The 57,066-nt window shown below is 66.8% G+C and carries 49 protein-coding genes (1 of these 49 cut by a window edge); 32 read left to right on the top strand and 17 right to left on the bottom strand.

What is annotated here, in order from left to right; all coding sequences use genetic code 11:
* Positions 1-139: 139 nt before the first annotated feature.
* The 6 genes from VGN82_RS18375 to VGN82_RS18400 all read left to right on the top strand — a co-directional run bounded on the left by VGN82_RS18375 (position 140) and on the right by VGN82_RS18400 (position 7,747).
* Complete coding sequence (locus VGN82_RS18375) at positions 140-964, top strand: alpha/beta hydrolase (protein ID WP_327528483.1); 825 nt, start codon at positions 140-142, stop codon at positions 962-964.
* Positions 965-1,069: 105 nt separating this feature from the next.
* Complete coding sequence (locus VGN82_RS18380; protein WP_038361355.1) at positions 1,070-1,306, top strand: Lrp/AsnC ligand binding domain-containing protein; 237 nt, start codon at positions 1,070-1,072, stop codon at positions 1,304-1,306.
* A 271-nt stretch (positions 1,307-1,577) separates the two neighbouring features.
* Complete coding sequence (locus VGN82_RS18385) at positions 1,578-3,875, top strand: NADP-dependent malic enzyme (RefSeq protein ID WP_327528484.1); 2,298 nt, start codon at positions 1,578-1,580, stop codon at positions 3,873-3,875.
* Between the two features lie 60 nt (positions 3,876-3,935).
* Positions 3,936-5,042, top strand: a complete 1,107-nt coding sequence (locus VGN82_RS18390) for an alpha/beta hydrolase family protein (RefSeq protein WP_327528485.1) — start codon at positions 3,936-3,938, stop codon at positions 5,040-5,042.
* 142 nt (positions 5,043-5,184) lie between these two features.
* Positions 5,185-6,786 carry a peptide ABC transporter substrate-binding protein gene (locus VGN82_RS18395; RefSeq protein ID WP_327528486.1) on the top strand — a complete coding sequence of 534 codons (1,602 nt, stop codon included), beginning with the start codon at positions 5,185-5,187 and terminating at the stop codon, positions 6,784-6,786.
* A gap of 103 nt (positions 6,787-6,889) precedes the next feature.
* Entirely contained in the window at positions 6,890-7,747 is an 858-nt protein-coding gene (locus VGN82_RS18400) for a D-amino-acid transaminase (RefSeq protein ID WP_327528487.1), read from the top strand.
* 45 nt (positions 7,748-7,792) lie between these two features.
* Here VGN82_RS18400 and guaD read toward each other — a convergent pair whose 3' ends face one another.
* On the bottom strand, positions 7,793-9,103 hold the full coding sequence (gene guaD, locus VGN82_RS18405) for a guanine deaminase (protein WP_327528488.1): 1,311 nt from the start codon (positions 9,101-9,103) through the stop codon (positions 7,793-7,795).
* A gap of 119 nt (positions 9,104-9,222) precedes the next feature.
* Between guaD and xdhA the strand changes: the two genes are divergently transcribed.
* The 15 genes from xdhA (at position 9,223) to VGN82_RS18480 (ending at position 24,895) form a co-directional block, all read left to right on the top strand.
* The gene (gene xdhA / locus VGN82_RS18410) at positions 9,223-10,695 is read left to right on the top strand and encodes a xanthine dehydrogenase small subunit (RefSeq protein WP_327528489.1); all 1,473 of its coding nucleotides are present in this window, start codon (positions 9,223-9,225) and stop codon (positions 10,693-10,695) included.
* On the top strand, positions 10,688-13,030 hold the full coding sequence (gene xdhB / locus VGN82_RS18415; RefSeq protein WP_327528490.1) for a xanthine dehydrogenase molybdopterin binding subunit: 2,343 nt from the start codon (positions 10,688-10,690) through the stop codon (positions 13,028-13,030). Before xdhA ends, xdhB begins: the two co-directional genes overlap by 8 nt.
* A complete protein-coding gene (gene xdhC, locus VGN82_RS18420; RefSeq protein WP_327528491.1) occupies positions 13,027-13,881 on the top strand; it encodes a xanthine dehydrogenase accessory protein XdhC in 855 nt (284 codons plus the stop codon). Before xdhB ends, xdhC begins: the two co-directional genes overlap by 4 nt.
* A complete protein-coding gene (locus VGN82_RS18425; protein ID WP_327528492.1) occupies positions 13,865-15,409 on the top strand; it encodes an ABC transporter ATP-binding protein in 1,545 nt (514 codons plus the stop codon). The genes xdhC and VGN82_RS18425 overlap by 17 nt, the downstream gene beginning before the upstream one ends.
* On the top strand, positions 15,402-16,469 hold the full coding sequence (locus tag VGN82_RS18430) for an ABC transporter permease (protein WP_327528493.1): 1,068 nt from the start codon (positions 15,402-15,404) through the stop codon (positions 16,467-16,469). Before VGN82_RS18425 ends, VGN82_RS18430 begins: the two co-directional genes overlap by 8 nt.
* Entirely contained in the window at positions 16,466-17,389 is a 924-nt protein-coding gene (locus tag VGN82_RS18435; RefSeq protein WP_327528494.1) for an ABC transporter permease, read from the top strand. Before VGN82_RS18430 ends, VGN82_RS18435 begins: the two co-directional genes overlap by 4 nt.
* Before the next feature lie 31 nt (positions 17,390-17,420).
* Entirely contained in the window at positions 17,421-18,500 is a 1,080-nt protein-coding gene (locus tag VGN82_RS18440; protein WP_327528495.1) for a BMP family ABC transporter substrate-binding protein, read from the top strand.
* Between the two features lie 288 nt (positions 18,501-18,788).
* Positions 18,789-19,958 (top strand): ABC transporter substrate-binding protein, encoded by a 1,170-nt coding sequence (locus tag VGN82_RS18445; protein WP_327528496.1) that lies wholly within the window; start codon positions 18,789-18,791, stop codon positions 19,956-19,958.
* Positions 19,959-20,053: 95 nt separating this feature from the next.
* Positions 20,054-20,980: a branched-chain amino acid ABC transporter permease gene (locus VGN82_RS18450; protein ID WP_327528497.1), complete on the top strand. Its 927-nt coding sequence runs from the start codon at positions 20,054-20,056 to the stop codon at positions 20,978-20,980.
* A complete protein-coding gene (locus VGN82_RS18455; protein ID WP_327528498.1) occupies positions 20,977-21,972 on the top strand; it encodes a branched-chain amino acid ABC transporter permease in 996 nt (331 codons plus the stop codon). Before VGN82_RS18450 ends, VGN82_RS18455 begins: the two co-directional genes overlap by 4 nt.
* Positions 21,965-22,714 (top strand): ABC transporter ATP-binding protein, encoded by a 750-nt coding sequence (locus VGN82_RS18460; protein WP_327528499.1) that lies wholly within the window; start codon positions 21,965-21,967, stop codon positions 22,712-22,714. The genes VGN82_RS18455 and VGN82_RS18460 overlap by 8 nt, the downstream gene beginning before the upstream one ends.
* A 2-nt stretch (positions 22,715-22,716) precedes the next feature.
* Positions 22,717-23,415, top strand: a complete 699-nt coding sequence (locus tag VGN82_RS18465; RefSeq protein WP_327528500.1) for an ABC transporter ATP-binding protein — start codon at positions 22,717-22,719, stop codon at positions 23,413-23,415.
* Between the two features lie 48 nt (positions 23,416-23,463).
* Entirely contained in the window at positions 23,464-23,922 is a 459-nt protein-coding gene (locus tag VGN82_RS18470; RefSeq protein WP_327528501.1) for a cupin domain-containing protein, read from the top strand.
* 119 nt (positions 23,923-24,041) lie between these two features.
* A complete protein-coding gene (locus VGN82_RS18475; protein ID WP_327528502.1) occupies positions 24,042-24,365 on the top strand; it encodes a PilZ domain-containing protein in 324 nt (107 codons plus the stop codon).
* 161 nt (positions 24,366-24,526) lie between these two features.
* Positions 24,527-24,895, top strand: a complete 369-nt coding sequence (locus VGN82_RS18480) for a PilZ domain-containing protein (RefSeq protein WP_327528503.1) — start codon at positions 24,527-24,529, stop codon at positions 24,893-24,895.
* 14 nt (positions 24,896-24,909) lie between these two features.
* Here the strand turns inward: VGN82_RS18480 and VGN82_RS18485 are convergent, their stop codons facing one another.
* A complete protein-coding gene (locus VGN82_RS18485; RefSeq protein WP_327528504.1) occupies positions 24,910-26,154 on the bottom strand; it encodes a flavin-dependent oxidoreductase in 1,245 nt (414 codons plus the stop codon).
* A gap of 288 nt (positions 26,155-26,442) precedes the next feature.
* Here VGN82_RS18485 and VGN82_RS18490 point away from each other — a divergent pair, with 288 nt between their 5' ends.
* The 4 genes from VGN82_RS18490 to VGN82_RS18505 all read left to right on the top strand — a co-directional run bounded on the left by VGN82_RS18490 (position 26,443) and on the right by VGN82_RS18505 (position 29,127).
* Positions 26,443-26,715, top strand: coding sequence for an HU family DNA-binding protein (locus VGN82_RS18490; RefSeq protein ID WP_108044649.1), 273 nt, complete (start codon positions 26,443-26,445; stop codon positions 26,713-26,715).
* 82 nt (positions 26,716-26,797) lie between these two features.
* Positions 26,798-27,973 (top strand): vWA domain-containing protein, encoded by a 1,176-nt coding sequence (locus tag VGN82_RS18495; RefSeq protein WP_327528505.1) that lies wholly within the window; start codon positions 26,798-26,800, stop codon positions 27,971-27,973.
* A 76-nt stretch (positions 27,974-28,049) separates the two neighbouring features.
* Entirely contained in the window at positions 28,050-28,475 is a 426-nt protein-coding gene (locus VGN82_RS18500; protein ID WP_327528506.1) for a DUF1801 domain-containing protein, read from the top strand.
* A gap of 49 nt (positions 28,476-28,524) precedes the next feature.
* Positions 28,525-29,127 (top strand): hypothetical protein, encoded by a 603-nt coding sequence (locus VGN82_RS18505; protein ID WP_327528507.1) that lies wholly within the window; start codon positions 28,525-28,527, stop codon positions 29,125-29,127.
* A gap of 23 nt (positions 29,128-29,150) precedes the next feature.
* On the opposite strand, the gene VGN82_RS18510 is transcribed toward VGN82_RS18505, so the two are convergent.
* Complete coding sequence (locus tag VGN82_RS18510) at positions 29,151-29,573, bottom strand: universal stress protein (protein WP_327528508.1); 423 nt, start codon at positions 29,571-29,573, stop codon at positions 29,151-29,153.
* Between the two features lie 237 nt (positions 29,574-29,810).
* Here VGN82_RS18510 and VGN82_RS18515 point away from each other — a divergent pair, with 237 nt between their 5' ends.
* Positions 29,811-31,049 (top strand): MFS transporter, encoded by a 1,239-nt coding sequence (locus tag VGN82_RS18515; protein ID WP_327528509.1) that lies wholly within the window; start codon positions 29,811-29,813, stop codon positions 31,047-31,049.
* Between the two features lie 8 nt (positions 31,050-31,057).
* On the opposite strand, the gene VGN82_RS18520 is transcribed toward VGN82_RS18515, so the two are convergent.
* A complete protein-coding gene (locus VGN82_RS18520) occupies positions 31,058-31,378 on the bottom strand; it encodes a 2Fe-2S iron-sulfur cluster-binding protein (protein ID WP_327528510.1) in 321 nt (106 codons plus the stop codon).
* A gap of 110 nt (positions 31,379-31,488) precedes the next feature.
* Positions 31,489-31,827: an Hpt domain-containing protein gene (locus VGN82_RS18525; protein WP_327528511.1), complete on the bottom strand. Its 339-nt coding sequence runs from the start codon at positions 31,825-31,827 to the stop codon at positions 31,489-31,491.
* A gap of 266 nt (positions 31,828-32,093) precedes the next feature.
* On the opposite strand from VGN82_RS18525, the gene VGN82_RS18530 reads away from it, so the two are divergent.
* Positions 32,094-38,072 carry an apolipoprotein A-IV repeat region-like domain-containing protein gene (locus VGN82_RS18530; protein WP_327528512.1) on the top strand — a complete coding sequence of 1,993 codons (5,979 nt, stop codon included), beginning with the start codon at positions 32,094-32,096 and terminating at the stop codon, positions 38,070-38,072.
* Positions 38,073-38,173: 101 nt separating this feature from the next.
* Here the strand turns inward: VGN82_RS18530 and VGN82_RS18535 are convergent, their stop codons facing one another.
* The 4 genes from VGN82_RS18535 to VGN82_RS18550 are packed head-to-tail and all read right to left on the bottom strand — an operon-like array spanning position 38,174 to position 41,936.
* The gene (locus VGN82_RS18535) at positions 38,174-38,779 is read right to left on the bottom strand and encodes an ABC-type transport auxiliary lipoprotein family protein (protein WP_327528513.1); all 606 of its coding nucleotides are present in this window, start codon (positions 38,777-38,779) and stop codon (positions 38,174-38,176) included.
* Between the two features lie 4 nt (positions 38,780-38,783).
* Entirely contained in the window at positions 38,784-39,929 is a 1,146-nt protein-coding gene (locus VGN82_RS18540) for an MlaD family protein (RefSeq protein WP_327528514.1), read from the bottom strand.
* Between the two features lie 11 nt (positions 39,930-39,940).
* Entirely contained in the window at positions 39,941-40,759 is an 819-nt protein-coding gene (locus VGN82_RS18545; protein WP_327529178.1) for an ABC transporter ATP-binding protein, read from the bottom strand.
* A 31-nt stretch (positions 40,760-40,790) separates the two neighbouring features.
* Entirely contained in the window at positions 40,791-41,936 is a 1,146-nt protein-coding gene (locus VGN82_RS18550; RefSeq protein WP_327528515.1) for an ABC transporter permease, read from the bottom strand.
* 310 nt (positions 41,937-42,246) lie between these two features.
* Here VGN82_RS18550 and VGN82_RS18555 point away from each other — a divergent pair, with 310 nt between their 5' ends.
* Complete coding sequence (locus tag VGN82_RS18555) at positions 42,247-43,191, top strand: hypothetical protein (RefSeq protein WP_327528516.1); 945 nt, start codon at positions 42,247-42,249, stop codon at positions 43,189-43,191.
* Positions 43,192-43,193: 2 nt separating this feature from the next.
* On the opposite strand, the gene VGN82_RS18560 is transcribed toward VGN82_RS18555, so the two are convergent.
* From VGN82_RS18560 to VGN82_RS18575, 4 genes are all read right to left on the bottom strand, one after another.
* Positions 43,194-44,585, bottom strand: coding sequence for an FAD-binding oxidoreductase (locus VGN82_RS18560; protein WP_327528517.1), 1,392 nt, complete (start codon positions 44,583-44,585; stop codon positions 43,194-43,196).
* A gap of 1 nt (position 44,586) precedes the next feature.
* Positions 44,587-45,471, bottom strand: coding sequence for an ABC transporter permease (locus VGN82_RS18565; protein WP_327528518.1), 885 nt, complete (start codon positions 45,469-45,471; stop codon positions 44,587-44,589).
* Positions 45,468-46,283, bottom strand: a complete 816-nt coding sequence (locus VGN82_RS18570) for an ABC transporter ATP-binding protein (protein WP_327528519.1) — start codon at positions 46,281-46,283, stop codon at positions 45,468-45,470. The genes VGN82_RS18565 and VGN82_RS18570 overlap by 4 nt, the downstream gene beginning before the upstream one ends.
* 109 nt (positions 46,284-46,392) lie before the next feature.
* The gene (locus tag VGN82_RS18575) at positions 46,393-47,418 is read right to left on the bottom strand and encodes an ABC transporter substrate-binding protein (RefSeq protein ID WP_327528520.1); all 1,026 of its coding nucleotides are present in this window, start codon (positions 47,416-47,418) and stop codon (positions 46,393-46,395) included.
* A gap of 210 nt (positions 47,419-47,628) precedes the next feature.
* Here VGN82_RS18575 and VGN82_RS18580 point away from each other — a divergent pair, with 210 nt between their 5' ends.
* Positions 47,629-48,429 (top strand): creatininase family protein, encoded by an 801-nt coding sequence (locus VGN82_RS18580; protein ID WP_327528521.1) that lies wholly within the window; start codon positions 47,629-47,631, stop codon positions 48,427-48,429.
* On the opposite strand, the gene VGN82_RS18585 is transcribed toward VGN82_RS18580, so the two are convergent.
* The gene (locus tag VGN82_RS18585) at positions 48,426-49,628 is read right to left on the bottom strand and encodes a sensor domain-containing phosphodiesterase (protein WP_327528522.1); all 1,203 of its coding nucleotides are present in this window, start codon (positions 49,626-49,628) and stop codon (positions 48,426-48,428) included. The two genes, VGN82_RS18580 and VGN82_RS18585, sit on opposite strands and share 4 nt — an antisense overlap.
* Before the next feature lie 256 nt (positions 49,629-49,884).
* On the opposite strand from VGN82_RS18585, the gene VGN82_RS18590 reads away from it, so the two are divergent.
* Entirely contained in the window at positions 49,885-50,634 is a 750-nt protein-coding gene (locus VGN82_RS18590) for an MBL fold metallo-hydrolase (RefSeq protein WP_327528523.1), read from the top strand.
* 7 nt (positions 50,635-50,641) lie between these two features.
* Here the strand turns inward: VGN82_RS18590 and VGN82_RS18595 are convergent, their stop codons facing one another.
* Genes VGN82_RS18595 through otnK form a run of 3 tightly spaced genes read right to left on the bottom strand, consistent with a single transcriptional unit; the run spans position 50,642 to position 54,882 of the window.
* Positions 50,642-52,171, bottom strand: a complete 1,530-nt coding sequence (locus VGN82_RS18595) for a malonate--CoA ligase (RefSeq protein ID WP_327528524.1) — start codon at positions 52,169-52,171, stop codon at positions 50,642-50,644.
* 39 nt (positions 52,172-52,210) lie between these two features.
* Positions 52,211-53,569, bottom strand: a complete 1,359-nt coding sequence (locus VGN82_RS18600; protein ID WP_327528525.1) for a malonyl-CoA decarboxylase — start codon at positions 53,567-53,569, stop codon at positions 52,211-52,213.
* 47 nt (positions 53,570-53,616) lie between these two features.
* Positions 53,617-54,882 carry a 3-oxo-tetronate kinase gene (otnK, locus tag VGN82_RS18605; protein ID WP_327528526.1) on the bottom strand — a complete coding sequence of 422 codons (1,266 nt, stop codon included), beginning with the start codon at positions 54,880-54,882 and terminating at the stop codon, positions 53,617-53,619.
* A gap of 280 nt (positions 54,883-55,162) precedes the next feature.
* Between otnK and VGN82_RS18610 the strand changes: the two genes are divergently transcribed.
* Positions 55,163-56,668 (top strand): ABC transporter substrate-binding protein, encoded by a 1,506-nt coding sequence (locus tag VGN82_RS18610; RefSeq protein WP_327528527.1) that lies wholly within the window; start codon positions 55,163-55,165, stop codon positions 56,666-56,668.
* Between the two features lie 148 nt (positions 56,669-56,816).
* On the top strand, positions 56,817-57,066 hold the beginning of the coding sequence (locus VGN82_RS18615) for an ABC transporter permease (RefSeq protein WP_327528528.1). Its footprint extends 695 nt past the window's final position; 250 of the gene's 945 nt are visible here — the first part of the coding sequence; the start codon lies at positions 56,817-56,819; its stop codon lies beyond the right edge, outside the window.

A 57,066-nucleotide genomic window follows, 5' to 3' on the forward strand; every position in this document is an offset into this window, starting at 1 on the left:
AGCCTTGTGCCGCCCGGTGCTCGACCTGTCAAAAGCCATGGCGCAAACTGGGCGCAACTGTCATGAGCATTGCATATGCCCACATCGGGGAAGCCTGTGTGCAGCAGGCATGCCGGAGCCAGGCAAGCCGGAGTCAGACGTGTCACCCGATTACGAGACCGAATACAACAACCGCGCCCGCGTCCCGGAGCATCCGGAGATCATCGCCGGCTGGGCAAGCGACGCGGCCGCCTATCGCTCGGAGGCGGTTTGCGAACTCGGCGTCCCCTATGGCGAGAGCGAGCGCCAGCGCTACGACCTGTTCAAGCCCGAGACGGCGCGCAGCAACGCAATCGCCATGTTCATCCATGGCGGCTACTGGCAGGCGCTCGACCGCAGCTTCTTCTCGCACATGGCGCGCGGGCTGAACCAGCTGGGCGTGCCCGTCGCCGTGGTGGGCTACGATCTCTGCCCGCAGGTCGAGCTCGGCCATATCGTCTGGGAGATTCAACAAGCTGCCGCATCTCTTTGGCAACGCTACCGTTTGCCGATCGTCGCGGCGGGGCACTCCGCCGGCGGGCATCTCTCGGCCTGTGCTCTCGCCACCGACTGGAAGAACGTCGATCCCGAACTCCCCGAGCAGCTCGTGCCGGCCGCCTATGGCATCTCCGGGCTCTACAATCTCAAGCCCCTGACGGAGACCAGCATCAACGGCGCGTTGAAGCTGACGACCGAAGCGGCCGAGCTCGAGAGCCCTCTGTTCTGGCCGGCCCCCGCGCGTCTGACCATGGACGCGGTCGTCGGCGGCGCCGAGAGCGAGGAGTATCTCAAGCAGAGCCGCCGGATCACCGATGTCTGGGGCCTGGAGGGCGTGCGCACGCGCTATGAGGAGATCGCTGGCGCAAACCATTTCACGGTCATCGCCGGCCTCGCCGAGCCCGAGAACGCGATGACCCGCCGGATCGCAGAACTCGCCGGCGCTTGATCTCATCCTGCCGGAGGCTCTATCCAGTGGCCGAGAGCATCGGCCCGAAACGTAGCGCCCGGTTTTTCGGGCAAGCCGATGCGGCAAGACGTCCCGGAGTTCCTGATGCAGACCTTCTTCGTCGAGATCAAATGCAAGCTCGGCAAGACCTATGAGGTCGCCAGCGAACTCGCCGACCGCGAGATCGCCTCCGAGATCTACTCGACCGCCGGCAATTACGACATCCTGGCGAAATTCCATGTCGCGGCGGACGTCGATATCGGCCATTTCGTCGCGCAGAAGGTGCAGTCGATCCCCGAGATCGCCGACACCCACACGATCATCACCTTCAAGGCCTTCTGAGCGGAAGCTGCCCAGCCCGGGCCGCGGCGCCAGACGGCGCGATGCCGGATTGGCGAGTCGCGGGAATCGCTTACCAGCGTTTGCTGAGATGCGGATTCCGCTGCTTCACAGATCGATTCAACGCAGCCGCTCCGAGCGTCCGCCAGGCCGACCGACCCCCCGCTCGCATCGCTGCCTGCGATTAAAACAAGTTCTGCGCTTGACGACCTCCCCTCATTCGCGCGACCTCCGCTGCTCCTGGCATTGAGCCGACGCCGCTGGAGCCGCCGCGATGAAGAGCAACCTGTCCCCCGATCTCCGTTCGGGCGCGCTCGTCTATCACCGTGTTCCCCGCCCAGGTAAGCTTGAGGTCCAGGCGACCAAGCCGCTCGGCAACCAGCGCGACCTGGCGCTCGCTTATTCGCCGGGTGTCGCCGCCGCCTGCGAGGCGATCGTCGACGATCCCGGCCAGGCCGCCGAGCTGACGTCGCGGCAGAACCTCGTCGCGGTCATCACCAACGGCACGGCCGTGCTCGGGCTCGGCGACATCGGGCCGCTGGCCTCGAAGCCGGTGATGGAGGGCAAGGCGGTCCTGTTCAAGAAATTCGCCGGGATCGACTGCTTCGACATCGAGGTCGAGCAGAAGAACATCGAGAAGTTCGTCGAGGTGGTCGCAGCGCTGGAGCCGACCTTCGGTGGCATCAATCTCGAGGACATCAAGGGCCCGGAATGCTTCGAGATCGAGGAGCAGCTCAAGGCCCGGATGCAGATCCCGGTCTTCCATGACGACCAGCACGGCACGGCGATCATCGTCGGCGCCGCGATCCTGAATGGGCTCGATCTCGCCGGCAAGAAGATCGCCGACGTCAAGATCGTCGTCTCCGGCGCGGGCGCGGCGGCGCTCGCCTGCCTCAACCTGCTGGTCGAACTGGGTGCCCAGCGCAAGAACATCTGGGTCACCGATCTCGAAGGCGTCGTCCACAAGGGCCGCAACACCCTGATGGATCGCTGGAAGGAGGTCTATGCCCAGGAGACGGATGCCAGGACGCTCGCCGAGGTGATCCCAGGCGCGGACGTCTTCCTCGGCCTGTCTGCGGCTGGGGTCCTGAAGCCCGAGATGGCCAAGGCCATGGGCGACAAGCCGCTGATCCTGGCGCTCGCCAACCCCAATCCCGAGATCACGCCGGAGGACGCGCTCGCCGTCCGCCCGGATGCGATGATCTGCACCGGGCGGTCGGACTATCCGAACCAGGTCAACAACGTCCTGTGCTTCCCCTACATCTTCCGCGGTGCGCTCGACGTCCAGGCGACGACGATCAACGAGGCGATGAAGCTCGCGGCCGTGCGCGCCATCGCGGCCCTCGCCCGCGAGGCGACCTCCGACATCGCAGCCCGCGCCTATGGCGGCGAGGCCTCGACCTTCGGGGCGACTTCATTGATCCCGAATCCGTTCGATCCGCGCCTGATCATGCGGATCGCCCCGGCGGTCGCCCAGGCCGCGATGCAAACCGGCGTGGCACGCAAGCCGCTCGCGGACATGGACGCCTATCGCGAGCAGCTCTCGCGCTTCGTCTTCCGCTCCGGCTTCATCATGAAACCCCTCTTCGCCCAGGCAAAGGCGGACCCCAAGCGCGTGATCTATGCCGAGGGCGAGGATGAGCGCGTGCTGCGCGCCGCCCAGGTCGCGCTGGAGGAAGGCCTCGCGACCCCGATCCTGATCGGCCGACCGAGCGTGATCGAGACCCGCGTCAAGCGCTTCGGCCTGTCGCTGCGGCCCGGCGTCGATTTCGAGGTGATCAACCCCGAGGACGACCCGCGCTACCGCGACTACGTCCAGACCTATCTCGACATCGCCGGCCGGCGCGGCATCACGCCCGAGGCGGCGCGCTCGCTGGTGCGCACCAACAACACCGTGATCGCGGCGCTCGCCGTCGCGCGCGGCGAGGCGGATGCGATGATCACCGGCCTCGAGGGGCGCTTCATGTCCCGGCTGCGGCACATCAAGGACATCATCGGGCTGGCGCCCGGCGTCTCGGACGTCTCGGCGATGACGCTGATCATCACCAACAAGGGCGCCTTCTTCCTCGCCGACACCCACATCAAGCATGATCCAAGCGCCGAGGAGATCGCCGACATGACGGTGCTGGCGGCGAGTCATGTCGCGCGCTTCGGCATCGAGCCCAAGATCGCGCTGCTTTCGCATTCGGATTTCGGCGCGGCCGACACGCCCTCCGCGCTCAAGATGCGCAAGGCTCTCGCCCTGATCCGCGACCGTGCTCCGGCGCTCGAATGCGACGGCGAGATGGAGGCCGATACGGCGCTGGTCGCAATGGTGCGCGAGCGCGTGCTGCCCTCCTCGACGCTCAAGGGCGTCGCCAACGTGCTGATCTTCCCGAACCTCGACGCCGCCAACATCGCCTATCAGTTCGCCAAGGTGCTGGCGGACGCGCTGCCGGTCGGCCCGCTCCTGATCGGTGCAGCCAAGCCTGTGCATATCTTGACCGGCTCGGTGACGGCGCGCGGTGTAGTCAACATGACCGCCGTCGCCGTCGTCGAGGCACAGGAGCGCGCCGCGGCGGCGGCCGGTTGAGCCTATCGTACGGCTGAAAGAGGACAGGCTGAAATCCTGACGAGGGCTGGGGAGGTCTCGATGATGGTTGCGCGGTTGCTTGCGCTTTTTGCTGTCATCGCGTGCTGCCTCGCGCCGCTCGATCCCGTGCAGGCGCAGGAGCCTCTGCGACAGGAGGACACTTTCCTGCGCATCAAGGTCGACCGGCGCGATGTCAGGCTGGAAGCCCTGATCGTCAGGCCGGAAACAGAGCAAGGCCGGCTGCCGCTGGCCTTGATCACGCACGGCAAGTCGTCGAGCAGCATCAGCATGGGCGATCTGCGCGCCTCGTCCTATGCCACCGTCGCCCGCGATTTCGCGCGGCGCGGCTGGCTCGCCGCCGTCGTGATGCGGCGCGGCTTCGGCCAGTCGGACGGCCCCTTTCCTGGTTCGAGTTCCTGCGAGAAGCTCGATCTCGGCCAGCGCTTCAACACGGATGCCGATGAGCTCGAAGGCGCGCTCAAGGCCTTGCAGCTGCGGGACGACGTCGATCCGGAGCGCGCCATCGCCATCGGCGAATCCGCCGGCGGCGCGGCGGTGCTGGCCCTGGCCCAAAGGAAGCCGGCAGGCCTGCGTGGCGTCGTCAATGTCGCCGGCGGATTGAATATCGAGAACTGCGTCGACAAGGGGCAGAATGCGCTCGTCGACGTGGTCAAGACCTGGCAGAAGCCTGGCGCGCCGCCGCAGCTCTGGATCTACGCCAGGAACGACGAGCTGTTTCCGCCTTCGCTGGTCGACCGGATGCGCGCGGCGGCGCTCGATGGCGGCGGTGACGTGCGCTTCGTCGACCTCGCGGAAATCAAGCCGAAAGGGCATCTGATCTTCCGCCACGGGCAGGCGCGCTTCGTCTGGCTGCGCGAGATGGACGCATCGCTGCGCGCCTGGAAGTTGCCGACATGGTCGCCGCAGCGGGCGCGGGAGCTCTATGCCAAGCTCGGGCTGACGACACGCGCCGAGTCGTTCGAGCGCTATTTCGCCGCACCGGGTGAAAAGGCGATGGCACTGAGCCCAGGCCGCAAGCAGTTTCACTACTGGTTCGGCACGACCTCGCTCGACCGCGCCAAGGAGAATGCGCTGCGCGATTGCGCAAAGACAGCAACGGACTGCGTCGTCGCATTCGAGAACGACCGATCCGTGCTGCCGGATTGAGGCGTAGGCGGGACTTCTAGCTGCAGCGCTGGAATGAAGCCCGGTACCGATCTTTAAGCCTTGGCAGCGGCCGAAAGCCGGGTTCTACTTCGCCCGTCGGGCGTCGCTTCGTCGCGATTCCCGGCCCGAAGCGGAGGCTTCCATGCTCGACGTCAGGCGCCTTGCCGTCACGTTGACATTTGCCGCCCTGCTGGCTGTTGCGAGCACGGCTGCGGCCCTCTCCCAGGGCGTGTTCCACCGCGGCAACGATGCCGATCCGGAAACGCTCGATCCCCACAAGAGCTCGACGGTCGCGGAGGCGCATCTGCTGCGCGACCTTTCGGAAGGGCTGGTGATCCACAGCATGAAGGGCGAGGTCGTCCCCGGCGTCGCCGAGAGCTGGACGATGAGCGAGGATGGCCGGACATGGCGCTTCGTGCTGCGCGACAGCGCACGCTGGTCGAATGGCGATCCGGTCGCGGCGGCGGATTTCGTCTACTCGTTCAGGCGCATGCTCGACCCGCAAACCGGTGCGAAGTACGCGAACATCCTCTATCCCATCCTCAACGCCGAAAAGGTCCACAAGAGCAGCGACGGAGCCAAGCCCGAGGATCTCGGCGTCCGAGCAATCGATGCGCGCCATCTCGAGATCACCCTTGAGCGGCCGACGCCCTATTTTCTCGAGCTCCTGACGCACCAATCCGCCCTGCCGGTGCATGCCGCCACGGTCGAGCGCTTCGGCCGGGACTTCGTCAGGCCCGAGAACTGGGTCTCCAACGGCGCCTATGTGCTGAAGGAGATGGTCCCGAACTCGCATATCAGGCTGGACCGGAACCCGGCCTTCCATGACGCCGCCAATGTCCGGATCGACACGGTGATCTACTATCCCGCCGCGGACCTCGCGGTGGCGGCACGACGTTTCCAGGCCGGCGAGCTTCACCTGACGACGGACATCCCGGCCGATCAGATCGCGGTTCTGCGCGCCAAGCTCGGCACGCAGGTCAAGGTGGCGCCCTATCTCGGCACCTATTTCCTTGTCCTCAACACCCAGAAGCCGCCCTTCGACGACGCGCGTGTTCGGCGGGCGCTGTCGCTGGGGATCGACCGCGAATTCATCGCGCAGACAATCTGGGCCGGCACCATGCTGCCCGCCTATGGAGTCATTCCGCCCGGAATCGGCAATTACGGCGAGCGCGCCGAACTCGACTTCAAGATGGCGTCACCGCTCGAGCGAGAGGACGAAGCGAGGCGGCTGCTGGCCTCTGCTGGCTTCGGACCGAGCACGCCGCTGCGGCTGGAACTGCGCTACAACCAGACCGACAACAACCACCGCACGGTCCTCGCCATCGCCGAACAGTGGAAGGCGATCGGCGTCGAGACGTCGCTCTTCAGCGCGGACAGCCGGGCGCATTTTGCCCATCTGCGCGATGGCAGCGATTTCGACGTCGCCCGCTATGGCTGGATCGGCGATTATTCCGATCCGCAGGACTTCCTGTTCCTGTTCCAGAGCGACAATGCCGGCTTCAACTTCGGCAAGTTCGCCGATCCGCAGTTCGACATGCTGATGAAGCTTGCCGCCGAGCAGACGGACCTCGCCAAGCGCGCGGCGATCCTGCGCGAGGCCGACAGCATCATCGCCCGCGAACAGCCCTGGATTCCCGTCCTGCACTATTCGACCAAGAACCTGGTCTCGCCGAAGCTCGCCGGCTTCGAGTCGAATCTGCGCGGGGCGATCCCGACCCGGTTCCTCAGCCTGAGACCGTAAAAAACGCCGGGGCGGCCCGCGTCGCCGAAGGGCATTCACGCTCGCACCCGCAACTTGTCTCGGCTAGTAAGGGTTGCTTCAACCTGCTGACGAGACCCGATCGATGAGCCGCATTGTCTATGTGAATGGCGCCTACCTGCCGGAAGAGGACGCCAAGATCTCGATTTTCGACCGCGGCTTCATCTTCGGCGACGGCATCTACGAGGTCTCGGCGGTGATCGGCGGCAAGCTCGTCGACTGCGAGGCGCATCTGGCCCGGCTGGAGCGCTCCTGCGGCGAGATCAGCCTCGCCTTGCCCTGGTCGAAGGCAGAGCTGGTCGCGATCCATGAGGAGCTGATCAAGCGCAACGACCTCGACGAGGGCGGCATCTATCTGCAGGTCTCGCGCGGCGCGTCCGATCGCGACTTCGCTTTCCCGAAGGATGTGCCGCCGACGCTCATCATGTTCACGCAGGCCCGCAGCTTCGTGAACGCGCCGACGGCCAAGACCGGCATCAAGGTCGTGTCGACGCCCGACCTGCGCTGGGCCCGCCGCGACATCAAGAGCGTCAACCTGCTGGCGCCCGTCCTCGCCAAGCAGTTCGCCGCTGAAAGCGGCGCACAGGAAGCCTGGCTTATCGAGGACGGCGTCGTGACCGAAGGCGCCTCCTCGACCGCCTGGATCGTCAAGGGCAAGACGCTGATCTCGCGCCCCCTCTCAAACAAGGTGCTGCCCGGCATTACCCGCAAGGCCGTGCTCGCCTTCATCGCAGAGAGCGGCTTCACCTTCGAGGAACGCGAGTTCACGCTGCAGGAAGCACTCGACGCCGAGGAGGCCTTCATCACCTCCGCCACCAGCCTCGTCATGCCGGTCACGACGATCGATGGCCATACGATCCACAACGGCGCTCCGGGCCCGGCCGCCCTGCGCCTGCGCGAGATCTATGTCGATTTCGCCCGCAAGGGCGGCGTGCTGGGCTGAGCGACCGGTGATGTTCAACAAAATTCCAATTCGTTGAACATCACGTCATTCCGGGGCTGAGACCCGCTCCCCCATCACATAGGTCGCGACAACGTTGCGCTCGTCGCCGAGGGTGACCAGCACGAACAGTTCCTCGGCCAGATCGCGCGCCGTCTCGAGCCGGTGCGCCATCGCGCGCTGGGCCGCAGGGTCGAGTACGACGATATCGGCCTCATGGCCGGGCTCGAGCGAGCCGACCAGATGATCCAGCTTCAACGCTTCGGCATTGCCGAGCGTAATCGCATGCAGGGCCGCGAAGGCCGAGAGCGACTGCCCCTGCAACTGCAGCACCTTGTAGGCCTCCGACATCGTCCGCAGCATCGAATAGGAGGTGCCGCCGCCGATATCGGTCGCGACCGCGACCGGCACGCCCTCGGCTCGCGCCCTCGCCCAGTCGAACAGGCCGGAGCCGAGGAAGAGGTTCGAGGTCGGGCAGAACACCGCGACCGCGCCCGTCTCGGCAAAGCGCCGCCATTCCCGGTCGGTCATGTGGATGCAATGGCCGAGCAGGCTCTTCGGGCCGAGCAGACCGAATTGCTGGTAGATGCCGGCGTAGTCGCCGGGCTCGGGATAGAGTTCGTTGGCGAAGGCGATCTCGGCCCGGTTCTCGTTGATGTGGGTCTGGACGTGGCAGTCGGGGTGCTCGGCCGCGAGCCGACCCGCCGCCGCCATCTGCTCCGGCGTCGACGTGACAACGAAGCGCGGGCTGATCGCGTAGAGTTGCCGGCCCTTGCCGTGCCAGCGCTCGATCAGCGCCTTCGAATCGGCATAGCCGCTCTCGGCCGTATCGGTCAGCGGCTCCGGCGCGTTGCGATCCATCATCACCTTGCCGGCAACCATGCGGGTGTTGCGGCGCTCGGATTCGCGAAACAGCGTCTCAGCCGATTGCGGATGGACCGAGCAGTAGATCACCGCCGTGGTGGTGCCGTTGGCCAGCAGTTCGTCCAGCAGGAAGGTGACGAGCTTTTCGGGATGGCCCTGCTGGCCGAGCTTCTGCTCCTCGACGAAGGTGTAGCGGTTGAGCCAGTCCATCAATTGCGCGCCATAGGAGGCGATCACCTGGGTCTGCGGCATGTGCAGATGCGCGTCGATGAAGCCCGGCATGATGAGGTGCGGGCGATGATCGACGATCTCGACACCCGGCGGCAGCCCGGCCAGCAGGTCCGCCACTTCGCCGACCGCGCGGATGATGCCGCGCTCGATGACGACCAGCCCGTCCTCGACATAGCGATGGGCGGCCTCGCCCTGTTCCTGCGGATCGGCGACAAACCAGAGAAGGCGCCCCCGCAAGGCGCGAATGACGGCGGTTTCGCTCACGAGGCTTCGGACTCCGGCTTAAATTCACATCACATCTGCACCAAATCAAAGCTTCCGGCCAAGCGGCGATCGTGCCTAATCTGCGGGCATGATGCATGGTTCTGGGAGAGGCGAGCCGAATGCGTGAGACGCTTCGCTTCATCCTCGGCGACGAGTTGGTCGAGATCGCCGGCTGCGATCCGACGCTGACGGTGCTGGACTGGCTGCGCCTCGAGAAGCGCATGACCGGCAGCAAGGAAGGCTGTGCCGAGGGCGATTGCGGCGCCTGCACCGTCGTGGTCGGCCGGCTCGATCGCGGCCAGCTGCGCTACGAGGCGATCAATGCATGCATCCGCTTTCTGCCGACGCTGGACGGCTGCCATCTGCTGACAGTCGAACATCTGAAGGGCCGTGACGGCACGCTGCATCCGGTGCAGCAGGCCATGGTCGATTGCCATGGCTCGCAATGTGGTTTCTGCACGCCGGGCTTCGTGATGTCGCTGTTTGCGCTCTGGCTCAACGAGGACGCGCCGGCGGTCTCCCGCATCGAGGATGCGCTGGCGGGCAATCTCTGCCGCTGCACCGGCTATGAGCCGATCATCGCCGCGGCGCAGCGGATGTATCGGCTCGGCGACCGGGATCGCTTCGCTCCCGATCGCGATACGATCGCGGCGCGGCTACGTCGGCTCGCGGACCAGGAAACAGTCTCGCTCGCAGGCCCGGTTGGCCATTTCCTGGCCCCGGCGACCGTCGAGGCGCTGGCCGAGCTCGTTATCGCGCATCCGCAGGCGACGCTGGTCGCGGGCGCGACGGATGTCGGGCTCTGGGTGACGAAGGGCATGCGCCGGCTCGATCCGGTGATCTATCTCGGCCGGATCGAAGCCCTGCGCGCCATCGAGGACCGGGGCGACCATCTGCGGATCGGTGCGATGGCGACGCATGCGGAGGTTCGCCCCGTACTCGCCGCCCTCTCCCCCCAACTCGACGAGCTGCTGCGCCGTTTCGGCGGCGAGCAGGTCCGCAATGCTGGCACGGTCGGCGGCAACATCGCCAATGGCTCGCCGATCGGCGACCTGCCACCTGCCCTGATCGCGCTGGGGGCGAAACTCGTCCTGCGTCGAGCCGACAGCGTGCGAACGATCCCGCTGGAAGCCTTCTTCCTCGACTATCGCAAGCAGGACCGGCGCGCAGGGGAGTTCGTCGAGGCCGTGATCGTGCCGAATCTGCCTTCGGATGTGCTGTTCCACATTTCGAAGATCTCGAAGCGCTTCGACGAGGATATCTCGGCCGTCTGCGGCGCCTTCCTGCTGAGCATCGGCGACGATGGGCGGATCGCGGAGGCGCGTCTGGCCTATGGCGGCATGGCCGGCATCCCGAAGCGCGCGGCCGCCGCGGAGGCGGCGCTGGTCGGCCGCGCCTGGGATGACGCCGCAGTGGCAGCCGCCATCGCCGCCCTCCCCGGCGATTTCACGCCACTCAGCGACATGCGAGCCTCGGCGGGGTATCGTCTTGCCATCGCCGGCAATCTGCTGCGGCGCTTCCTGATCGAGACGACGCAGCCGCGGGTCGAGACCCGGGTTGCGGGCCTGCTGGCGGAGGCGGCTCATGGCTGATGCACGCAAGCGGCTTGAGATCGAGGCTGCCGCCGGGCCGGTCGGCGCGGCACGCATTCATGATTCCGCCGCGCGCCATGTCGCGGGAGAGGCCTTCTATATCGACGACATCGCCGCGCCCGTCGGCTTGCTGCACGCCTATCTCGGCCTCAGCCGCATCGCTCATGGCAAGCTGATCTCGCTCGATCTCGAAGCGGTGCGCGCTGCGCCGGGCGTGCTGACCGTGCTGACGGCTGCCGATATTCCCGGCGCCAACGACATCTCCTCGACGCATCGGCATGACGAGCCGGTCTTCGCGACCGACACGATCCTGCATCATGGCCAGCCGCTCTTCGCCGTGGTCGCCGAGACGCGCGAGGCGGCGCGACAGTCCGTCACTCTCGCGAAGGCGGTCTATGACGAGGCGAAGCCGCTGCTGGACGTGGCAGCGGCTCGCGCGGCTGGCGGCGCGCTGGTCACCGATCCGCTGAAGCTCGAGCGCGGCGATATCGCGGTCGCGCTGGCGGCCAGCCCGCGTCGGCTGAAGGGCTCGATGGAGATCGGCGGGCAGGAGCATTTCTACCTGGAAAGCCAGATCGCGCTGGCCATCCCCGGCGAGGAGGAGGACGTGCAGGTCTTCTCCTCGACGCAGCATCCCAGCGAAGTCCAGCACATGGTGGCGCAAGTGCTCGGCGTCGGCTCGCACGCCGTCACCGTCGAGGTCCGGCGCATGGGCGGTGGCTTCGGCGGCAAGGAGACGCAGTCCAACCTTTTCGCCTGCGTCGCGGCGCTCGCCGCCCGCAAGCTGAAGCGTCCGGTGAAGCTCCGGCCCGACCGCGACGACGACATGATGATCACCGGCAAGCGCCATGATTTCGTCTGCGATTACGAGATCGGCTTCGACGACGAGGGCCGCATCCATGCTGTCGATGCTGTCTATGCGGCACGCTGCGGCTGGAACGCCGACCTGTCGGGGCCGGTGACCGACCGGGCGCTGTTCCACATGGACAACTGCTATTTCTACCCGGCGGTGCGCGCCCGGTCCGAGCCGCTGCGGACGAACACGGTCTCGAACACAGCGTTCCGCGGCTTTGGCGGGCCACAGGGCATGGTCGGGGCCGAGCGCTTCATCGAGGAGGTTGCCTTCGCGACCGGACTCGATCCGCTGGAGGTGCGCAAGCGCAATCTCTATGGCGGGCTGGGGCGCGACGTGACGCCCTATCACCAGACCGTCGAGGACAATATCGCGGGCGAGGTGATCGAGCGCCTGGAGCGGGCCTGCGACTACCGCGCCCGGCAGGCGGCGATCCGCGAGGCGAACGCGACGAGCCCGGTGATCAAGCGCGGCATCGCGCTGACGCCGGTCAAGTTCGGCATCTCCTTCACCGCGACCTGGTACAATCAGGCCGGTGCGCTGGTACATGTCTACACCGACGGCACGGTCGCGCTGAACCATGGCGGCACCGAGATGGGCCAGGGGCTCTACGTCAAGGTTGCGCAGGTGGTGGCGCAGGCCTTCGGCATCGGCCTCGACCAGATCAAGATCACCGCGACCACCACTGGGAAGGTCCCCAACACCTCCGCGACCGCCGCCTCCTCCGGCTCCGATCTCAACGGCATGGCGGCGCTCGACGCCTGCGAGACGATCAAGGCTCGGCTCACCGCCTTCGCCGCGGCGAAATGGAGCGTCGATCCGGCGGAAATCGCGTTCCTGCCCGGCCGCGTGCGGATCGGCACTCAGGAGATCGGCTTTCCGGAGCTGGTTGGCGCCGCCTATATGGGCCGGGTCCAGCTCTCGGCCACCGGCTTCTACGCCACGCCGAAGATCCATTGGGACCGCAAGGCCGGACGCGGCCATCCGTTCTACTACTTCGCCTATGGCGCGGCCGCGGCCGAGGTCGCGATCGACACCCTGACCGGCGAATACAAGGTCGAGCGCGTCGACATCCTGCATGATTGCGGCCAGTCACTGAATCCAGCGATCGACAAGGGCCAGATCGAGGGCGGCTTCGTCCAGGGCATGGGCTGGCTCACGACCGAGGAACTGGTCTGGGACGAGAGGGGCGTGCTCAAGACGCATGCGCCCTCGACCTACAAGATCCCCGTCGCCTCGGACCGGCCGCGCATCTTCAACGTCGCACTGCTGCAGGACGCGCCCAATCGCGAGCCGACGATTCACCGCTCCAAGGCCGTCGGCGAGCCGCCGCTGATGCTGGCGATCTCGGTGCTGCACGCCCTCTCTGACGCCGTGGCGAGCGTCGGCGGGCACAAGACCTGCCCAAGGCTCGACGCGCCGGCGACGCCGGAACGGGTGCTGGCCGCGGTGGAGCGAATGCGCGCGGAGGCAGGACCATGAGCCTCTCCGCCTTCCTGGCCCGCAACCTCCGCGACGGTGCGATCCTCATTCGCATCGAGAACGCGCGCGGCTCGACCCCGCGCGAAGCCGGCGCGGCGATGGCTGTTACGGCGACCGACACCGCGGGTACGATCGGCGGCGGGCAGCTCGAATTCCATTGCATCGACATCGCCCGCGACATGCTGGCCGCGAGCGAGCGCAAACGGGATCTCGACATCCCGCTCGGCCCGCAGATGGGGCAGTGCTGCGGCGGTCGCGTCATGGCTTCGCTGAAACGCGCTACGGCGGCCGATCTCGCCATGATCGCCGCTCGAGAGAAAGCCGACGCCTCCGCCCGACCCGTCGTCCAGATCTTCGGCGCGGGGCACACCGGACGAGCGCTCGCGCAGGCGCTGGCGCCCCTGCCCTTCGCGACGACGCTGATCGACGATCGCGATGGCGTTCTCCAAGGCCTGCCCGCCAACATCACCAGCGTCCGGATGGCGGACCCCGTTCGCGCCGTGGAGGCTGCAAAACCGGGATGCGCCTTCGTCATCCTCAGCCATAGCCACGCGCTGGATTATCGGCTCGCGGAGGCCGCGCTGGCGCGCGGCGATGCAGCTTACGTCGGGATGATCGGCTCGGCGACGAAGCGCGCGCGGTTCGAGGCGAGCTTCCTGCGCGATGGCGGCCGCCCCGAGACGCTCGCCCGCCTGACCTGTCCTATCGGCGGCTGCGATGTGGACGACAAGCGCCCGGAGGTGATCGCAGCCTTGACGGCAGCCGAGCTGGTGCGGAATTTGCTCCGCGGATCAAAGGCTTCGGGGGAAGCCGTAACGGGGAGAGCAGCCACCCATGACGCAACCGCCTGACCAGACGGTTCGCCCAAGGCTGGCCCTGTCGCACATCTCCAAGAGCTTTCCCGGCGTGAAGGCGAACGAGGACATCAGCCTCTCGGTCCGCCCCGGCGAGCTGCATGCCCTTCTCGGCGAGAACGGTGCCGGCAAATCGACGCTGGTCAAGATCATCTACGGCGTCCAGCAGGCCGACGAGGGCGCGATCGCCTGGGATGGCGAGACTGTCGCGATCCCCTCCCCCAAGGCTGCGCGGAAGCTCGGCATCGGCATGGTGTTCCAGCATTTCTCGCTGTTCGATGCGATGACGGTGATCGAGAATATCGCGCTCGGGTTGGACGAGACGGTCGATCGCGAGGAACTGAAGCGGCGCGTCGCGGCCATCCTCGAAAGCTATTCGCTGCCGCTCGACCCCGAGCGCGAGGTTCACACGCTCTCGGTCGGCGAGCGCCAGCGCATCGAGATCGTGAGGTGCCTGCTGCAGAAGCCCAAGCTCCTGATCATGGACGAGCCGACTTCGGTGCTGACTCCGCAGGAGGTCGACAGGCTGTTCCTGACGCTGCGCCAGATCGCCTCGGAAGGCTGTGCGATCCTCTACATCTCGCACAAGCTGCATGAGATCAAAGCGCTCTGCGAGACCGCCACGATCCTGCGCGGTGGGCGGGTCGTCGCGACCTGCGATCCGAGGGTCGAAAGCACCAAGCGCATGGCCGAACTGATGATCGGCGCCGAGTTGCGCCAGATCGAGCGAGGTGCAGGCCGGAGTGCGGGGGCCGTACGACTCTCCGTCACCGGTCTGTCGCTCGCCGGTGAGCCGCCTTTCGGCACCGCCTTGCGGGAAATCGGCTTCGAGGCGCGGGCCGGCGAGATCCTTGGAATCGCCGGCGTCGCGGGCAACGGCCAGTCGGAACTGCTGACGGCGCTGTCGGGCGAGCGATCGGCCTTGCGACCGGATGCGATCGTGCTCGACGGCAAGCCCGTCGGTTCCATGGCGGCGGGGCCGCGCCGGGCTCTCGGCCTCGCCTGCGTTCCCGAGGAGCGCAACGGCCACGCCGCGGTGCCAGATTTCTCGCTCGCAGACAATGCTGTGCTGACCGCTCGCCACCGCCTGCCGCTGACGCCGCTCGGCTTCATCAGCACCGGCGACGTCAAGCGCTTCGCCGACTCCGTCATCAGGCGTTTCGACGTGCGCACGACCGGCACGGCCGCGCTCGCCCGCTCGCTTTCCGGCGGCAATCTGCAGAAATTCATCATGGGCCGCGAGATCGGCCAGCAGCCTGGCGTGCTCGTCGTCTCGCAGCCGACCTGGGGCGTCGATGCCGGAGCCGCTGCCGCGATCCGGCAGGAACTCGTCGATCTGGCGGCCAAGGGCTCGGCCGTCGTGGTGATCTCGCAGGACCTCGACGAATTGCTCGAACTCGCCGACCGGCTCTGCGTCCTCAACGAGGGCCGGCTCTCGGCGCCGCGCCCGGTCGCAAGCCTCGGCATCGACGAGATCGGCCTGATGATGGGCGGCGTCCACGGCGCGGAGGCGGCGCATGCTTGAATGGCGCCGCCGCCGCGAACCGAGCACCGCAATGCTCTGGCTTAGCCCGCTGATCGCCATCGCCCTTACGATGCTGCTCGGCATGATCGTCTTCACGGCGATGGGCTATGACGGCTTCCACGCGGTCGAGAGCATCTTCCTGACGCCGTTCCTCGAACCACAGCGCTGGGCGGATCTCGGCGTGAAGGCCGCGCCGCTGGTGATGATCGCGCTCGGCCTCGCCATCGGCTTCCGCGCCAATGTCTGGAACATCGGCGCCGAAGGGCAATACATCATGGGGGCAATCGCCGGCACCGGCGTCGCACTGGCGACCCATGGGATGACCGGATGGTGGATCCTGCCGGCCATGGCGCTGGCCGGCATCCTCGGCGGCATGGCCTGGGCGGCGGTCCCGGCCTTCCTGCGCGTCCGGCTGCAGGTCAGCGAGATCCTGACCAGCCTGATGCTGACCTATGTCGCCGTTCAGGGCCTGTATTATCTCGTGCGCGGACCGTGGAAGGATCCGGACGGTTTCAATTTCCCGCAGACCAAGATGTTCAGCGCCGACCAGACCCTGCCGGCGATGATGGAGGGCTCGCTCGTCCATCTCGGCATTCCCGCGGCGCTGCTGATCGCTGTCGTCGCCTGGCTGCTGATGGAGAAGACCACCGCCGGCTACGCGGTGAAGGTCGTGGGCCTGGCCCCCGCGGCCGCGCGCCATGGCGGCTTCAGTGCAGACAAGGTGACCTGGGCGACGCTTCTGGCAAGCGGCGGGCTTGCCGGCCTCGCCGGGCTGTTCGAGGCGGCCGGCCCCTTCGGCCAGCTGACCCCGCAATTTCCGGTCGGATACGGCTTTACCGCGATCATCGTCGCCTTCCTCGGTCGCCTGAACCCTCTCGGCATCGTCTTCGGAGGTGTCGTGCTGGCGGCGACCTATGTCGGCGGCGAGATCGCCCAGACGACGGTTCGGCTGCCTCAGGCGGCGACCGGCATGTTCCAGGCGCTACTGCTCTTCATGCTGCTCGCGACCGATGTGCTGGTGAAGTACCGGGTCGCGTGGCGGTCGAAAGCGTTGCCATGACCAGTGCCATCCTCGTCTCGATCTTCATGACCCTCGTCGCGGCCTCGACGCCGATCCTGCTGGCGGCGCTGGGCGAACTCGTCACCGAAAAGGCCGGCGTGCTCAATCTCGGCGTCGAGGGGATGATGCTGTGCGGCGCGGTCGCGGGCTTCGCGATCGCTTTCAGCACCGGCAACACCGGGCTCGGCCTCCTCGCGGCCATCGTCGCCGGCGTTGCGACGGCGATGATCTTCGCCGTGCTGACGCTGTCGCTGACGGCCAATCAGGTGGCGACGGGCCTGGCCCTGACGATCTTCGGCATCGGCGCATCCTCGCTGATCGGTGCAGGCTTCGTTGGACGCACGATCATGCGCCTCGGGCCGGTGTTTCCGGCGGCGCTGTCGGAACACCCGCTGCTTCGCGCCGTCTTCGGCCATGACATCGTCGTCTATCTCTCGTTGGCGCTGGTGCTCGGCGTCAGCCTGTTCCTGCGGAAGACGCGGGCGGGGCTGATTCTGCGCGCCGTCGGCGAGAACGACGCCTCGGCCCATGCGATCGGCTATCCGGTGATCGCCATCCGCTACGGTGCCATTGCGTTCGGCGGCGCGCTGGCCGGGCTGGGCGGAGCCTATTTCTCGCTGGCGCTGACGCCGATGTGGGCGGACAGGCTGACCGCCGGCCGCGGCTGGATCGCGCTGGCGCTGGTCGTCTTCGCCGCATGGCGGCCGGGCCGCCTGCTGCTTGGGGCCTATCTGTTCGGCGCCGTCATGACGCTGGAACTCCAGGCCAAGGCGGCGGGCGTCACCTGGCTCGCCCCCGAGATCCTGGCGATGGCCCCCTACCTTGCGACGATTGCGGTTCTGACCATGATGTCGCTAGGACGAAGGACCGGCCGGCTCGACGCGCCGGCCTGCCTCGGCAAGCCTTTCTCGGCGTCCTGACGCCGTCCACCACAAGCGGGAGACCAAGACCATGACCTCCATCATCACACGCCGCAGGTTCAATTTCGGCGCCGGAGCCGCGGCCGCGTCCCTGCCGCTGATCGGCGGCGCCCGCGCGCAGGCGCCGCTCGGCGTCGGGTTCGTCTATGTCGGCCCGGTCGGCGACCATGGCTGGACATGGACGCATGACCAGGGCCGCCTGGCGCTGGAGAAGGAATTCGGCGGCAAGATCAAGACGAGCTTCATCGAGAACGTCGCCGAGGGGCCCGACGCGGCGCGCGCCATCCGCCAGCTCGCCCAGGCCGGTAACCAGATCATCTTCACGACCTCGTTCGGCTTCATGAACCCGACGATCCAGGTGGCAAAGCAGTTCCCGAAGCTGAAGTTCGAGCACGCCACCGGCTATCAGCGGGCCGAGAACGTCGCGACCTATAATGCCCGCTTCTACGAAGGCCGCGCCGTGATCGGCACCATCGCCGGGCACATGTCGAAGTCGGGCCAGGCCGGCTACATCGCGTCCTTCCCGATCCCGGAGGTCGTGATGGGCATCAACGCCTTCCATCTCGCGGCCAAGAAGGTGAACCCGAACTTCAAGACCAAGGTGATCTGGGCCTCGACCTGGTACGACCCGGCGAAGGAAGCCGACGCCGCCAAGGCGCTGATCGACCAGGGCGCCGACATGATCACCCAGCATACCGATTCCGCCGCTGCCCTGCAGGCGGCCGAACAGCGCGGTGTCTTCGCCTTCGGCCAGGCCTCGGACATGAAGGCCTTCGCGCCCAAGGCGCATCTGACCGCGATCGTCGACGACTGGTCGGGCTACTACATCAAGCGCGTCAAGGAGGTCATGGACGGCTCCTGGAAGAGCGGCGACGTCTGGGGCGGCATCAAGGACGGCATGGTCAAGATCGCGCCCTACAACGACGCCGTGACGCCGGCGGCCCGCGCAGCGGCCGACGAAGTGCTCAAGGGCATCGTGGCGGGCACGCTGCACCCCTTCACCGGCGAGCTGAAGGACCAGAAGGGCGTCGTGCGCCTGAAGGCCGGCGAAACCGCCTCCGACGAGATGCTGTCCAAGATGGACTGGTATGTCGACGGCGTGCAGGCCTGAGGTCGGCTGACGATCACGACGGCATCGCCGTCATTCCTGACGTAGCGAAACGAGGCTCCGGGATCCATTGCAGGGAACTGCGCCCGTCGATGGATCCCGAAACGGCGCCGCCTTGATGCACGACCGGGATGACGGGGAGGTTTTGTCGGGCGGTCGAAAATTCTCCGGCAAGAACCCTCTTGCAGATATTTTAAGCTTGAAACAATATGCCTTCATCGCGCGGTCAATGAGGTCGAGGGGACCCTGCCGCACCGTCGCTTTCTCGCTCGTCCCGGGAGGACAACCGACATGACCCTCAAGTTCTCGCTTTCGCTCGGCGCCGGCCTCTTCGCCCTCGGCATCGCGGCCGCCCAGGCGCAGGAGCCGATCAAGATCGGCGTCGTCAGCGTGCTGACCGGCCCGGCCGCCGCGCTCGGCCAGCAGGTCCGCGACGGCTTCCAGCTCGCGGTCGACCAGAACGGCGGCAAGCTCGGCGGCGTGCCGGTGCAGATCACCGTGATCGACGACGAGCTGAAGCCGGACGTCGCCGTCGCCAAGGTCAAGGGCTACGTCGAAGCCGCCAAGGCGGACTTCGTCGTCGGCCCGGTGTTCTCCAACATCCTCGGCGCGATCGCCAAGCCGGTGCTGGATTCCGGCGCCTTCCTGATCAGCCCCAACGCCGGCCCCTCGACCATGGCCGGCAAGGCCTGCAACCAGAACTTCTTCGTCACCTCCTACCAGAACGACCAGGTCCATGAGGTGCTGGGCAAGTACGCGCAGGACCAGGGCTACAAGCGCGCCTACATCATCGCCCCGAACTACCAGGCCGGTAAGGACTCGCTCGCGGGCTTCAAGAACTACTTCAAAGGCGAGATCGTCGACGAGGTCTATGCGCCTCTGACCTCGATGGACTTCGCTTCGGATCTCGCGAAGATCGCCTCGACCAAGCCCGACGTGGTCTTCGCCTTCCTGCCGGGCGGTCTCGGCGTGAACTTCGTCAAGCAGTGGTCGCAGGCCGGCCTGCAGGGCAAGATCCCGTTCCTCTCCGCCTTCACGGTCGATGAATCGACCCTGCCGGCGCAGCAGGACGCCGCGGTCGGCCTGTTCGGTGGCATGACCTGGGCCCCGAATATGGACAACCCGCAGACCAAGAAGTTCGTCACGGACTACGAGGCGGCCTACAAGATCGTGCCGGGTTCCTATGCCCAGCAGGCCTATGACGCCGCCATGCTGATCGACTCGGCGGTCAAAGCCGCCGGCGGCACGGGCGACAAGGACAAGCTGCGCGCCGCCCTCAAGAAGGCCGACTTCACCTCGCTCCGCGGCAAGTTCAAGTTCAACACCAATGGCTACCCGATCCAGGACTTCTATCTGGTCAAGGCCGCCAAGCGGCCGGACGGCAAGTTCCAGACCGAGATCGTCCAGAAGGTATTCACGGACTACGCCGATCCGCATGCCAAGGATTGCGCGCTGAAGTGAGCCCATTCGTCATTCCCGGGCGAAGCGGAGCGCAGACCCGGGAATCTCTTTCCTGAGATGCTTGGGTCGAACCCGAGCATGACGGGCGACATGACATGACCACCGGCCTCCTCATCGTCCAGATCCTGAACGGCCTCCAGCTCGGCATCCTGCTGTTCCTGGTGGCCGCCGGGCTGACACTCGTCTTCGGGGTGATGGACTTCATCAACCTGGCGCATGGCGTGCAGTACATGCTCGGCGCCTATCTCGCCGTGACCTTCGTCTCGCTGACCGGCAGCTTCGTGCTCGGGCTCGCGCTGGCACTGGCGGCTGCGCTGGTGATCGGACTCGCGCTCGAGTTCCTGGTCTTTCGACATCTCTACGAGCGAGACCATCTCGACCAGGTTCTGGCGACCTTCGGGCTCATCCTTCTGCTGAACCAGGGGGTGAAGATGGTCTGGGGCGCGGCGCCGCTTTCCGTACCCGTTCCGGCCTTTCTCGCGGGCAATGTCGCCCTGATGGAGGGCATCCTCTATCCGACATACCGTTTCGCGCTGATCGGCGCCGGTCTCGCCGTCGGCGCCCTGCTCTGGTTCGTCGTAGAGAAGACGCGGACCGGCATGCTGCTTCGCGCCGGCGCCTCGAACGCGCCGATGGTCTCGGCGCTCGGCGTCGACATCAACAAGCTGTTCATGATCGTCTTCGCCTTCGGGACGATGCTGGCGGCCTTTGCCGGCGCGATGGCGGCGCCGATCCTCTCGGTCGAGCCCGGCATGGGCGACAACATCCTGATCCTCGCCTTCGTCGTCATCGTCGTCGGCGGCATCGGCTCGATCCGCGGCGCCTTCGTCGGCGCGCTGATCGTCGGCCTCGTCGACACCCTCGGCCGCTCCTTCATGAACGACCTGCTGCGGCTGTTCATGAGCGCCCCCTCCGCTCGGGCGGCCGGCGCCGCACTGTCCTCGATGCTGATCTATCTGGTGATGGCGATCGTGCTGTTCGTGCGGCCGGAGGGTCTGCTGCCCGCCAAGGGGCGCGCATGAGCATCGCAAGCCCATCGGTCCCGGCGCCGGCGGCCGCTGCCGCGCCCGCGAAGCGGCGCCCGGTCGTCGCGATCGTGCTCTTTGCCCTGCTGGCGCTGCTGCCCGTCGCGGTCTCGCTCGGCCTGCCCTCGCACTGGCTGACGCTGGTGACGCGGGCGATGATCTTCGCCATCGCTGCGCTGTCGCTCGACCTGATCCTCGGCGTCGGCGGGCTGGTGTCCTTCGGCCATGCCGCCTTCGTCGGGATCGGCGCCTACGCCACCGGCATCATGATTACCGAGGGGCGCGGCGAAGCGCTGCTGATACTGCCGGTCGTGCTCGGCCTGTGCGCGCTGTTCGCCGCCGTGACCGGCGCGGTCTCGCTGCGCACGCGCGGCGTCACCTTCATCATGATCACGCTCGCCTTCGGCCAGATGGTCTATTTCCTGGCGCAGGCACTTTCCGCCTATGGCGGCGATGACGGGCTGACGCTGTATGAGCGCAGCACCGTGCTGGGCTTCGACGTGTTCAAGAACCGGATCGGCTTCTTCTACGTCGTGCTGGGCGTGCTGGTGGCCTGCTACGCCGTGATCAGCGTCATCGTCGCCTCGCGATTCGGGCGCGTGCTGCGCGCCGCGCGCGAGAATGCGACCCGTGTCGCCGTCACCGGCTTCCATGTCGGGCGCATCCGCCTCGTCGCCTACATCATCAGCGGCATGATCGCGGGGCTTTCCGGCTTCCTGCTCGCCAACCAGACCGAGTTCGTCAGCCCGGCCTACATGTCCTGGCCGCGCTCCGGCGAGTTGATCTTCATGGTCGTGCTCGGCGGCGTCGGATCGCTCCATGGCGCGATCATCGGCGCGCTCGCCTTCCTGTTCGCGGAGGATGTGCTCTCGGGGCTGACCGAGCACTGGAAGGTGATCTTCGGCCCGATGATCGTGCTCTTCGTGCTGTTCACGCGCGGCGGGCTGGTCGGCCTGATGCGCAAGCTCGGAGTCGGTCGTCATGACTGAGCCCGTGCTGGTCCTGACGGGGGTGCAGAAGGCCTTCGGGGCGCTGAAGGTGACCGACGGCGTCAACCTGTCGGTGGCGCCGGGTGAGCTTCATGCGCTGATCGGGCCGAACGGCGCGGGCAAGACGACGCTGGTGCACCAGATTTCCGGCATGCTGCGGCCCGACACCGGCAGCATCCGCTTCAAGGGGCAGGACGTCATCGCGCTGCCGCCGGAGAAGCGCGCCCGCGCCGGACTTGCGCGGACCTTCCAGATCACCTCGACGATCCCTTCCCTTTCCGTGCTGGAGAACGTCGCGCTCGGCGTGCAGGCACGCGCCAGCCATCCGCTCGCGCTGTTCCGCAATGCGGCACGCGACGAGAGCCTGAACGGCCCGGCCTGGGTCGCGGTCGAGGCTGTCGGCCTTTCAGATCGCGCCCATGTTCTGGCCGGACGGCTCTCCCATGGCGAGAAGCGCGCGCTCGAGATCGCGATGGCGCTGACGCTGGAGCCGGCCGCGATCCTGCTCGACGAGCCCCTGGCCGGCGTCGGCCGCGAGGAAGGCGAACGCCTGATCGCGCTGCTTCGCAGCCTCAAGGGCCGATACGCCATGCTGCTGGTCGAGCACGACATGGAGGCCGTCTTCGCGCTCGCCGACACGGTCAGCGTTCTGGTCTATGGCCGCGTCATCGCCTCGGGCGACCCCGCGACCGTGCGCGCGGATCCCGCCGTGCGCGAAGCCTATCTCGGCGAGGAGGGCTGACGATGCTCATCGTCGAAGGGCTCGATGCCGGCTATGGCGAGGCGCAGATCCTGTTCGGGGTCGATCTCGCGATCGGCGAAGGCGAGGTGGTGACGCTGCTCGGCCGCAACGGCATGGGCAAGACCACGACGATCCGCGCCATCATGGGGCTGATCCCGCCGAAAGCAGGCCGGGTCAACGTCGGTGGCAAGGATCTAACCGGCGCTCCCGCCTTCCGGATCGCGCAGGCGGGGATCGGGCTCGTGCCGGAAGGCCGCATGATCTTCCCGACGCTCTCCGTCGAGGAGAACCTGATTGCGACCGCCGCGAGCCGCTTCGGCAAGGCGCGCTGGGATGTCGAGCGCATCTACGCCTTCTTCCCTCGCCTGAAGGAGCGCCGCGCCAATCGCGGCAACCAGCTCTCTGGTGGTGAACAACAGATGCTGGCGATCGGCCGCGCGCTGATGACCAATCCGCGGCTGATCATCCTGGATGAGGCGACCGAGGGGCTCGCGCCGATCATCCGGCAGGAAATCTGGTCCTGCCTCTCAGCACTGAAGGGCGAAGGCGAGTCGATCCTGGTGATCGACAAGAACGTCGATGCGTTGGCCAGGATCGCCGACCGTCATATCGTGCTGGAGAAGGGCCGCGTCGTCTGGCGTGGCTCGAGCGACGATCTGCGCAGCGACCACGCGGTCAAGGACCGCTTCCTGCACTTCTGAGCGGTCAGGGACCGCTTCGCACTTCTGATTGGGAATGGGGGAAACGCGATGAAGCCGCTGACAGCCGGGGTCACCCGGGCGAACGAAGGTCTGGACCAGATCAGCTGGAACATCCTCGGCCAAACCTATGTGCCGAAGTCGCTGAGCGAGGATTCGTTCTCCTGGCACGCGACCTTTCCGCCCGGCACCTTCGTGCCGCCGCATATCCACACCACGCAGGACGAGTTCATCTACATGCTCGAGGGCCGGCTCGACCTCGTCCTCGACGGGCAAGAGAGCTTCGCCACCGCCGGTGACCTCATCCGGCTGCCGCGCAACGTCCCGCACGGCCTGTTCAACAAGAGCGAGACCACGGTGAAGTGCCTGTTCTGGGTGTCGCCGACGGCCCGCCTCTACGACCTGTTCTGGGGCATCCATTCGATGGCCAACCAGAATCCCGCCGATGTCGTGGCGCTGTCGGCCAAGCACGAGGTCGACTTCCTGCCGCCGCCTCCCGACGGCGCCTGAGGGCGGCGGATTAAGCTTAAACCGAGGCGGAAGCTGCGCCCGAGGCGGTTTTCCGGCACTCTCCCTTGCGACGGTCGCGGATCGCATGGTCCCAACGCGGCCGAGCAGGGAGACGGATCATGACCGCCAGTCGTCGCCAGGCGCCGCGCAGCCGGATCTTCCAGGGCGCGAGCGTGGTGTTCAACGGACGCCAGTCGGTCCTCGCCTGCACGATCCGCAACTGGTCGGACGCCGGCGCGATGGTCCGCATGAGCGATTGGATCGCCCTGCCCGAGACCTTCGAGCTTGACATTGCCAGCCAGCAGAGCAGCATTCGCGTGCGCCAGTGCTGGCGGCGCGGCGACGATGTCGGCGTCGTTTTCCTGACGGAGGCCGACCAGCCGCCCTGCGAGGTCGTCTCGCTCGCCCAGGCCCGCGCAAGGCGGGCGGGCGTGAGCGGTTAGCTCCCCTTCCGAGATCGAAGACGCTGCTGCTTTCGTGCATCGCGGCGACGAGTCGTTAAACCTCGAACCAAACGATTGCTGCGCTGCAACCCAATCTGCGGCATGGAGCCGGCGTGGCGGCATTGTCCGCCTTCGCTGACAGCGATTGGGATCGAAACACGATGTCGGAGCAGCGCCGAAACGCGAGGCTGCGCGCACTCCTCGGCGCCCGGGCCTGTTACAATCAGCGTCGGGTGACGGTCGACTGCGTCGTGCGCAACATCTCCGAAGGCGGCGCGCTGCTGGTCGTCTCGGACGCCGTCGCCCTGCCGGCCAGCTTCGAGCTCGAGATCACCCAGCGCCGGCGCTCCTTCAACGCGCAGGTCCGTTGGCGCAGCGGCACGCGCGTCGGCGTCTCCTTCGAGACCCAGGCCGCAGACGACTCCGCCGGGCCCGCACAGGCCGCCGACATGGCGAGCCGCCTGCGCATCGCCGAGCGTGACAACACCCGCCTCAGGAATCGCATCGACCAGCTCACCGAGGCTGGCTGAACCCGAAACCGGGCTCAGCCGCGCCGTGCGAGCTGCTCCTGGGAGAAGCCGGCCTTGCCGGCATAGGATTTCACGATCGCCTCGCGCCTGGCATAGCTCAGTACGCGCTCGACATCGTCGAAGCCGTTGGGGGCGAGCTGTTCGACGGCATCGATGACGCGTTCCGGCCCGCCATTGCGGTTCAAGGCGACGATTTCGGCCGTCGCCGGGAGGCGCTGCGCCTCATAGGCGCTGAGCGCGTGGCGCGGATGTTCGGAGCGCACCAGCATGTCGGCCAGGCAGCGCGCATCGAGGATTGCCTGCGACGCTCCATTCGAACCCACCGGATACATCGGATGGGCTGCATCTCCGAGCAGCGTGACGCGGCCATGGGTCCAGCGCGGCAGCGGGTCGCGGTCGCACATCGGATAGTCCCAGAAGCCGGGGCTGGCCTGGATCAGCGCGAGAATGTCCACGCCCGGAACGGTGAAGCGGCGTGCAAAAGGCAGCACATCCTCAAGGCGCCCCGGCTTTGACCAGGCCTCCTTCGGCGGCGGCTTGGCGGGATCGCCGGTGCGGATGTTCACGACCCAGTTGGTCAGCCGCGTCTGCGGGGTCGCGCCCTTGGCGATCGGGTAGAGCACGAGCTTTCCGGCCATGCCGCCGGCGATGATCATGCTCTCACCATCGAGGAAGGTGGGCCAGTCGCAGGCGCCGCGCCACATCTGTACGCCATTCCAGCGGGGTGGTCCCTGATCCGGGAAGAAATGCGAGCGCACCGTCGAATGGATACCGTCGGCAGCGATCAGGATGTCGCCACGCGCCGTCTCCCCCGCCTCGCCGCGGCGCGCATCGACGAAATGGGCGGTGACGCCACCCTCGTCCTGAATGAAGCCCTGAAGCCTGCGGCCGCAGCGGATCGCGCCCGGCCCGAGCCTTTCGGCAACCGCGTCGCGGATCACGCCCTGCAGACGCCCGCGATGGATCGAGAATTGCGGTGTCGGCGAGCCGGCATGCAGGCCGCGCGGCTCGCGCCAGACGGTTTGACCGAAGCGGTTCATATAGATGAGTTCGCGGGTCCTGATCGCGACGGCGTCCAGCGCCGGCAGCAATCCGAGATCGGCCAGTTCGCGAATGGCGTGGGGCAGCGTGTTGATGCCGACGCCAACCTCGCGAATCTCGCCGGACTGCTCGTAGACGGTGGCGGCGATGCCGCGCGCATGCAGCATGAGCGCGAGCGTCAGCCCACCGATCCCGCCTCCGACGATGATGACCTTCATGCCGCTTCCCCAGCGCAGATTTATTATTTCAAGCTTGAAATAATACGGCCTGTTTTGTCAATCACGCCGGTGGATTGTGCCAATCAGGGCCATGCTGTTGCGCCGAAGCCGGGAACGAAGCCGATTTCTGTGCGTATCTTCCGCCGTGACCATCGCCTTTCGGCGATAGTCGTGGCAACTGGCGCAGTGGCGCCATGCAAAAACGGCAACGGTGCTTCGTGATTTGAGACTGACACGAAAGCCAGCCTTGCGCACGACGCCCCACATCACTCTCCTAAGGAGGCTCTCATGACCAAGAACGAACTGATCGCCGCCATCGCGGACGAGACCGGCAAGTCGAAGACCGACGTTTCCGCCGTGCTCGCCTCGCTGGGCGCGATCGTCGCCAAGACGCTGAAGTCCGGCGACGACATCACGCTCGGCGGTGTCGGCAAGCTCTCGGCCGCCAAGCGCGAGGCCCGCGAGGCCCGCAACCCCTCGACCGGCGCCACGATCAAGGTCCCGGCCAAGACCGTGGTCAAGTTCAAGGTGACCAAGGATCTCGCCGACGCGGTGGCGTAAGCCGGCGATCCGGTGCGAGCAGCCCCTCGAACGATGCGAGGGTGCTGCTTGACCGGGGCCGCATAGCCCGCACAGTAAGGGCATGTTCCTGCGCCTGTTCACCGACCTGCGCGCCGCCAAGATCCCCGTCACGCTGCGGGAGTATCTGGCGTTGCTCGAAGGCGTCGATGCCGACCTGGCCGAGCACCGGGTCGATGAATTCTACTATCTCGCCCGCACCTGTCTGGTGAAGGACGAGCGCCATCTCGACAGGTTCGATCAGGTCTTCGCCCAGGTCTTCAAGGGAATGGAGACGCTCGGACAGGCGATCGAGGAGGCCGCCATTCCCGACGAATGGCTGCGCAAGCTCGCCGAGAAATACCTCACCGACGACGAAAAAGCCCAGATCGAGGCGCTCGGTTGGGACAAGCTGTTCGAAACGCTGAAGCAGCGGCTCGAGGAACAGAAGGGTCGCCATCAGGGCGGCAACAAGTGGATCGGCACGGCGGGCACCTCTCCTTACGGTGCCTATGGCTACAATCCCGAGGGCGTGCGCATCGGGCAGGACGGCAACCGCAACTTCCGGGCGGTCAAGGTCTGGGACAAGCGCGAGTTCAAGGATTTCGACGACAGCCGTGAGCTCGGCGTCCGTAATTTGCGCGTAGCGCTGCGGCGGCTGCGAAGGTTCGCGCGCACCGGGCTCGCCGAGGAACTCGACCTCGACAGCACCATCAGCGAGACGGCCAAGCACGGCTATCTCGACGTGCAGCTACGCCCCGAGCGGCATAATGCGGTCAAGGTGCTGCTCTTCCTCGATGTCGGCGGCTCGATGGACTGGCATGTCGAGCTGGCCGAGGAGCTGTTTTCGGCGGCGCGGGCCGAGTTCAAGCATTTCGAGCATTTCTACTTCCACAACTGCCCCTATGAGCGGGTCTGGCGCGAAAACCGGCGCCGCCACGACCAGATGATCTCGACCTGGGACGTGCTGCGGACCTATCCGGGCGATTATCGCGTCGTCTTCGTCGGCGATGCGTCGATGAGCCCTTACGAGATCGCAATGCCGGGCGGCTCGGTCGAGCACTGGAACGAGGAAGCCGGGGCAGTCTGGATGGAACGACTGACCGGAAAGTTCCCGAAATCGGTCTGGCTCAATCCGGTGCAGCAGCATCTGTGGAGCTACACCCAGTCGATCCGCCAGATCGGCGGCCTGATGGGCGGACGGATGTTCCCGCTAACGCTCGACGGACTCGATGGCGCGATGAAGGTGCTGGCCCGCTAAAGACCTCCCACGCCGTGCGGCCGTCGCGGCAAGGCACATCGGCGCCGACCGGACGATCCGGAAAGGATGCAGCATCATGAGCGAAACCGCGCCGCAGAATGGCAAGACCCCTTCCGAGATGATCGACGAGAGGATCAGGGAACTGGGTGACTGGCGAGGCGAGACGCTGGCCCGCGTCCGTGCCCTGATCAGGCAGGCCGAACCCGAGAGTGTCGAGGAGTGGAAATGGCGCGGGGTGCCGGTCTGGTACCGCGACGGGATGATCTGCACCGGCGAGACCTACAAGAACATTGTGAAGCTGACCTTCGCCAAGGGCGCCGCGCTCGACGATCCATCCGGGCTCTTCAACGCCAGCCTGGATGGCAATGTCAGGCGCGCCATCGACATTCGCGAGGGCGACAGGTTCGACGAGGAGGCCCTGATGGCGCTTGTTCGCGCGGCCGCCTCTCTGAACGCGGCCAAGGCGCCCGGCCGCTCGCGAAAGACGAAGGACGAGCATTAGCACTGCGAAACCCGCGACAAGCGGCAGCCGAGCCGCTATGGCTCCCGCCATGCAAGCCCTCTCCGACGAAGACAGCCCTCCCCCGTACTGGCGCCAGCGCCCGAGGCCGGTCGGTCTCGAGATCACCTACAGGCTCCGCGGCGACACGCTCGAGATCGACACCACCCGCAAGATCAGCCACGTCCGGCTGGCCGCCGTCGAGCAGGTCCGCTTCGTCTATGCCCCGAGCAATGTCAGCTCGAAGGGCTTCAAGACGCAGTTGCGGCTGAGCGACGGCAAGAGCGTTACCTTCGGCAACCTGTCGTGGCGCTCACTGACGGACATGGACCGCGACGACGCCGGCTACCATGCCTTCGTCTCGGCGCTCGCTGCCGCGATCGCGCGGGCCAATCCGCGTGCGCGCTTCGTTGCCGGCAAGCCCTTTGCGTTCTGGCTGGCGCTTGCCACCATCAGCGCCCTGTCGATGCTGATGCTCGTCTTCTTCACCGGCCGCGCCTTCCTGCAAGGCACGACGACGACCGGCCTGCTAGGGCTGCTGCTGACGGCGGCGTCGTTCTGGCAGATCAAGCCCATGGTCGTGCTCAACCGCCCGCGCAATCTTTCCAGCGGCGAGGTTCCGGACGATCTCGTGCCGGGGCGCCCCGCCGCCTGACTTGTTTCGCTGCCTGACCCGACTCAGCGGACCACGAGCACCGAGCATTTGGCGCGCCGGACGATCGCCGAGGCGTTCGAGCCGATGACATAGGCGAGCATGCCTGGCTCGTGCGAGCCGATGACGATCAGGTCGGCGCCGCTGGCATCGGCTTCGGCCAGCACCTCGCCATGCACCGAACCGATCAGGACCTTGGCCGAGACCTGCGATTCCGGCAGATCGATCTTGGCGGCGATGGCGGCGAGCTTGGCTTCCGCATCCTCCTGCTGCTCGGCATCGAAATCGGCCGGCACGAACTCCATGTAGGTGATCGGCACGAGCGAGCGGACATAGACCAACCTCACGGCGCCGCCGGAGATCTTGGCGAAGGAGACGGCGGCGGCGACCGCGGGGTCGGCCAGTTCGGCCTCGGCCAGGTCGACGGGAACCAGAATCGACTTGTACATCGTGATCTCCTCGTAGCGTTGCAGCGATAGTCTATGACGTGTCGTCCCCGTCGCGATGATCCAGCGCAAACGTCGCATCAGCGCGCATGTCAGCATAGACCTGATTCTGCGCGTGTGTGCTGCCCGCGCGGGGTGGAGCTATCCTGGCTTCCTTGCCTGTTCTAAGAAGATCGACGCACGAAGAGATCTCGTGTGGCGAAGCGCCCTGCCGGGTCGCGTCTTCTGCAGGGTCTTCCGATGACCGACATCGCTCCCGGGCCGCGCGGCTCCGTTACGCTCCTGCGGTCTCCGACCACCTTCCTGATGGCTTTGGCCTTCATCAACTGGCTCGGCTATGCGAGCTGGAGCGCACTGCTCAACAATTTCGCCAAGGAAGCGGCCGGCTTTACCGGGGCCGATATCGGACTCCTGCAATCGGTGCGCGAGATTCCAGGCTTCCTCGCCTTCACCGCCATCGTACTGTTCTGGTTCATGCGGGAGCAGGTGCTGGCCTATGTCAGTCTCGTCACGCTCGGCATCGGCGTCGCCATCACCGGCTTCTACCCGACGCTCGGCGGCCTGCTGCTGACCACGACGATCATGTCGCTGGGCTTCCATTATTACGAGACCGCCCAGCAATCGCTGCAGCTCCAGCTCCTCCCGAAAGCGGAGGCGCCGCGCCTGCTGGGGCGGATCGCCGGGGCCTCAGCCACGGCGCAGCTGCTCGCCTTCGGCGCGATCGCTGTGATCTGGCGGGTTTTCGAGCCGGGCTATGTGCTGGTCTTCCTCGCCTCCGGCGGCCTGGTCGTGGCACTTTCGCTGCTGGCCTGGATCGCATTCCCGCGCTTCCAGGGAGCCGTGCCGCAGAACAAGGGCTTCGTGCTGCGCAAGCGCTACTGGCTCTATTATGCGCTGACCTTCATGTCGGGCGCGCGCCGGCAGATCTTCATGGCCTTCGGCGGCTTCCTGCTGGTCGAGCGCTTCGGCTACGACGTCTCCACGACCGCCATGCTGCTACTCGCGACCTATGGCATCAACACCTTCATGGGGCCGATGCTCGGCCATCTGGTCGGCAGGATCGGCGAACGCGCCACGATCCAGATCGAGAATGTCTCGCTGATCCTGGTCTTCGTCGGCTACGCGCTCGCGAGCCACGGCCATTTCGCCGGATGGGGTGCCTATATCGCCGGGGCGCTCTTCGTCATCGACGGCGTGTTCTTCACGCTGGTCCTGGCGCAGCGGACCTATTTCCAGAAGATCGCCGATCCCGCCGACATCGCGCCGACATCGGCCGTCGCCTTCACGATAAGCCACATCGCGGCGGTCGTCCTGCCCGTGACCTTCGGACTGATCTGGCTGAAGGACCCAGCGATCGTCTTCTATATCGGCGCGGCCGTGGCGACAGCCTCGCTGGTGCTGGCCTTCCTCGTGCCGCGCCATCCGTCGCCCGGCCAGGAGACGGTAATGGCATCGCGGGTCGCCGCGGCCGCCGAGTAGGGCGCGCTTCAGCCCTGGCGTGCGGGCGTGCGGACGACGAGCCCGTCGAGCTCGTCGCGTAGCTTGATCTGGCAGGAGAGGCGCGAGGTCGGCTTCACGTCGAAGGCGAAGTCGAGCATGTCCTCCTCCATCGGCTCCGGCGTGCCGGTCTGGGCCGCCCAGGCGTCGTCGACATAGACATGGCAGGTGGCACAGGCGCAGGCGCCGCCGCATTCCGCCTCGATGCCCGGTACGCCGTTGCGGATGGCGACTTCCATCACCGTCGCTCCGGCTTCGCCCTCGACCGTCCGGCTCTCGCCCCGGGCGTCGATAAAGGTGATCTGCGGCATCATGAACTCCAAGCGGCGGCGAAGGCGTTTCGCCTTAGATCATTTCCAACCGCACGGGAAAGGGCCATTTGGCCGCAATCGACAACGCCCGGACCGAACCGGTGCTATATTCAGGCGGCGCAGTCGTGTCGCGCAATGACGGCGCGCGCCTCGGCGGCGGCCAGCGTGAGCGTATCCATCGCAGCCTCGGTGTCGCGCGGGCTGGTTTCCGCGAGCTGGCGCTCGATGGCATCGGCCGCATCGGCGACCTGCCAGGCGCCGATGGCCCGCGCCGCGCCCTTCAGCGTGTGGGCGGCGTCCATGCGGGTCCTGGCATCCTCGGCCTGATGGATCGTGCGCAGGTGACGAACGCATTGCTGGGCGAAGAGTGCGAGAATCTCGCGTTCGAGTTCAAGGTCGCCGCCGGTCTGGCGGGCGAGATGGTCGAGATCGATGGCGGTCTGGGGCATTGTCGGCTCGGAAATGACGGGTCTGCCGGCGCCGCAGGGACGGCGCGGCCACGCTCTACCAAGCGCCTTCATGGTGAACGAGGCGTTAACGACGTTTGTGAATCGGCACTGTAAACGGGTTCCCAAGCCTTAGAGCCTCCACTACCCTTTCAATTGGTAAACGATAGGCGCAGTGTTTCTCCCACTAGCAAGGACCAGAGGCGGTCCGTGCGGGCGCGGCGATCACGATCAGGCTCCTGTCCCAGTAGCGTGGCGAGGCGGTACCCATGAATCGGCCCAAGAAGCTCCAAGACCCGACCGAAGCCGCCATGTCGGCGATCGAGGAGGCTCTCCGGCTCGATCAGCCGAAGTCGGACGCCGACGGCGATCCGGCTTTCGAGCCGAAGCTGCCCGCCACCACAGAGAACGATCTCAAGCTCGACCTGCCTCGCGTCGAGCCGGCTGCGCCCCAGCCCGCCGCACCGGCCCAGCCGGCGCAGCCGCGCGCCACGATCGCGCCGGACACCAGTCGCGTCGCCAATGACGATCGCCGCGATTCCAGCTCGCTCGTCCAGGCCTTCTCGGTTCGCCCCTCCGCCCGGCCCTACTGGTTCGCTGCGCTTGCATCTCTCGCCTGGCTTGGCGGCGCCGCATTCGTGCTGCTCAACCGCTTCGGCTCGGTCGATGGCGGCCTGCGCGAACGCCTTTCCACCTTCGGCGTCGGCGAATGGACCCTGCTGGCGCTCTCCATCGGCGCGCCGGTCGTCTTCTTCTTCGTGCTCGCAGCGCTTTATCGCCGTACGCAGGAGATGCGCTTGGTTTCGCGGGCCATGACCGAGGTCGCCCTGCGGCTGGCCGAGCCCGAAGTCGTCGGTGCGGACTCCGTCCTGTCGCTGAGCCAGACCATCCGCCGCGAAGTCGCCGCCATGGGCGACGGCATCGAGCGAGCCGTCGCGCGTGCCGGCGAGCTGGAGACGATCGTGCGCGGCGAGATTGCCACGCTTGAACGCGCCTATGCCGATAACGAGATCCGGCTGCGCTCGTTGATCGACGAACTGGTGACCCAGCGCGAAGCCGTCGTCGGCAACGCCGAGCGGGTCAAATTCGCGATCAGCGGCGCGCATGAGGGCCTGTCCAAGGATCTCGACCTCGCCAGCCGCACCATTGCAGAGGCCGTCGCCCAGGCCGGCGACCGCGTCACCGGCTCGCTCGGCGAAAAGGGCGACCAGATCACGCTTGCGCTCGGCCGTGCTGGCGAGCGCATGATCGACGAGATCAGCGGTCGCGGCAGCGAGTTGGTCGAACGCCTGCAGGTGACCTCCGGCGAGGTCAGCGAGCGCCTTTCCGGCGCCAGCGACAGCCTGTCCACCCTGCTCGATGGCCGCGCCCGCGACATCGCCACATCACTCGAGCGCACCGGCGCCGTGCTGACGGAGGGCCTCGCCACCGGAGCGCGCGACGTGACGCGCGCGATCACCGAAACCGGCTCGCAGGTCGTCGACAACCTGGCCGCCCGCGTCGACGGCGTGAACGAGACCCTGCGTGCGACCGGCGAGTCGCTGGCGCAGGACATTTCCGCACGCGGTAGCGAAGCCGCCGAGCGCTTCGAAAGCAGCAGCCGCAGCATGGTCGCGCTGATCGAAAACCAGAGCGAGGCTCTGAGGGCGCGCCTGACCGAGACCGGCGAAAGCCTTCGCAGCTCACTTGCCGAAGAGGGCGACAGCGTCACCACCCGCCTCGCTGAGGTCGGCCGCGGCGTCAACGGGCTGCTGACGCGCCAGAACGAGCTGATCGCCTCGCGCCTCCTGGAGGTCGGCGAGAACGTCAACAGCCTGATCGGCACGCAGAGCGACGCCCTGGTCTCAAAGCTCAACGACACCGCCCGCACCGTCGATGACGTGCTGCGCGAGCGCAGCGACGCGATCATCCTGCGCGTGGACGAAGCCGGCCAGGCGCTGGGCGACACTGTCGGGCGGCATGGCGAGGAGCTGGCGACTCGCGTGGCTTCGGTCACCGATGGCCTCCAGACCGTGATCAACGACCATGGCGGCAAGCTGGTGACGCGCCTTTCGGAAACGGGCGAGAGCGTCCAGACGCTGCTCGGCCAGCAGGCCGACAGCCTGGTCTCGCGCGTCTCTGATGCGAGCTCCGAGGCGGTGAAGCTGCTCAACGACCAGAGCCACGCGCTGATCTCGCGGGTTTCAGGCACGGGCGCTGATGTCGCGCAGATGCTGGTGGAGCAGAGCGAGACCCTGGTTTCGCGGGTTTCCGGCACCGCCACCGATGTCGCGAAGATGCTGTCGGAGCAGAGCGATTCGCTCGTCTCGCGCGTCTCAGGCACCGCCACCGATGTCGCCAGATTGCTGGCCGAGCAGAGCGACTCGCTCGTCTCGCGCGTCTCAGGCACCGGCGCGAATGTCGCCAGCTTGCTGGCGGGTCAGAGCGAAGCACTCGTCTCGCGGGTGTCGGGAGCGGGCGCGGACGTCGCCAGCTTGCTGAGCGGGCAAAGCGAAGCGCTCGTCTCGAGCGTCACCGGAGCCGGCGCGGATGTCGCCAGCCTGCTGCACGGGCAGAGCGAAGCGCTCGTCTCGCGCGTGACCGGAGCCGGTACCGATGTCGTCAAGCTGCTCGACAGCCAGAGCGAGACGCTGGTGCTGCGGCTCGGCGCGGCCGGCGATCAGGCCCACGGCCTGATCGGGGCGCAGAGCGATGCGCTGGCAGCGAGCCTGTCCGAGACCGGCGCCCGCGTCAGCGCCCTGCTCGACGAGCAAGGTGCAGCGCTGACGGTGAAGCTGTCGCAGGTCGGGTTCGAGGTGAAGGACCTGCTCGGCAACGAAAGCCAGGCGCTGGTCACCCGCGTCGCCGATGTCGGCCGTTCGGTGCATGGCGTACTGGCGGAGCGCAGCGGCGCCCTCATCGCTCGCCTGGCGGATACCGGCGAGAGCCTCGACCAGCGGCTCGACGAGCGCGGCGCAGCCCTGGCTGCCCGGCTCACGACTGCGAGCGAGGCCGCGCAGGCGGCGCTGGAGCAGCAGCAGAGCGGCTTCCTGACGCGCCTGAGCGAAACCGGCGAGCAGGTCGGAACCTTGCTGGGCGATCAGCGCGAGACGTTGCTGCGCGACCTCGTCAGCGCCGGCCGCGAGGTCCACACGCTGCTCGGCGAGCAGAGCGAAGAGCTGGCGCGCCGCATGAGCGACGCCACCCGTTCGCTGACCGAAACCATCAATGTCGACGGCCGCGATGTCGCCGACCGAATGACTGAAGCGACGCAGGGGCTGCGCGAAAGCTTCACGGTCCATGCCGAGGAGGCGCGCACCCTGCTCGCCGGCACCGGCAAGGAGATCGTGCTGGCGCTGACGCAGCAGGGCGGCCGCGTGAACGAGGCCCTTTCGGCCAACGCCGAATCGATGCTGCGTTCGGTGGAAGGGCGCGCCCAGGCTCTGACCGAGGCGCTCGCCCACCGCCACGACGCGCTGAACAAGCTCTTCGACGAGCAGGGCCGCGAGATCGAGACGTCGCTCGGCGGTCGGCTCAGCGCGTTCGCGGAGCTGTTCGACAACCAGGGCCGCCATGTCGAGACGGCGCTGGGCTCGCGCCTGGCTGCCTTCGAGGACATCATCGTCCACAAGGGCAGCGAGCTCACCAGCCGCCTGTCGGACGACACGCAGGCGCTGACCGCTGCCGTGACCAACGGCATCGCCAATGTCGAGAGGCTGATCAGCGAGGACGGCATGGCGCTCGCTGACCGGGTCGGCGCGCGCGCGACCGAAGCGGCTGCGATCCTGGCCGAGCGCACGCGCGAAGCGACCGACGCCATGGAGAGCCAGATCAAGCTGTTCGAGGAGCGCTCCGGCGCCAAGAGCGCCGAGATCGCCGGCTCGCTGGACGGCCTGATCGCTCGCATCGACGGCAATCTCGGCTCGCGCGCCACTGCCCTGAACGAGGCCCTGGTCGAGCGCACGGTCGACATCGCCCGCGTGCTGGCGGAGGGCGGCCGCGAGGTCACCCGCGCCCTGGCCGCCAAGGCCGACGAGATCGGCGAGGTCGTGACCTCCAAGAGCGAGTCGCTCACCCGCACGCTCAGCGACAAGGCCGACACGATCAACGCCACGCTGGGTGGCCGGGCCCTCCAGATCGCCGATACGCTGGACCGCAGCGTCGCGCGCTTCGAGGAGCGTGTGGTCAACCGGCTCGACACCGTCTCGGGCACGCTCGATACGCGTGGCCAGCAGATCGCCGACACGCTGCAGACCAAGTCGGACGCGATCTCGGCTTCGCTCGGCGAGCGCGCCGAAGAGCTGCGTGTGCTGTTCGACGACAAGGGCGTCGGCATGGTCACGGCGCTCGGCGAGCGCGGCGACGCCATCGCGACCGCATTGGGCGACCGGGCCGAAGCCCTGCGCCTGCTGTTCGAGGACAAGGGCGGCGGCATGGTCGCGGCGCTTGGGCAGCGCGGCGATGCGATTGCCAACGAGTTCGCCATGGTCGGCGAAACCGTGGTCCGGGCGATCGAGAGCCGCGGCTCGTCGATCATCGAGGGGCTGCGCGAGCGCGGCAGCGAGATCACGACGGCGCTCGACAGCTCGTCGAGCGGTCTGCGCGAGACGCTGGAGAGCGGCACGCGGCAGTCGGTCGACGCGCTGGTCGCCACCAACGAGCAGCTGCGCAGCGAGCTCGGCGGCATGCTCGGCCGCCTGGGCGAGGCCAACAAGCTCATGCAGCAGATCGTCAACGGCGCGAACAAGAACCTCGCCGCCGTCGAAGGCGGGCTCTCGGCCCGCCTCGGGGATCTGCAGAGCGTGATCGCGACAGTGATGGACGAGACCGGCAAGGCCTCGCAGCAGATCGCGACGCAGGTCGCCGAGCTGAAGACCTTCTCCGAGGGAACGCTGCGCGAGACCGCCACGCTCGTCGGCCAGCTCGACGAGAAGGGCCATTCGCTGGGCGAGGTCACACAGGCCAGTACCGCAGCGCTGCATTCCGTCGCGACGCGCCTGGAGCAGGTCGAGGCCCGCGTCGGCAAGGCGCTGGCCGACCGCAAGGACTCGCTCGAGGAACTGCACGGCCTGATCGCCAACCGGACGGACGACGTCGAGTCGATCACGCGCTCCTTCGCGGCGCTGATGGACGAGTCGCTCAGCACCGCGGAAGCCCGGGCACGCCAGATCGGCGGCGTGCTCAGCGATTCCGCGGAGTCCACGACCACCGCGATCGCGCAGCAGTTCGAACTGATCCGGAGCACCACCGGCAAGGAACGCGAGCGTACGGCGCAGGCCTTGCGCCAGGCTTACGAGCAGGTCTCGAACGAGGTTGGCAGCGAGCTCGCCAAGGTGACCGAGCGCTTCCAGGGCGCGGCGCAGGACATGCGCGGCGTCGCCGCCGAGATCCAGCGCGAGCTGGAAGAGACGCGGGCTGAGCTGAAGCGCGGTGTGCTCGACCTGCCCCGCGAGACGCAGGAATCGACCTCCGCGATGCGCCGCGTCGTCGCCGAGCAGATCAAGGCGCTGAACGAGCTGACCGAGATCGTAACCCGCTCGGGCCGGCGCAGCGATGTCGCCCTGCCGGTCGATGCCGGCCAGAGCCGCCGCTCTGCCCCCGCGGCCGCCCTGCCCCGTCAGGAGCCCGCCTACACCACGGTGACGCAGGCTCGCCTGCCGGCCGCGGAGCCGCAGCTGCGGCCCTCGCTCGACGCGACGCCCGAGTCCGCTGCCCCTGCACCCGCGCCCGCGCCGCGCGCCGAAGCACGGCCCGCGGCTCCGGCAGCCCCGGCCGCACGCCCTGCCCCGGCCCCCGCCCAGGAAAGCGGGCGCCGCCAGCCTGCGTCCGATACCCAGCCGCCCGCGAAGAGCGGCTGGCTGTCGGACCTGCTCAACCGGGCCTCGCGCGAGGACAAGGCTCCCGAGGCTCCCAAGCCGACGGCGCATTCGATCGAGCGGCTGGATTCGCTCTCGGTCGATATCGCCCGGATGATCGACCATGACGCGGCGGTCGAGCTGTGGGACCGCTACAAGCGCGGCGAGCGCAACGTCTTCACGCGCCGCCTCTACACGCTGCAGGGCCAGCAGACCTTTGACGAGATCCGCCGGAAGTACCGGCGCGATGCCGAGTTCAAGGAGACCGTCGACCGCTATATCGACGAGTTCGAGCGCCTGCTGGCGGAGGCTGCCAAGGACGATCGCGACTCGCTGGTCGCCAAGACCTACCTGACCTCGGAGACCGGCAAGGTCTACACGATGCTCGCCCATGCGAGCGGGCGCTTCGAGTAAGCGCCGGCCTGCGACCACAAACGAAAAGGCCGCCCCCCTGGGCGGCCTTTTTGCTTGGTGGCATGCTTCGGAAGCCCCGTTCCCGCGCCGTCCGTAGCCGCTCAGCGGGCCCAGCGCGCGATCTCGACAAGCACCTTCGACAGCGCCTGGTCGAGCGTCTGGGCTGCTCCCGCACCATCGACGGCCGCAGCCGGGACACGGGCGGAAAAGAAACGGGCCCGGCGGACCAGGCCGTCGCGATCGCCGACGACCCTGGCCGTGATCTCGACGACCGCCATGCCGCTCGCCGCATCGATGTTGAAGCTGCGGATATCGGTGAGGAGCTGGGCATCCGGCGTGACGCGATCGCCGGGCCGGGACACGGCGCCGAGTTTGCTGCCGTTCTCGAAGGTCTGGATCAGACGGACCTGAACCAGCTTGGGCACCCGGTCGGCCCACTGTGCCCCACCCAGGAAGGAGAGCGCGCCACTCGAATCCTTGACGATCACGCGGTCGGAATCGAGCGCCTGCACGGTCGTCGGTTCCTGCACCATCAGGATCGCGCGCGAGCCGCCGATGCGCCCGAAATCGCGCGGTGCGGTTAGATCATAGGTGGTCGGTGCGCCACCGCCGCCGCAGCCAGCCAGCAGCAGGGCAGCGGCGAGCGCCAGGGCGACGGCAGGCTGGCGGAGAGGCATTCGCGAGGCGGGTGGAACCTTGATCGTCATCGGTCTAGCGGGATCCACCATATTGAGGCAGCGGGGGCTTGCCGCCGAAGATGAATTGCTGCGGGTTGCGTTCCAAACTCCGCAAGGTGCGGTTCAGATCCCCGAGCGTGCGACGGCCATCCGTTGCGAGCGCCTCGATGTCGCGCAGGCCCGGCCCGGTGAAGCGGCTGATACCCGAGGTGATCTCGGCGGTGCGCTTATCGAGGTTGTCGGCGAGCACGCGGATCGACTTGGCGGCATCGCTCACCTCGGAGAAGGCGCTGCGGCCATCCTGCCCTGCGGCCGTGTTCAGGAAGGCCTGCGCGCTCTTGAGCACGCCCTCGACCTGATCAGCCGCCTTGTTCAGCTTGTCGGTGATCGAGGCGACGTCCTTGACCGCCTTGCCGACATCCCCGCTGGAGCTGCCCAGCGCGGCCGTGAACCTGTCGACGTTGTCGACGATCGCCGCGACCTTCTTGTCGTCGACCGAACGCACGATCTCGGTCAATTCCTCGCTGAGCACGCCAAGCTTCTCGGACAGCGGCGCGATGGTCTCGGCGATAGTACCGAAGCTCTTCATCAGCTTGTCGATGCCATCGGCATTGTTGCCGAGCGCGGTCGAGAACTTCTCGACGTTCCGGACCGTATTGTTGATCGAGCCGGCGTTCTCCTTCACCAGCTGGTTGAGCCCGGTGAGGGTATCGTCCGCCTTGGCGGCGATGTTGCGGACGGTCTCGACGATGTCCTGCAGTTCCGAGCGGTCGGCGACGATCACCGGCAGGCTCTGCCCCTCCGCCGGCTTGAGGGGCGGCGAGGTCGGATCGCCGCCGACGAGCTGGACCGCGACGATGCCTGTCGCCAGGCCCACGGTCTCGAGCCGGGCGCGGGTATCGACACGCAAGGGCGTGTTGGCGTCGACCGAGATCACAGCGTAGATCCGGCTCGGATCGTTCGGCCGCAGCTCGATGCGGGTGACCTCGCCGACGCGGAAACCGTTGAAAAGCACGCTCGAACCGCGCCCGAGCCCGGTCACCGTGCCGCTGAAGATCACGCGGACATCTTGCCGGCCGCCGGCATTGCCGCTGTTGAACCAGTAGACGAATCCGAACAGCGCGGCGAGAACCGCAAGCGTGAACAGGCCGACCAGCGCGTAATTCGCCCGCGATTCCATTACCTAGCGTCTCATCCTCGCATATGGGCGGGCTGCCGGGCCCTGGCGCGCTCGCCGCCGAAGTAGGCCTTCAGCCAGGGGTGATCCGACGCCAGCATCGTGGCCAGCGAACCAACCGCGATCACCCGCTTGTCCGCGAGCGCAGCGATTCGGTCGCAGGCAGAATAAAGGCTGTCGAGATCGTGGGTTACCATGAAGACGGTCAGACCCAAAGTCTGCTTGAGGGTCATGATCAGCTCATCGAATTCGGCGGCTCCGATCGGATCGAGGCCCGAGGTCGGCTCGTCGAGAAAGACGATCTCGGGGTCGAGCGCCAGCGCCCGGGCGAGCGCCGCCCGCTTGATCATGCCGCCCGAGAGCTCGGAGGGCACCTTGTCGGCAGCGTCGGGCTTCAGGCCGACGAGATCGAGCTTCACCATCGCCAGCTCGTCGAGCAGCGCCGGCGACAGCTTGAGATACTCCCGCATCGGCACCTGGATGTTCTGCTTGACGGTGAGCGCCGAGAACAGCGCACCCTGCTGGAACATCACGCCGAAGCGCCGTTCGAGCACGCGGCGCTGGGCCGAGCTCAGCGTATCGACATTCTCGCCAAAGACCTCGATCGTGCCGCGCGACTTCTGCACCAGCCCGAGGATCGTCCGGGTCAGCACCGACTTGCCCTGGCCCGAGCCGCCCACGAAGCCGAGGATCTCGCCGCGCATCACGTCGAGATTCAGGCCATCCATGATGACCTTGTCCCCGAACGCCACCCTGAGGTCGCGCACGCGGATGACGGCCTCGGGCTCGGCCGCCGTCGCCTGAGGCTGCCTTGTCCGATCGACCTGCTGCATCCCCTGCTCGCTCATCTGCGGGATACGATCCTCAAAACTCGATGGATGCGAAGAACATGGCGAAGAGGCCGTCGACGACGATGACCATGAAGATCGCCTTGACCACCGAAGCGGTGACCTGATGCCCGAGCGACTCGGCTGACCCCTTCACCGCGAGGCCCTCGATCGAGGCGATCAGCCCGATCACAAAGGCCATGAACGGCGCCTTGATGAGCCCCACGGCGAAGTGCTTCCAGGTGATGACGGATTGCAGCCGCGCCAGGAAGATGTCGACGCCGATGCCGCCATAGAGCCAGGCGACCAGCGCGGCCCCCGTCAGGCCCGCCATGGCGGAGATGAAGGTCAGGATCGGCAGCGAAATGATCAGGGCGAGAATCCGCGGGACGACGAGCACCTCGATCGGGTCCAGCCCCATGACCCGCAGCGCATCGATCTCCTCGCGCATCTTCATCGAACCGATCTCGGCGGTGAAGGCCGAGCCGGACCGGCCGGCGATCATGATCGAGGTCAGCAGCACGGCGAGCTCGCGCAGGATCAGGATGCCGGTCAGGTCCACGACGAAGGCCGCCGCGCCGAACTGCTGGAGCTGGAAGATGCCCTGCTGGGCAACGATACAGCCGACCAGGAACGAGATCAGCATGATGATCGGCGCGCCGTTGAAGGCGATCAGCTCGATCTGGTGGACCAGCGACGGGCCACGAAACTTGCGCGGGCCGAGCATGACGCTGGCCGAGGCGACGACCACCTCGCCGAGGAACATCGCGCCGCTAACCATGTCGCGGCCAAAGCGCACCACGGCGGCACCGATGTTAACGAGGACATCAACGACACGGACGTGGCCGTGCGGCTCCGGCTGTCGTTCGTCATGCACTGCGACCTCGGCAAGCAGGACGCCGTGTTCGGGCTGCTTGCTGACGATCTCGACGGCCGCACCTGCGGCTTCCTGCTGGTGCTTGAGACGGTTCAGAACATAGGCGCCGAGCGTATCGAGTCGTGACACGGCCGAGAGGTCGAGCCGGGCATGCGATGCCTTGGCGACGCGACCGGCAATCTCTTCGGCCAGCCTCTCGACTCGGGGGGCGCGGTCGGCGCTCCACGAGCCGGCGAGCACCACTGCGAGCGTGCCGGCATCATCGCGGAAGACCGCTTGCGGTTCGGCGGTATCAGGGCTCGCCATGGTCTGCGTGATGTCCCTCGCCCGCCCTCGACGGTCCTGCATCAATCCGCGACACCCGCCGAAGGCGCCAGCTTACCCCTTTTGCCTGTATCGCCGGGCAAAATGCGCTTGGCAAGGGCAGGCATGCAACAGCAGCCGAACTCCCGCGGGCACCGCCTGGCATCGCGAAGCGTGACTCGCCGGCCGGCCTGCCACGCGCCCGACGTTCCCCATGGGAACACTTCATTAATTAATGCGATGGCAGGGTCCGCAATGGTGCATCATCACCGGCGAAATCCGATTCGGCCGGTCCTTCAAGAGCAGATTGGTCATGAGCGAAGCGCGTTCACTGACACCGCTGAGCGAAACGGACTACGAGGCGATCGAGGCCGCGGTGATGGAGACCGCCCGTGGCCGCTGGTTCATGGCCGAGTACGCCAGGCGCAACCGGCAAGCCGACACACAGCAACTGCTCGGCGCCATCAATCGCATCGAGCGCATCGTCGGCCTTGGCCTGCCTGAGCCGGCAGCCGAGCCGGATGTCAGCGAAGCCGCAGCCCTGATCGCCGATCTGCGCATCGATCTCGAACGCATCAGCGGCAAGGGCGAGGACCGCGCCTCGGGGCTGGCGAGCCGCATCGAGACGGCGGCGGGCAGCATCGTCCAGGCGACGGAGAGCATGCAGGAGGCGGCCTGGAGCCTGCGCGAAGCGGGCGCCAACGAGGCGCTCTGCGACATGCTCGATCAGCGCGCCGCCGAAATCTCGGCTGCGACGATGATCGTCGAGGGCACGGCCCAGCGCATCGACAAGATTGCCGACACCATCGCGATGCTCGACAGCAGCCTGCGCGCCGTCACCGCCATGGGCCCGACCACGCCGCTGCATGACGAGCCCTTCATGGCCGAAGCCAAGCTCGGCCGGGACATCGGCATGCCATCCCCGCCCCCCCTCGGCAGCTACCACGACATCGAGATCGTCGAGATCGACAGCCACCCTGCCCCTGTCGCCGCCAGCAAACGTTCCACTGTGGAACTCTTGGGCGCAGAGCCCCGGATCGGCTCGATCCAGCTCGACGATGACATCGTCTTCAGCGACGCCCCCGAAGAACAGCCGCTCGACGTGATCGACCAGTCGTCAGCGCTGGCAGCCTTCCAGCAGCGCCTTGCCGGCAACGAAGTGCCGGCCAAGGCCGGCTTGCCGGGAGCGGGCTCCGAAGGCGGCCTGCGCGAACTCGATGCGCTGCCCGCCGACAAGAAGGTCGCCTACTTCGCCTGAGCTTACTTCGCCTGTTCCTGTGCGACGAAGCTCGCCATCTTCCCAGGGTTGAGCAGGCCGCGCGGATCGACTTCGCGCTTGAAGCCGAGCTGGTCGGCATCCGCCCGCTTGTGCCGGCTGCCCTCCTCCAGCGAGACGACATGGGGATTGGCGATGAATACGCCGGACGCCTCGTGCTGCGCGATGATCTCGTTCAGGCGCTCTGGCGTCGAATAGCGCAGAATCGGCAGCGCGCTTGCCGTGACCCGGCCACCGAAGCGGATGAACTCGTGATGCGGCAGCAGCTCGTCGCCATAGGTCGCGATCGTCTCACGGGCGCTGTCGACGAGGCGGTCATGCGGGAAAAGACACTGCAGATAGGTGATCGAGCGATCGCTCTTCAGCCATTGCAGCGTGGTGTGGTTCCAGGTGTATTCGTAGAGCGGCACCGTGCCGGGCCCTTCTTCCGAAGGAGCCTCGTAGGTGATCGTGCCACGCTTGCCGACGATCGCCTTGAACGGGCCAAGCGAGCCCTCGGCGACCATGCAGATCAGGATGCTCTTTCCTTCAGGGCAGTTCGGCTTCAGCGCACCGAAACGGGGCGTGATCTCCGATGAGATCGGCGTGACCAGCTTCTTGACGATGCCGTCGGCCAGCGCGACCTCGTAGCCGGCCTGGAAGGCTTCCATGTAGTCGTCGAAAGCGACGATCACGTCGATCCAGGGCCAGGCCGGCGCCAGCGGCATCTCGAGCGCCGTGATGATTCCCGTCGTGCCATAGGCGCGGTTGACCTTCTGCGCCGCGTCGTCGCGCAGCTCGATGATCCGCGGCTCCTCCTCGACCGTGACGATGCGCGCCGCCAGGATGTTGCCGGGCTCGCGCAGGCCGCCATAGGTCACCGAACCGACGCCGCCGGAACCGCCGGCGACGAAGCCGCCTACCGTCGCGCTACGCTTGGTCGAGGGATGCATGCGCTGCTCGAAGCCGGTTTCGCGCATCGCGACATCAACATCGAGCATGCGCGCACCGGCAGCCGTGCGGACGACGCCGGGCTTCTGCCATTCGATGGCGGTGAGCCCGGTGATGTCGAGCAGCACACCGCCTTCCAGCGGCACCGCCTGGCCGTAATTGCCGGTGCCCGCGGCCCGCACGGTCAGCGGTATGCGGCGCCTCGCGCAGGCCGCCGCGATGCGAACGACCTCGGCCTCGTCGCGCGGGGCCGCAATGATGTCCGCAGATTTGTCGGCGAGCTGCTGATTCAGGATCGGCGAATACCAGAAGAAGTCGCGCGAGCGCTTGCGCACAACCTGCGCCTCGTCGATCAGCGCGATGCCGTCGAGATCCTGCTTGAGCGCGGCGATGTCGTAGCGCGAGGGCTGGACAGGCCTCGGCCGGCGTTCCGGAACAGCGCTCATCTCAATTCTCCCGCTTCAGGGCGCTCTCGTGCCAGCGCCGCAACAGCACATGCGAAATCCAGCTCGTGACCAGGAAGATCGCGATGCCCGACAGCGAGATCATCAGCAGCGCGGCGAAGACGCGCGGGATCTTGAGCTGATAGCCAGCCTCGAGGATGCGATAGGCCAGCCCCGATGCGCTGCCGCCGGTGCCGGCGACGAACTCGGCGACCACCGCGCCGATCAGCGCGAGACCGCCGGAGATCTTCAACCCCGCCAGGAAATAGGGCAAGGCCGCCGGCAGCTTGAGATAACGCATGGTCTGCCAGCGGGTCGCGCCATAGAGCTGGAACAGGTTGACGAGGTTGTGGTCTGCCGAGTTGAGGCCGAGGATGGTGTTCGACAGGATTGGGAAGAAAGCGACAATCCAGGCGCAGATGAGCAGCGACAGGTTGACGTCGCCGGCCCAGATGATGATCAGCGGCGCGATCGCGACGATCGGCGTCACCTGCAGGATCACCGCATAGGGCAACAGCGACATCTCCAGCCACTTCGACTGGGTGAAGAGGACCGCCAGCGTAACGCCGACGATCACGGCCGCCGCCAGCGCCATGAAGGTGATCCGCAGCGTGATCCAGAGCGAGCCGGAAAGCGTGCCCCAGTCGGCCACCAGCGTCTGGCCGATCAGGAGCGGGCCGGGCAGGATATAGGGCGGGATCCCGTTCCAGCGCACGGCCAGTTCCCAGAGCGCCAGCGCCAGCACGCCGATTACGATCGGCGCGAGCAGGCGCGGCCAGGCGCTGGCCGGCAGGCCCAGCACCCGCCTCTCGGTCGCGAAGACCGGTCGCGCCTCGGCGTCGGTGCCGTCATGAGCCGGTGCGGGCGTGTCGAATGCGGGCGCGCTCATGAGCCGATCGCCTCCTTCAGCTTGCCCGAGACGACGCGGCAGAGATGTGCGTATTCGGGCGAGGTGCGGAACAGATCGTCGCGCGGATAAGGTGCGTCCACATCGAGATCTGCCATGACGCGCCCCGGACGTGCCGCCATCACCACGATCCGCTTCGAGAGATAGACCGACTCGAAGACCGAATGGGTGACGAAGACGGCCGTGAACTTCTCCTTCCACCACAGTTCGAGCAGATCGTCGTTGAGGCGATGGCGGGTGATTTCGTCGAGCGCGGCAAAGGGCTCGTCCATCAGCAGGATCTTGGGCCGCAGCACCAGCCCGCGCGCGATCGAGACGCGCATCTTCATGCCGCCCGAGAGTTCTCGGGGATAGGATTTCTCGAAGCCGGCCAGGCCGACCAGCGCCAGCATCGCGGCAGCGCGCTCGCGCGCCTCGCTCTTGCGGACGCCCTTCAGCGTCAGCGGCATCATGACGTTGGCGAGCGCCGTCGCCCAGGGCATCAGCGTCGGGTCCTGGAAGACGAAGCCGAGGTCGCGCTCCGGCTCGCCGCTCGCATCATGGCCGGTCGTCGGCCATTCGATCGTGCCCGCGGACGGCGCGCCGAGCCCCGCGATCATCCGCAGCAGCGTCGATTTTCCGCAGCCGGAGGGGCCGAGCAGCGAGATGAACTGCCCCTGCCCGAGATTGAGGTTCACGTCCCTGACGGCAAGCGTGCCGTTGCCGAACTGCTTCGAGACGTGGCGGATGCTGACGAGTGGCTTGCCGCCCTCGGCCGCATCCTCATGGGGTCTGCTCAGATAGGCCGTGTCCAAAGCCTGATGATCCGTTGTTTTCGATACTCAAACGTCGTTCTCGGGCCAGCCAAGCGCAGACCCGAGAATCTCGTGCAGAAGAGGCTCGGGCCGAGCCCGAGACGGGAGCTCAAGCCTTGCCGACGCCCTTGTTGATGAACTCCAGGCTATACGCCTTCTTGACATCGACCCCCGCGGGGAAGACGCCGGCATCGGTCATCGTCTTGTAGAAGCTCGCCCACCGCGCATCGGTCATGGCGCCGATGCCGAGCGTCAGGGCGTCGCCAGAAAGCACGATCCCCTTCTCGTTCATCACCTTGACCGCATAATCGATCTTCTCCTGATCCATGTCGGGATTGTCCTTCAGGATCTGCGCATTCGCGGCGGCGACGGCGGGGCCGCCCTTCATGTACTCGGCCCAACCCTCGAGCGTGGCGGTGACGAAGCGCTGGACCAGGTCCTTCTTCTCGTCGACCATCTTCCGGGAGATGTTGATCGTTGTGTTGTAGTTCTCGAAGCCGGCATCGGCGATGAGATGCACCAGCGGGGTCACGCCGCCCTGCTTCTGGATCGCGAAGGGCTCCGACGAGAGGAAGCCCTGCTGCGAGATCGTCTTGTCGGCCAGGAACGGCGCCATGTTGAAGGTGTAGGGCCGGATCTGCTCGTCGGTGTAGCCGAACTTCGCCTTCAGGAACGGCCAGTAGCTGTTGCGGCCGGCGGCTCCGACCAGGATCGGCTTGCCCTTGAGCGCGGCAAGCGAATCGTTGCCGACGCCGGGGTGCGAGATGATGACCTGCGGATCCTTCTGGAAGATCGAGGCGATGCAGAGGAAGGGGATGTCTTCCTGAGCGTAGCGGATCGCCTCGAAGGCGTTCGACATGATCATGTCGACGCGGCCACCGAGCAGGAGCTGCGAGGGGTTCTGCTGCGGCCCGCCCGGACGGATCTCGGCATCGATGCCGTACTTCTTGTAGATGCCGTTGGCGGCGGCGAGATAGAAGCCGCCGTGCTCGGCCTGGGCGCGCCAGTTGGTCTGGTAGGAGACCTTGTCGAGGGTCTGGGCGCTGACGCGAGCGCCGGGGACGGCCACCAACGCTGAGCCGCCGATCAGGCCGAGCGCCCCGCGGCGCGTCAGGCGATATTTCGTCATCGTCATGCTTGTGGCCTCCCTGTAGCTGTCCGGCGAACGCCTTCAGCCGCGAGCGAGCAACATGTATGCCATGTGCCGCAGGTCACCGAAACCGCAATGGGGTCGGCGCCCGGAGGGGATGGCGGCTTGCCCACAGGCGATCCGGCTGGAGCAGCATCAATTCCGACTGTCGATGCTCTAGGATGACGGCCACGACGATGCAGGGATCATGAGACGATGAGCGCGCGCTTCTGGGGCGATCTGAAGACCACCGACTTTTCCGGGCTTTCCGCCGACAGCACCATCGCGGTGCTGCCGCTGGCCGCGATCGAACAGCATGGCCCGCATCTGCCGGTCTCGGTCGATACGACGATCATGAACGCCATGCTGGCGGAGGCCATGCCGCTGGTGCCGGAGAGCCTCGACGTGCTGGTGCTGCCGACGCAGGCCATCTGCAAGTCGAACGAGCATCTGCATTCACCGGGGACGCTCACGCTCTCCTGGGAGAGCGCGACGCAGGGCTGGATCGAGATCGGCGAGAGCGTCAAGCGCGCCGGCCTGCGCAAGCTCGTGATCGTGACCTCGCATGGCGGCAATGTCGACCCGATGAAGGTCGTGGCGCGCGAACTGCGCGTTCGCCATGGCATGCTCGCCGTGACCACGGCCTGGCGCGCCTTCGGCCTGCCCCCTGGCGTCTTCGCCGACCTCGACGCCAACCACGGCATCCATGCCGGCGACATCGAGACCTCGCTGATGCTGCACTTCCGGCCCGACCTCGTCGATATGAGCAAGGCCGCGCCCTTCAACCCGCTGACAGTCGAGATGGCGACGGAGGGCTACAAATGGCTGCGCCCGACCGGGCTGCACGCGATGGCCTGGATGGCCCAGGACGTTCACGGCTCGGGCGCGGCCGGCGACGCTTCCCTCGCCACGGCGGAGAAGGGCAAGGCGACCGCCGCGCTGCAGGTAAAGGGCTTTGTCGAGCTGCTCGCCGATGTGGCGCGCTTCCAGCTGGCCCGGCTGCACAAGGCGGGCTAGCAGCGAGGCGGCTTCAGGCCCAGATCGGCTAGGAGTTCCCGCAAAGCCCGGGGTCTGCCCAGGAAATAGCCCTGCGCCTTGTCGAATTTCAGGCTGCGCAGGGCGTCGAACTCGGCCTGGGTCTCGACGCCTTCGGCGACGACCTCGGTTCCGGTTCGCCTGGCGAACTCGACCAGCGCCGCCGCCATGGCCTTGCGAACCGGGTCGCTGTCGACGTTGCGGGTCAGGCTGACGTCGAATTTGATGACGTCAGGCCGCATCGCGAGAATGTGCCTGAGGCTGGAGTAACCGGCGCCCGCATCGTCGATGGCGACGCGGATGCCCATCTGCCGCAGCGGCGCAAGCGCATGCAGGATTGCGTCGTAGTCCTCGATCGGCGTGTGCTCGGTGATCTCGATGACGATGCGCTGCGGATCGAAGCCGGAGAGCGCCTCCGCGACATTGCCGCCAATCAGTGTCAGCGGCGAGATGTTGATGCCGATCACATGGTCGGCGGGCAGCGCGGCTGCGGCTTCGAGCGCCTTGCGCACCGCCAGCAGCTCCAGCAGTTCGCCCATGCCGACGGCATGCGCGCTGGCGAACCACTTGTCCGGGGAACGCACTGGTTCCTGATCGAAGCGGGCCAGGCATTCCACGCCGGCCACCGACAGGTCCGTCAACCTGACGATCGGCTGGAAGACGATGTGCGGGTCGCCGGCCTCGATGGCGGCGTCGATGCGCTCGATCGTCTCCCTGCGCTCGCGATCCGCCTTGAGATCGACCGCGATGTCGTTCGCCACAACCCGGCCGAACGTGCGCAGCATCTCAAGATCGCGCTCCTTCAGATCGAGATTGGCTGCATGGCTGAAGCAACAGAAGGTGCCGAAGACGTGCCCGTCATCTAGCCCGATCGGCACGCTGAGATGAGCTCCGATCGGGATCGACTGCGTCTCGGGAATTTGCCGCGCGAAGGCGACCGCGTCGGTATCGGGGATCAGTTCCGGCAACCGGCCGGAGACGACATGCTGACAATAGCCTGCCGCCATCGGGATGACGTCGCCGGCCTTGAGCGGGAAGTTCCGGCTGGTGGAATCGACGTTCCTGAAGATCCGGTTCTTGCCGAGGAATTCGGACACGAAGGCGACGTCCATCTTGAGATGGCTGCGTACGGCCTGGAGGATTCTGTCGATGTTCTGAGCCACATGGGGCGAAATCGTCATCGGCGCTCTGTCCGATACGATTCCCAGTTCAGCCATAGTCCCTTCCCCCACGCACGGCCCGCCGAAGCGATTCACCGGGCGATCTCACCTCAAAGAACGCATCGTTTCAACAATGCACCGCGTCGACATGACGTTTCGGCACGGAATGGACGGAATGAAACGCCACGCGCGCGAGCGGCAATGTCCACAATTTCGAATTGGTGCGGTGACGGGAGGAATCGCAAGATCGCACACCCCTCGAGAGATCGACACGAATATGCAACTCCAGCTCGTCCGCAACGCCACACTCAAGCTGCGCTATGCCGGCATGACGTTCCTGATCGATCCCGATTTCGGCGAACGGTTCAGCCGCCGCTCGTTCACCGGCCGCGCGCCGAACCCGATGGTGCCGCTGCCATCGCCGGTCGAGGAGATCGTCGCCGGTGTCGACCTCGTCATCGTCTCGCATCTGCACGCCGATCATTTTGACGACGTCGCCAAGGCCAGCTTGCCCAAGGACGTCCCCCTGATCTGCCAACCAGGGAATGAGCTGGCCATCCGATCCTCGGGGTTCGGGTCGGTTACGCCGCTTGAAGCGCCACTGCGCCTCGGCACGATCGTCATCGAGCCGCAGCCGGCCCAGCACGGCACCGGATCGGTGGTCGAGACGATGGGGCCGGTCATGGGCTTCAGCCTGCAGGCCGCAGGCGAGCCGACGCTCTACTGGTGCGGGGACAGCGTGCTCTACCCGCCGCTCGCCGCAGCGGTCGCCGCCGCCGATCCGGACGTCATCGTGACGCATTCGGGCGGCGCGCTCTGGGACGGCACGCTGATCATCATGGACGCACAGCAGACCGTCGATCTCGCGCGCGCGGCGCCGCGCGCCACGGTGGTCGCGACGCATCTGGAAGCGCTCGACCATTGCACGGTCAGCCGAGACGCGCTGCGCGACCACGCTGCAAAGGCCGGCATCGGCCCCGATCGTCTGAGGATTCCCCTGGACGGCGAGGTCGTGACGATCGGCTGAAGGCCGCCTACTCCCCCGCCTTCATCCGCGGCGCGTAGATATCCTTGTAGGTGTCGCGCAGCAGGTTCTTCTGGACCTTGCCCATGGTGTTGCGCGGCAGGTCCGGCACGATGAAGACCTGCTTGGGCAGCTTGAATTTGGCAAGGCGCTGCTCAAGCGAAGCAGCGATCGACTGCGCGGTGATCGTCGCACCGGGCTTCACCACCACGACGGCGGTGACGCCCTCGCCAAAATCGGGATGCGGGCAGCCGATCACGGCGCTCTCGATCACGCCCGGCATCTCGTCGATCTCGGTCTCGACCTCCTTGGGATAGACGTTGTAGCCACCGGTGATGATGAGGTCCTTGCCGCGCCCGACGATGTGGACATAGCCGGCACCATCGATCTTGCCGAGGTCGCCGGTGATGAAGAAGCCGTCCGGCTTGAACTCGGCGGCCGTCTTCTCGGGATTGCGCCAATAGCCCTTGAAGACGTTGGGGCCCTTCACCTCGATCATGCCGATCTCGTCGGCGCCGAGCGCCTTGCCGCTCTCGGGATCAACGACGCGCGCCGACACACCCGGCAGCGGGAAGCCGACCGTGCCCGCGACACGCTCGCCCTCATAGGGGTTCGAGGTGTTCATGTTGGTCTCGGTCATGCCGTAGCGCTCGAGGATGGCGTGGCCGGTGCGCTCGCGCCAGTCGCGATGCGTGTCGGCCAGCAGCGGCGCCGAGCCGGAGACGAAGAGCCGCATGTGCCTCGTCGCCTCCTTCGTCAGCCGCGCATCCTGGAGAAGGCGGACATAGAAGGTCGGCACGCCCATCATGCAGGTCGCCTGGGGCAGATACTTGAAGATTTGCTCCGGATCGAATTTCGGCAGCAGGATCAGCGAGGCGCCGGAGAACAGCACGCAGTTCGTCGCGACGAAGAGCCCGTGGGTGTGGAAGATCGGCAGCGCGTGCAGCAGCACGTCATCCTTCGAGAAGCGCCAGTAATCGACCAGCGCCAGCGCGTTCGAGGCGAGGTTGTCATGCGACAGCATTGCGCCCTTGGAGCGCCCGGTCGTGCCGGAGGTGTAGAGGATCGCGGCAAGGTCGTCCGGACCGCGCGCGACATCGGCGAAAGCGGTCGAGGCAGCCTGCGCCTTGTCGAGAAGCGAGCCGGTCCCGACGCCAAGCGTCTCGAGCTTCGCGCCCGCCTTCTCGGCGTACGGCTTCAGCGCCTCTGCCTTCGCGGGGTCGCAGACGAAGATGCCAGGTTCGGCGTCGCCGAGAAAATACTCGATCTCGGCTGGGGTATAGGCAGTGTTCAGCGGCAGGAAGATCGCGCCGGCGCGGACAGCGCCAAGGTAGAGCATCAGCGCCTCGATCGACTTCTCGACCTGAACAGCGACGCGATCGCCCGGCTTCACGCCCAGCGAAACCAGCGCGTTGGCGAAGCGGGCCGAGGCATCGACCATGTCGGCATAGGAATAGCGCCGGCCGTCATCGAGCAGCGCGAAGGGCGCGTCGGGCGCCGGCATGCGCGAGCGAACGAGGTCGAACAGGTGATTGCCCATGATTTCGGGTCCTTTCAGGCGTTTCCGTGAGCCGTTCGCTCAGGCTGTCGCCGGCCGCAGCAGCTTGCGCACGCCGGAGGAGGCGACCACCGTGTTGCGGGTGGCGAAGGCCTCGTGGTTAGTCTCGATGTCGTCGAGATCGTAGCGGTAATTGACCATCACGCCATGCGACTCGCGCAGGCCCCGCGCCGACATGTTGCCGGCGACGTTGATGCGCTCGAGCCGCGCCCCATTGCCGAGATGGAAGCGGGCGACCGGGTCGATGACACGGCCGGAATTGGTGCGGGCGCGCAGCAGATATTGTGCCGCCATCTGGCCGAGCAGCTTGTCGCGGCGGGCCTTGGCCGGCGCGTCGAGCGAGATCGCCTCGACGGCCGGGCGGCCGATCTCCGAACGTTCCTCATTCGTGAGCGCGAGCTCGGCCGGATCGGCGACGATGCCGTCCAGCCAGCGCGCAAAGCCCGGCACGGGCGAGAGCGTGACGAAGGTGTCGAGCCCCGGCAATTCGCGCTTCAAATCTTCCGCGACCTGCTTGATCAGGAAGTTGCCGAAAGAGATGCCGCGCAGTCCCTCCTGGCAGTTCGAGATCGAATAGAACACCGCCGTCGTTGCCGCCTGGGCAGGCAGCACCTCGCGCTCTCCACTCAGCACCTCGCCGATGCTGCGCGGAATCTCGCTGGTCAGAGCGACCTCGACGAAGATCAGCGGCTCATCGATCAGTTGCGGATGGAAAAAGGCGAAGCAGCGCCGGTCGGCCGGCTCGAGCCGGCGGCGCAGATCGTCCCAGCCCTGGATTTCGTGCACCGCCTCGTAGCGGATGATCTTCTCCAGCACGTTGGCGGGGCTGCGCCAGTCGATGCGGCGCAGGACGAGGAAGCCGCGATTGAACCACGAGCTGAACAGGTGGCGGAAATCGGCGTCGACGCTGATCAGATCGCGGTCGCTCTCCATCGCCTCGAACAGCGCCTCGCGCATACGCACGAGCACATGGGTGCCGCCTGGCGCGAGATTGAGCCGGCGCAGAAGCTCCTGCCGGCGGGGCTCAGAAGCCAGATGCAGGGCCGAGATGGCGGCCGCGCTCGGATCCTTGCGATAGGCGTCGATCGCCTTGCCGAGCCGGTCATGATCCGGCCCGAAGCGTTCCTGCAGCATCGCGAAGAAAGCCTGGCGGCCCGGCCGGTCCAAGCGCTCCCAGGCCTCGAGCACCCCCTGCGCCAGCGCCATGCCCGAAGCCTCGCCACGGCCGGAGAGCAGATCCTCGCAGAGGCGGTCGATCGGCCGGTTGCGCTGTCCCATGAAGCGCTCGAAGCCGATCAGCGCCCGGCCGCGGCCAGCCACATTGGTCAACAGATCGCCGAGAAACGCCATGTCCATCCGGCCCTCCAGGAGATGCATCATGCCCTGCCGGACATCCTACACAAGCCCGGCCTTGGTCGCACGGCGCTTCAGCGCAGCAGGGTCCATGCCTTGATGAAGAAGTCGGGTGCACCGAAATTGCCCGATTTGAGAGCAATCACCATGTCCTGACCATCGGCGACGCGCGTCCAGGGCACGCCCGGATCGATCTCCGGGCCGATCTCGAGCATGCCGATGCCGAGCCCCTGCACGACCGCGCCCGACGTCTCGCCGCCCGCCACCAGAAGGCGCGATACGCCCTTCTTCGCCAACAGAGCGGCCGTCTGGGCGAAGGCGTGCTCGACCGTCTCGCCCGCCTTCTCGCGGCCGAGCTTGTCCTGAATGGCCGCGACCTCCATGGGATCGTCGCTGGAATAGAGCAGGAAGGGCTTGTCGGGAGACTGCGCGAGCGCCCATGCGGCGAGCTTGCCGGCGTCCTGCTCGCCCGACACCAGGGCCATCGGATCGACCTTGAGCGCCGGATAGCCAGCCGCGGTGGCAGCCTTGATCTGCCCGCGCGTCGCGGTCGAGCAACTGCCGGAGATGATGCCGGCACGCCCCTCGGGCGCGTTCAGGCTCGCGGCGATCTCACGATCCGGCAGCAGGCCGGCCTTGCGGAAGTTCTGCGGCAGTCCCATCGCGATGCCGGAGCCGCCGGTCAGCAGCACATGGCCGGCGACCGCCTCGCCCAGCACCATGAGGTCGGCATTGGTCAGCGCATCGGTGACGACGTAACGCACGCCCTCCCCGGTCAGTTTGGCGAAACGCGCCTTCACCGCGTCGGCCCCGGCGAGGACGGTCGCGTAATCGACGAGCCCGACCGCCGCCTTGGTCTGGCCGCCCATGAGGCGCAGCAGGCTGGAATCCCGCATCGGCGTCAGCGGGTGGTCCTTCATCGAGCTCTCATGGAGCGGCACGGCGCCGACGAAGAGGTAGCCCTGGTAGATCGAGCGGCCATTCGCCGGAAAAGCCGGGCAGACGATGGCGATGCCGGCGCCCAGCCGCTGCGCCAAGGCGTCGGCAACCGGGCCGATGTTGCCGGATGGCGTCGAATCGAAGGTCGAGCAGTATTTGAACAGGATCTGCTTCGCGCCGGCAGCCAGAAGCGCCTCGCAGGCGGCCAGCGAATCCGCCACGGCCTCCGTCACCGGGTTCGTCCGCGACTTCAGCGCTACGACGACGGCATCCGCCTCCGGCAGTGCCTGCCCCGGACGTGGAGCGCCGATGAGCTGGACCGTCCGCATGCCGCTCCGGTTTAGCATCAACGCGACATCCGTCGCGCCCGTCATGTCGTCGGCAATCACACCCAGCAGCATCGAGGCACTCCCTTCCCGCGCCTCACATGAGCGCTTGGATCCCTGTGGTCTTGTAGCCAGCCGCCGCCGTCAAGGCGACCGAGGCTCGTGCATGGCCCTGCCGCGATCCGGCTTCGCGGCTGGCAGCCGACTTGCATGCAGATGCGCACCGCTACGGCATGCAGGAAGAAGTGGACGCCGGCATAATCCTCCATCGACGCCACGTCGATTTTGCATCAGGCTGGTACCAATCGGGACGATCCTCCGCGATCGTCACCGCAATCACAAAAGGGGACATCCGATGAAGCTGCTTACCGTCCTGGCCTCGGCCACGTTCCTGTCGCTGGCCGCATTGCCCGCGGTCGCGCAGGCTCCATCGACCCTGCGCATCGGCCTGCAGGAAGACCCGGACATGCTCGATCCGCACAAGGCACGCACCTTCGTCGGCCGCATTGTCTTCAAGGGGCTTTGCGACAAGCTGCTCGACATCACCCCGGATTTGAAACTCACGCCCCGGCTGGCAACCGAGTGGTCGTTCTCGGCCGACGGGCTGACGCTCACCATGAAACTGCGCACCGACGCCAAGTTCCACGATGGTGAGCCCTTCAATGCCGAGGCTGCCAAGGCCAATCTCGAACGCGCCCGCACCCTGCCCGATTCACTGCGCAAGTCCGAACTCGCCTCAGTCGACAGCGTCGAGGCTCCGGATGCCTCCACACTCGTCCTGAAGCTCAAGCGCCCCGATGCGACGCTTCTGGCGCAGCTTACCGACCGGGCCGGCATGATGCTGGCCCCGAAGAGCCTCGCGAGCGACGTCGCAGCCAAGCCGGTCTGCTCGGGTCCCTACAAGTTCGTCGAGCGGGTCCAGAACGACCGCATCGTGCTGGAGCGCTTCAAGGAGCACTGGGAGGCGCAGAACTATCATTTCGATCGGGTGCTCTACCGCTCGATTCCCGACACCACCGTGCGCCTCGCCAATCTGCGTGCCGGCGAGCTCGACATGATCGAGCGGCTGGCGGCGACGGACGTGAAGTCCGCGCAGGCCGACAAGACCCTCAAGGTCGAGCCGATGCCCAATCTCGGCTATCAGGGCATCACCGTGAACACCGCCCATGGGGAGGCCGCCAACCAGCCGATGGGCAAGGACAAGCGTGTGCGGCAGGCGCTCTCGCTGTCGATCGACCGCAAGGTGCTCACACAGGTCGTGTTCGACGGGCTCTACGCGCCGGTCGTGCAGCCCTTCCCGCCGACCAGCCCCTATGTCAGCGCGGCCTTCCCAGTGCCGGCACGCGATGTCGCGAAGGCCAAGGCCCTGCTCAAGGAAGCAGGACACAGCAAGGTCTCGGTTGAGGTCTTCATCACCAACAACCCCGTCCACGCCCAGATCGGCCAGGTGATCCAGGCCATGGCCGCGGAGGCCGGCATCGACGTCCAGATCAAGTCGACCGAGTTCGCCAGCCAGCTGCGCGACCAGCAGCAGGGCAAGTTCCAGCTCAGCCGCGTCGGCTGGTCCGGCCGCAGCGACCCGGACGGGAACCTGCACCAGTTCGTCACCACCAAGGGCAACCAGAACGACGGCAAGTATTCCAATGCCGAGGTCGACCGCCTGCTCGATCAGGCACGGACGATCTACGATCCCGCCGAGCGCAAGAAGCTCTACGACGCCGCGCAGGTGATCCTGCAGGACGAGCTGCCGTTGATCTACCTGTACAACGAGACGGTCTTCTTCGCGATGCGCTCGAACATCAGCGGCTTCGTGATCAGCCCGGACGGCATGATCCGGCTGGCCGGGATGAAGCGCTCTTGAAGCACCGGCTTCTCCTGGCTCCGACGATGGCCTCATTCCGGGCGGCCGAAGGTCGACCCGGAATCCATCGGGAGCCACTGAGTTCAATGATGGATCCCGGATCTCCGCTTCGCCGTGTCCGGGGCGCCGACGTGTTTCCGAGGTTGCCATGCTCGCCCTGATCGGCCGTCGGGCCCTGATCGCCCTGCCGACGCTGTTTTTGGTATCGCTCTTCGTGTTCGCCCTGCAGCGCGCGCTGCCGGGCGATCCGTTTCTGGTCATCGCCGGCGAGGAACGCGATCCCGAAGTGATCGCACGGCTGCGCGAGATCTACCGGATGGACGACCCGATCGTGGTCCAGTTCTTCGCCTGGCTCGGGCAGGTCGTGCAGGGCGATTTCGGCCGCTCGCTGCGGACGG

The organism is Allobosea sp. (assembly GCF_035999205.1).
Lineage (GTDB): Bacteria > Pseudomonadota > Alphaproteobacteria > Rhizobiales > Beijerinckiaceae > Allobosea.

What these genes read in the sequence shown, in the direction of transcription:
- VGN82_RS18380 (WP_038361355.1), top strand. Translation starts at nt 1,070, where the DNA reads ATGCAGACCTTCTTCGTCGAGATCAAATGCAAGCTCGGCAAGACCTAT.
- VGN82_RS18385 (WP_327528484.1), top strand. Translation starts at nt 1,578, where the DNA reads ATGAAGAGCAACCTGTCCCCCGATCTCCGTTCGGGCGCGCTCGTCTAT.
- VGN82_RS18390 (WP_327528485.1), top strand. Translation starts at nt 3,936, where the DNA reads ATGATGGTTGCGCGGTTGCTTGCGCTTTTTGCTGTCATCGCGTGCTGC.
- VGN82_RS18395 (WP_327528486.1), top strand. Translation starts at nt 5,185, where the DNA reads ATGCTCGACGTCAGGCGCCTTGCCGTCACGTTGACATTTGCCGCCCTG.
- VGN82_RS18400 (WP_327528487.1), top strand. Translation starts at nt 6,890, where the DNA reads ATGAGCCGCATTGTCTATGTGAATGGCGCCTACCTGCCGGAAGAGGAC.
- xdhA (WP_327528489.1), top strand. Translation starts at nt 9,223, where the DNA reads ATGCGTGAGACGCTTCGCTTCATCCTCGGCGACGAGTTGGTCGAGATC.
- xdhB (WP_327528490.1), top strand. Translation starts at nt 10,688, where the DNA reads ATGGCTGATGCACGCAAGCGGCTTGAGATCGAGGCTGCCGCCGGGCCG.
- xdhC (WP_327528491.1), top strand. Translation starts at nt 13,027, where the DNA reads ATGAGCCTCTCCGCCTTCCTGGCCCGCAACCTCCGCGACGGTGCGATC.
- VGN82_RS18425 (WP_327528492.1), top strand. Translation starts at nt 13,865, where the DNA reads ATGACGCAACCGCCTGACCAGACGGTTCGCCCAAGGCTGGCCCTGTCG.
- VGN82_RS18430 (WP_327528493.1), top strand. Translation starts at nt 15,402, where the DNA reads ATGCTTGAATGGCGCCGCCGCCGCGAACCGAGCACCGCAATGCTCTGG.
- VGN82_RS18435 (WP_327528494.1), top strand. Translation starts at nt 16,466, where the DNA reads ATGACCAGTGCCATCCTCGTCTCGATCTTCATGACCCTCGTCGCGGCC.
- VGN82_RS18440 (WP_327528495.1), top strand. Translation starts at nt 17,421, where the DNA reads ATGACCTCCATCATCACACGCCGCAGGTTCAATTTCGGCGCCGGAGCC.
- VGN82_RS18445 (WP_327528496.1), top strand. Translation starts at nt 18,789, where the DNA reads ATGACCCTCAAGTTCTCGCTTTCGCTCGGCGCCGGCCTCTTCGCCCTC.
- VGN82_RS18450 (WP_327528497.1), top strand. Translation starts at nt 20,054, where the DNA reads ATGACCACCGGCCTCCTCATCGTCCAGATCCTGAACGGCCTCCAGCTC.
- VGN82_RS18455 (WP_327528498.1), top strand. Translation starts at nt 20,977, where the DNA reads ATGAGCATCGCAAGCCCATCGGTCCCGGCGCCGGCGGCCGCTGCCGCG.
- VGN82_RS18460 (WP_327528499.1), top strand. Translation starts at nt 21,965, where the DNA reads ATGACTGAGCCCGTGCTGGTCCTGACGGGGGTGCAGAAGGCCTTCGGG.
- VGN82_RS18465 (WP_327528500.1), top strand. Translation starts at nt 22,717, where the DNA reads ATGCTCATCGTCGAAGGGCTCGATGCCGGCTATGGCGAGGCGCAGATC.
- VGN82_RS18470 (WP_327528501.1), top strand. Translation starts at nt 23,464, where the DNA reads ATGAAGCCGCTGACAGCCGGGGTCACCCGGGCGAACGAAGGTCTGGAC.
- VGN82_RS18475 (WP_327528502.1), top strand. Translation starts at nt 24,042, where the DNA reads ATGACCGCCAGTCGTCGCCAGGCGCCGCGCAGCCGGATCTTCCAGGGC.
- VGN82_RS18480 (WP_327528503.1), top strand. Translation starts at nt 24,527, where the DNA reads ATGTCGGAGCAGCGCCGAAACGCGAGGCTGCGCGCACTCCTCGGCGCC.
- VGN82_RS18485 (WP_327528504.1), bottom strand. Translation starts at nt 26,154, where the DNA reads ATGAAGGTCATCATCGTCGGAGGCGGGATCGGTGGGCTGACGCTCGCG.
- VGN82_RS18490 (WP_108044649.1), top strand. Translation starts at nt 26,443, where the DNA reads ATGACCAAGAACGAACTGATCGCCGCCATCGCGGACGAGACCGGCAAG.
- VGN82_RS18495 (WP_327528505.1), top strand. Translation starts at nt 26,798, where the DNA reads ATGTTCCTGCGCCTGTTCACCGACCTGCGCGCCGCCAAGATCCCCGTC.
- VGN82_RS18500 (WP_327528506.1), top strand. Translation starts at nt 28,050, where the DNA reads ATGAGCGAAACCGCGCCGCAGAATGGCAAGACCCCTTCCGAGATGATC.
- VGN82_RS18505 (WP_327528507.1), top strand. Translation starts at nt 28,525, where the DNA reads ATGCAAGCCCTCTCCGACGAAGACAGCCCTCCCCCGTACTGGCGCCAG.
- VGN82_RS18510 (WP_327528508.1), bottom strand. Translation starts at nt 29,573, where the DNA reads ATGTACAAGTCGATTCTGGTTCCCGTCGACCTGGCCGAGGCCGAACTG.
- VGN82_RS18515 (WP_327528509.1), top strand. Translation starts at nt 29,811, where the DNA reads ATGACCGACATCGCTCCCGGGCCGCGCGGCTCCGTTACGCTCCTGCGG.
- VGN82_RS18520 (WP_327528510.1), bottom strand. Translation starts at nt 31,378, where the DNA reads ATGCCGCAGATCACCTTTATCGACGCCCGGGGCGAGAGCCGGACGGTC.
- VGN82_RS18525 (WP_327528511.1), bottom strand. Translation starts at nt 31,827, where the DNA reads ATGCCCCAGACCGCCATCGATCTCGACCATCTCGCCCGCCAGACCGGC.
- VGN82_RS18530 (WP_327528512.1), top strand. Translation starts at nt 32,094, where the DNA reads ATGAATCGGCCCAAGAAGCTCCAAGACCCGACCGAAGCCGCCATGTCG.
- VGN82_RS18535 (WP_327528513.1), bottom strand. Translation starts at nt 38,779, where the DNA reads ATGACGATCAAGGTTCCACCCGCCTCGCGAATGCCTCTCCGCCAGCCT.
- VGN82_RS18540 (WP_327528514.1), bottom strand. Translation starts at nt 39,929, where the DNA reads ATGGAATCGCGGGCGAATTACGCGCTGGTCGGCCTGTTCACGCTTGCG.
- VGN82_RS18545 (WP_327529178.1), bottom strand. Translation starts at nt 40,759, where the DNA reads ATGCAGCAGGTCGATCGGACAAGGCAGCCTCAGGCGACGGCGGCCGAG.
- VGN82_RS18550 (WP_327528515.1), bottom strand. Translation starts at nt 41,936, where the DNA reads ATGGCGAGCCCTGATACCGCCGAACCGCAAGCGGTCTTCCGCGATGAT.
- VGN82_RS18555 (WP_327528516.1), top strand. Translation starts at nt 42,247, where the DNA reads ATGAGCGAAGCGCGTTCACTGACACCGCTGAGCGAAACGGACTACGAG.
- VGN82_RS18560 (WP_327528517.1), bottom strand. Translation starts at nt 44,585, where the DNA reads ATGAGCGCTGTTCCGGAACGCCGGCCGAGGCCTGTCCAGCCCTCGCGC.
- VGN82_RS18565 (WP_327528518.1), bottom strand. Translation starts at nt 45,471, where the DNA reads ATGAGCGCGCCCGCATTCGACACGCCCGCACCGGCTCATGACGGCACC.
- VGN82_RS18575 (WP_327528520.1), bottom strand. Translation starts at nt 47,418, where the DNA reads ATGACGATGACGAAATATCGCCTGACGCGCCGCGGGGCGCTCGGCCTG.
- VGN82_RS18580 (WP_327528521.1), top strand. Translation starts at nt 47,629, where the DNA reads ATGAGCGCGCGCTTCTGGGGCGATCTGAAGACCACCGACTTTTCCGGG.
- VGN82_RS18585 (WP_327528522.1), bottom strand. Translation starts at nt 49,628, where the DNA reads ATGACGATTTCGCCCCATGTGGCTCAGAACATCGACAGAATCCTCCAG.
- VGN82_RS18590 (WP_327528523.1), top strand. Translation starts at nt 49,885, where the DNA reads ATGCAACTCCAGCTCGTCCGCAACGCCACACTCAAGCTGCGCTATGCC.
- VGN82_RS18595 (WP_327528524.1), bottom strand. Translation starts at nt 52,171, where the DNA reads ATGGGCAATCACCTGTTCGACCTCGTTCGCTCGCGCATGCCGGCGCCC.
- VGN82_RS18600 (WP_327528525.1), bottom strand. Translation starts at nt 53,569, where the DNA reads ATGATGCATCTCCTGGAGGGCCGGATGGACATGGCGTTTCTCGGCGAT.
- otnK (WP_327528526.1), bottom strand. Translation starts at nt 54,882, where the DNA reads ATGCTGCTGGGTGTGATTGCCGACGACATGACGGGCGCGACGGATGTC.
- VGN82_RS18610 (WP_327528527.1), top strand. Translation starts at nt 55,163, where the DNA reads ATGAAGCTGCTTACCGTCCTGGCCTCGGCCACGTTCCTGTCGCTGGCC.